This window comes from Microbacterium sp. Yaish 1, from assembly GCF_002245215.1.
In the GTDB taxonomy this organism is placed as follows: domain Bacteria; phylum Actinomycetota; class Actinomycetes; order Actinomycetales; family Microbacteriaceae; genus Microbacterium.
Genome location: NZ_NPMR01000001.1, coordinates 1,468,957 through 1,524,857 on the forward strand (window position 1 = coordinate 1,468,957; position 55,901 = coordinate 1,524,857).

The window sequence follows — 55,901 nt, forward strand, 5'->3', positions numbered from 1 at the left end:
GCGGCCTGTGCGGCGCCGCTCGCGAGTTGAGCGGCCCCCGAGCTGACCTGGGCCGCCCCCGCGGCGAGACGGTCGATCTGACCCGTCGCCTCGTCGACGCGCGTCGCGCCCGACTGCAGGCGCTCGCCGATCGGATCGAGGCGGGCGAGGACCTCCGCGATCTGCGCCTGGTCGAGTCCCCCGTCGGCGAGCAGGGCGGCGATGTCCGTGCGCACCTGCGGGAGCTGGCCCGCTGCATCGTCGACGGCCGCGCGAACGCGGTCGGCGTAGCCGGCCAGCTCGGCCGTGCCGTCGGAGACCTGGGCCGCGCCCGACGCCAGATCGGACGAGCCCTGAGCCAGGGTGCGGGTGCCGTCGGCGAGCTGCGACGCGCCGCCGGCGAGCTGGTTCGCGCCGTCGCGCAGCTGCACGGCGCCGCTCGAGAGCCGCCCGGTGCCGTCGGCGAGCTGGTTCGCGCCGTCGAGGGCCTGACCCGCACCGTCGACGAGCTGGTTCGCGCCGTCGGTGGCGTTCTGCAGCTGGACGCGGATGTCGGCGATGCCGGTGAGCAGCCGCGACGCGGCCTCGCGGCCGACGAGCTCGGCGACCGACGAGCGGATGCGTTCGACCGCCTGCGAGCCGATCGATGAAGCGAGGTAGTTGTTCGCGTCGTTGGTCGCGAGGAGCAGCGTCGCCTGCTGGGGCGCGTCGCCGGCCGCGCTCGTCAGGGCGCGCGAGAAGTCTTCGGGGATGGTGACCGAGAAGTCGACCTGGCCGGTGCGCAGAGCCTCCTGAGCCTCCGTCGCGTTCATGTCCTTCCAGCCGAAGGCGCGGCCCTCGACGAGCTTGTCGGTCACCTCGGACCCGTAGTTGACGGTGCCGTTGCCGTCGCTCGCGGGCGCACCAGCGTCGAGGTCGACCAGGGCCACCGGGATGTCGGCGAACTTGCCGTACGGGTCCTGGTTGGCCCAGAGGTACAGGCCGCCGTAGAGGACGGGAACGAGCATGAGCGCGATCAGGGCCACCACCGACATCCGGGTGGCCGTCAGCCGTCGCAGCTCGGCGCTGATCAAGGCGGGGATCTTCATCGGGAGGCCTTCGGACGGGTGCCGCGTAGCCGGATGCCGCTGGGCACCAGGCGTCGATGCGGCGCGAGGGGGTCGGTTTCAGTGAGGAGCGTCGCGGCGGCCTCGCCGGCGATGACGAGCACCGCGAGTCCGCGCCCGGCGAACTCGCGCGCGAGCGTCCACCAGGCGTGGGGATCGCCGCCGTGGCGGTCGGGGGAGACGAGCACGATGCCCTCGACGCCCGGGCGCAGGACCGCGAGCTCGAGCAGCATCCGGATGCGGTCCGTCGCGGGCACGTCCCCGATGGGAACCCGCGAGTACGAGCGCAGGTCGTGCTCGTCGAGCCACCGTCGCGCGGAGATCGGGTCGGCGAGGCGGCCCGCGAACATCAGCTCCTCGCTCACCACGCCGACCGTGGAGATGTTCGGTGGCGGGTCGCTGACGTCGGGAGCGTCGATCAACGCGGTCTTGTGTCGCAGGGTGCGCGCCGCCCGGGCGCCGTCGAGCAGGACGGTGCCGCCGTCGGGCCGCATCCGTCCGCTCGCGATGAGGCCCAGGACGGTCGGTCGCTGCTCGGTCTCGGCGATCGCGAGGGTGGCGCGACCGGTGCGGAACGACAGGCTCGTGGGCGGCAGCGCGAGATCCTTGCGGCCCTTCGCGACCTCGCGCAGTTCGACGCGCATCAGGAGCCCGTTCCGACCACGTCGGCGTGTGCGTCGATGAGGGTGGCGGCATCGCGCCACGAGAGACCCGCGATCGACAGCACCGCTCGGACGACGAGCGAACGCGCCTCGGGCGACGAGGCGTCGAGGCGCACGATGACCGTTCGGGCGGTCTCCTCGATGAGGCGCGCGAGAGTCGGCGCCGCGACATCCGTGCGGAGCGTGCCCTCGTCCTGACCGCGGCGCACGAGCGCCATCAGCGCTCGGCGGAGCGGGGCGAGGGCCGCGGCGGAGTCTTCGACGTGCCGCTCGTCGAGGGCGACGGCCGCGGCGACCTGCACGTGCGAAGCCTCGCCCCAGAGCCGGCCCGTCAACCGGGCGAGGGCGACGGGGACGGGCTCGGTGTCGAGCCGCAGCCCGGGGTCGGTGGCGATGGCGTTGAACCGCTGCGCCCCCGACGCCACGAGCTCGCGCACGAGGGCGTCACGGTCGTCGAAGTGGCCGTAGAGCGCACGGCGGCTGAGCCCGGCGGCGCGGGCGATCGCGTCGACGGAAGCACTCGGGTCGAGCGCGAGCGTGCGCGCAGCGGCGGAGAGCAGGCCGGCGCGATTGGCGGCGGCATCCTTCCGCGGACGACGGGGGGAGACGGTGTCGGTCACCCGTCGATGATACGAACCTGCACATGCATGTGCAAGTTATAAGAGTGCGCGCGTGCTGCGGGTCAGTCGGCGCCGAAGTCGAACGACGCGGACTCGCCCGCGGCATCCACTCGCTCGGCGAGGTCCTGGTCGGTCGGCTCGACGTTGCCGGTGATCTCGGCCGCACCGCCGCGCTCGAGGTCGCCGACGAGCTCGGCCGTCGGGCCGCCGATGAGGCCGATGCCGGCGTAGTGCTCGAGGCGCGAGCGCGAGTCGGCGATGTCGAGGTTGCGCATGGTGAGCTGGCCGATGCGGTCGGTGGGACCGAAGGCCGAGTCGCCGACGCGCTCCATCGAGAGCTTCTCGGGCGAGTACGACAGGTTGCGGCTCTCGGTGTTGAGAATGGTGTAGTCCTCGCCGCGGCGCAGGCGCAGCGTCACGGTGCCGCTGATGGCGGAGCCCACCCAGCGCTGGATCGACTCGCGCAGCATGAACGACTGCGGCTCGAGCCAGCGGCCCTCGTACATCAGGCGGCCGAGGCGGCGACCCTGCTCGTGGTAGGTCGCGAGGGTGTCCTCGTTCAGGATGCCGTTGACGAGGCGCTCGTACGCGATGAAGAGCAGCGCCATGCCCGGGGCCTCGTAGATGCCGCGGCTCTTGGCCTCGATGATGCGGTTCTCGATCTGGTCGCTCATGCCCAGACCGTGGCGGCCGCCGATCGCGTTCGCCTCCATGACGAGCTGCACGATGTCGGAGTACTCGACGCCGTTGACGGCGACGGGACGGCCCGCCTCGAACGTGACCGAGACGTCCTCGGTCTCGATCTCGACCGCCGGATCCCAGAAGCGCACGCCCATGATCGGCTCGACGATCTCGAGCGAGACGTCGAGGTGCTCGAGGGTCTTCGCCTCGTGGGTCGCGCCCCAGATGTTGGCGTCGGTCGAGTAGGCCTTCTCGACCGAGTCGCGGTACGGGAACCCGTGCGCGACGAGCCACTCGCTCATCTCGGTGCGGCCGCCCAGCTCGGTGACGAAGTCGGCGTCGAGCCACGGCTTGTAGATGCGCAGTGCGGGGTTGGCGAGCAGGCCGTAGCGGTAGAACCGCTCGATGTCGTTGCCCTTGTAGGTGGAGCCGTCGCCCCAGATGTCGACGCCGTCCTCCTTCATGGCGCGCACGAGCATCGTGCCGGTGACGGCACGGCCGATCGGCGTGGTGTTGAAGTAGGTGCGGCCGGCCGAGCGGATGTGGAAGGCACCGCACGACAGGGCGACGAGGCCCTCCTCGACCATCATCGGCTTGCAGTCGATCAGGCGCGAGCCCTCGGCGCCGTACTGCAGCGCGCGGCCGGGAATCGAGGCGATGTCGTCCTCGTCGTACTGGCCGAGGTCGCCGGTGTAGGTGAAGGGGACGGCGCCCTTGTCGCGCATCCACGCGACCGCGACGGAGGTGTCGAGACCCCCCGAGAAGGCGATGCCGACGCGTTCGCCGACGGGCAGGGACTGGAGGACCTTCGACATGGGGACAATCCTACTGAGCGGGGGCGCGGCCGTTGTGCGGGCCCCGGGCGGGGTGAGGGGAGGGCAGGCGTGCGCCAACTCCTCAGATCCGGCGGGATCGGCCGGGGTTGGGCCGGGAAGGGGGAGCGGGCGGCCGGATCTGAGGAGTTGCCGCAGGCGGTCAGCCCTTCGTGACGGGGACGACGAGGCCGCCCCAGGTCTCGTTCTCGAAGTCGGCGACCTCCGACGAGGTCAGCAGATCGTAGAGCGCGACGATGCGGGGGTCGTCCTTCAGGTCGGGACGCGTCGCGAGCACGTTGTAGTACGGGCTGCCCTCGCCCTCGGTGAGGATCGCCTGGTCGGCTGTGAGGCCCGCGGGCAGCGCGAAGCTGATCGTCACGAAGGCGGCGTCGACGTCGGGCACGGCCTGGGGCAGCGTCGCGTTCTCGATCTCCTGGAACCGGAAGTCGCGCGGGTTGTCGGTGATCCCGGTGAGGTCGGCGACGTCGTCGGAGACCTCGATCAGGCCCTCCTGCGCGAGCAGCTTGAGTGCGCGGCCCTCGTTCGTCGGGTCGTTCGGGATGGCGATCGTCGCACCGTCCTTCAGGTCGTCGAGGCTGTCGACCTTGCTCGAGTAGAACGCGGCGGAGGGCAGGTAGGCCTCGCCGACGCTGATGAGGTCCGACCCGGTGTTGGTGTTGAAGTTCTCGAGGAAGGTCGAGTTCTGGAACAGGTTCGCGTCGATCGAGCCGTCGACGAGCGCCGTGTTGGGGGTGTTGTAGTCGGTGAAGGGCACGAACTCGATCGTCAGCCCGAGTTCGGCCGCGCCGTTCTCGGCGATGTGGTCGAGGATGTCGCCGGCGGGCGTCTGCAGCGCGCCGACCTTGAGCGTGCCGAGGCCGTCGCCGTCGGCGCCGCCCGACTCGGATGCCGGCGAGCCGGCGCATCCGGCGAGCAGGAGGGCTGCCGATGCGACGGCGGCGATGAGGAGCGGGGTGCGAGCGGTGCGGGCCGTGCGGGACATGGAGGGTTCCTCTCGGGATGACGGTGCGGGCGGTGCGGTGCGGTGCGGTGCGGGGGGGGGGGGGGNGTGCGCTCGGGGCGGCGGTGCGGACACGGGGCGAGCGGCGGGCGAGGCGCCGGGCACCCCAGCTCGCGAGGCCCTGCAGCACCATGACGATCGCGAAGATCACGACGATGACGCTGACGATGTGGATCCAGCTGTACTGCTGGTAGCCGTAGCGGATCGCGACGTCGCCGAGGCCGCCGCCGGCGACGGTGCCCACCATCGCCGAGAAGTTGATGATCGAGGTGACGGTCGTCGAGAGGCCGAGCAGCATCGCGGGCGCGGCCTCGGGCAGCAGCACCTTCGTCACGAGCTGCCAGCGGCTCGCCCCGAGCGATGCGGCGACCTCGAGCAGTCCGTCATCCACTTCCTTGATCGCGATCTCGACCATGCGGGCGAAGAACGGGATCGCGACGACCGACAGGGGCACGATGGCCGCGGTCGGCCCGATGAAGGTGCCGACGATGAGCCGGGTGAAGGGGATCAACGCGACCATCAGGATGATGAACGGCACCGACCGGCCGAGGTTGACGATGAAGTCGAGCACGCGGTTGATGACGAGGCCGACGCGGCGCGAGCCGAACGGGGTCGCGAGAAAGCGCCCCTGCTCGGTGCCGACGAGCACGACGCCGAGCGGCAGGCCGATGACGATCGTCGCCAGCAGCGCGACGCCCACCATGTAGAGCGTCTGGCCGGTGGCGACCAGCAGCAGATTGAGCAGTTGCTCGTTCACGCGGCATCCCCTCCCTGCAGGACGTCGACGATGAGACCCTGGCCGCGCAGGTCGGCGATGACGGCGGATGCCGCGACCGCGGGCACTTCGAGGCGGGTGCGGCCGGCCTGCGTGCCGGCGATCTGCTCGACGAGGGCGCCGAGCAGCGAGACGTCGACGTCGTGGTCGCGGGCGATCCGCGCGATGACGGGACGGTCGGCCGTGCCGCCGGCGAACGTGATGTCGATGACCGTCGCGCTCGGGTCTGCTCCCGCGGGGATCGGCCCCAGCGGGAAGAGCTGCGACGTGAGGCGCGAGCCCGGCGTGCGGATGACGTCGGTCAGGCGACCGCTCTCGATCACGCGGCCGTGCTCGATGAGCGCCGCCGAGTCGCACGTCGACTTCACGACATCCATCTCGTGCGTGATGAGGAGCACGGTGAGTCCGAGCTCGGCGTTGATGCGCCGGTAGAGGTCGAGGATCGAGGTCGTGGTCTCGGGGTCGAGGGCGCTCGTCGCCTCGTCGGAGAGCAGCACGCTCGGGCCGCTCGCGAGAGCGCGGGCGATGCCGACGCGCTGCTGCTGCCCGCCCGACAGCTCGTGAACGGCGGCGTCGCCTCGGTGGCCGAGGCCGACGAGGTCGAGCATCTCCTGCGCGCGGTCGCGCCGCCGGGCCCGGGGGCTGCCGTCGAGTTCGAGGGCGAGTTCGACGTTGCCGCGCACGGAGCGGCTGCCGAGGAGGTTGAACCGCTGGAACACCATGCCGATGCGACGGCGTGCCGCGCGCAGGCTGTTCGCGTCGAGGGCGGTCAGATCCACCCCGTCGACGACCACTCGGCCTGTATCCGGACGCTCGATGAGGTTGACCATGCGGGCGAGCGTGCTCTTGCCGGCGCCGGACTGGCCGACGATGCCGTAGATCTCCCCGGAGGGGATCTGCAGCGAGACGTCGTCGACGGCGGTCAATCCGCCGTACGTCTTCGATACGTGCTCGAGCGCGATCACGGTCGGGCCTTTCGGAGGTCTGCGCCGTCGGGTCGCCGGCGTCACCCCCGAGTTTCCCGGTGTTCTCCCGCCGCACCGAATTCCCGTTACCCCAGATGTCGCCCTCGCTTGCCCGCGCGCGAGCGCGTACCGTCGCCGCGAGCACGTACCCCGCACGGTGCGTTGTCGCCGAGAGGGTGCGTTCTCGGCGGATGCCGCGCGCCGCGGACGGACGGTCGGATGCCGCGGACGTTCGGTCGGGCGCAGGTTCGGCCGCGGCGGGAGCATCGGAAGCATGACCTCGACTGCATCCGTCCCCCTGACCCACGAGAACGCCGCGCCCATGAGATACGGCGGGCTCATCGTCGTCATGCTCATGGGCTTCCTCGTGGTCACCGCGGAGTTCCTCCCCAACGGCGTGCTGACCGAGATGGCCGCGGGCCTCGGGGTGACACCCGGTCAGGCGGGCCAGACGGTGACGATCACCGCGCTCGCCGGACTCATCGCGGCCCCGACGATCGGCCTCATCTTCCCGCGCCTCGATCGCCGCGCGCTGCTCGTGGGGGCCGCCGCGGCGGCATCCGTCTCGAGCATCGTCGTCGCGCTCTCACCGCACCTGATCACGATCCTCATCGCGCGCTTCTTCCTCGGCGCCTCGATCAGCGCGTTCTGGTCGATGTCGATCACGGTCGCCGCCCGGCTCGCCGGGCCGGAACGCATCGGCCGGGCGATGATGTTCACCTCGGCAGGCGTGTCGCTCGCCACCGTGGCCGGTGTGCCGCTCGGTGTTCTTCTCAGCGAGATCCTCGACTGGCGCATCGCGTTCGCCGTCGTCGGAGCGGCGACCGGGGCCGTCGCGCTCGCCGTGCGCCTCACCCTGCCCACGGTGCCGGCGGCGGCGGCATCCAGTCTGCGGCTGCTCGTCGACTCGCTCCGGCGCACCGGCGTCGCGGCGGGCATGATCGGCCACGTGCTCGTCGTGCTCGGGCACTTCCTGGCGTACACCTACATCCGGCTGGCGCTGGAGCGGGTCCCGGATGTCGGCGCCGAGACGATCGTGCTGCTGCTCGCGGTGTTCGGGGCGGGAGGGCTCGTCGGGAATCTCGTCATCGGGCTGCTCGTCGACCGGGCGTTCCGCGTCCTCGCCGTCACGGCGCCGGTCGTCATCGCCGCGGCGCTCGCGCTCCTGGTGCTGCTGCCGGGGTCGATCCCGGTCGTCGTCCTCGCGGTGTTCGCCTGGGGCTTCTTCTTCGCGTCGTGGCTCATCATCGTCAACACGTGGGTGGGACACCGGATGCCGGACCGGCTCGAGGCCGGTGGCAGCCTGACGGTCGTCGGGTTCCAACTCGCGATCGTGCTGGCGGCCGGATTCGGCGGGCTGCTGGTCGATCTCGTCGGCGTCGTCGCGATCGACATCGTCGCCCTCACGCTGCTCGCTGTCGGCGCGGCGCTGTTCGGGTGGGTCGTGCGGACGCACGAGGCCGACCGGATGCCGCGCGCCTGACGGAACGGTCGGCCGCTGACACCGCGGGTGGCGGCGCTGTCGTCGATGCGTCAATGCAGCGACGGCGCCGCCGCCCGCGCGCGCCACAGCGACGGCGGCATCCCGGTGTAGCGGCGGAACGCCCGGCTGAAGCCCTCGTCGGAGCCGTAGCCCAGCGCGCGCGAGGTCTCCGACACCGAGGCGCCCGACTCGAGCATGCCCTTGGCATGCTTCATCCGGATCTCGGTGACGTAGCTCGCGGGCGAACGGCCGTACGCGCGTCGGAAGCGCGCGGCGAACACCGTCCGCGACATGGCGCTCAGGCTCGCCAGCTGGTCGATGGTCCAGTCGCGACCGGGCTCGGCGGCGACGGCCTCCGCGGCGCGGCTGAGGAAGGGGTCGACGGCCGGCGCGGGCCAGGCGGAGGCGCCGCGGGCCGGCGCTGCCCACGCACGGATGGCCGCCAGCAACACGGTCTTGATCATCATCTGGCAGATGACCGCGTCTCCGGATCGCCCCAAGGGGGTACCGGTGCCGAGGTGGCTGACGAGCGCGGCAGCCGCGGGCTCGATCTCGACGAAACCGTCGACGAAGACGAACGGCGGCAGCGGGGTCACGGCGGCGAGGGAGACGTCGGCGGGGACGACCGTCAGCTCCGCGCCCGACTGCGACGTCAGCGAGGTCGGGCGGCATCCGAGGCTCAAGAAGGCGTCGCCGGCGAGGAGCGTGCGTGCGCCGGTCGGGGTCGCCGCCTCGCCGGACGGCCCGGCGACCGTGCAGCTGGTGCCGGATGCCGGATCGCCGGTGATCTCGCCGGTCAGCACGTAGACCAGCGTCGCGTCGCCCGTGCCGAGCTGCAGCGATCCGCCCGGGTCGAGACGTGCCCCGTAGGCCGTGCCCGGACGAATCTCGAGGGATGCCAAAGCCTGTTCGAGCGCGATCACGCTGTCCCCAACGCCGCGCCGAGCGGGCTCATTCCGCCGCCGCCGCCGCGTGCGTGCGTGCGTGCGCGAGAACGTACCTCCGCCGCGAGCACGCACCCTGCACCGTGCGTGCTCGCCGAGAGCGTGCGTTTTCGCGGGGCAGGCCGGCGCCGCCGGGCTCAGCCCAGCGAGACGCCGGTGATCGTCACGGGGGTCGCGGGAGCGCCGTCGGGCGCGCCGCCCTCGGCGCCGGCGGCGGCGACCTCGCGCACGACGGCGAGGCCCGCTTCGTCGAGCGCGCCGAAGACGGTGTACTTCGCGGGCAGCGGGGTGTCCTCGTACACGAGGAAGAACTGCGAGCCGTTGGTGTTCGGGCCGGCGTTGGCCATCGCGACCGTTCCGGCCGGGTAGGTCTCGCTGCCGTCGAGCTCGTCGGCGTAGTTGTAACCCGGCCCGCCGCGTCCGGTGCCCGACGGGTCGCCGCACTGGAGCACGAAGATGCCCGAGGTCGTGAGGCGGTGGCACGGCGAATCGTTGTAGTAGCCCTGCTCGGCGAGCGAGACGAAGCTGCCCACCGTGCACGGCGTGCGGTCGGCGTCGAGGGTCATCGGGATGTCGCCCGCCGACGTCTGCAGGACGGCCGAGACCTGCCCCGACACCTCGGCCTCAGCGGGCGGCGGGGTCACATCGCGCACACCGCCGGCGGCCTCGACGTAGGCGCACGAGCCCTCCGGGACGGTCTCCGCCGTCGGCATCGTGTCAGGCTCGGCCGGCGTCGGCGACGATGCGCATCCGGCGAGAGCGAGAGCCGACAGGACGAGGAGGGCGGAACCGAGACGAGCGCGCATGGTCCGAGCCTACGGTCTCGGATGCCGCCTCACGGGCAGGCCTCTCGACGTCGTTCGGTCTTCATGACGGACGCCCGGATGCCGGATCTGGTCAGCACGCGGCGCGAGTGGCACGATCGGACCGTGACGCCCGCGCCGCGGGCCGCGGAAGGGGTGGCGATGGCTGACAGCACGGCGGGCGGTGCCGGGTTCTCCGACGAGGAGAAGGCGGCGATGAAGCAGCGGGCCGAGGAGCTCCGCTCGACGAAGGGGCTCAAGGGCGCCGCGAAGCTCGCGAAGGAGCTCGAGGCGTGCATGGACGCGATCGACGCCCTCGAGGGGATCGACGGCGAGGTCGCCCGCATGGTCCACCGGATCGTGTCGGAGGAGGCATCCGACCTCGATCCGAAGACGTTCTACGGGTTCCCCGCGTACGCGCGGGCGGGCAAGGTCGTCATCTTCGTGCAGCCCAAGTCGAAGTTCGACACCCGCTACCCGACGCTCAACTTCGACGAGACGGCGACGCTCGACGACGGGTCGATGTGGCCGACGTCGTTCGCGATCGTCGAGGTCACTCCCGAGGTCGAGGGTCGCGTGCGGGATCTGGTTCGCGCAGCGATCGACTGACCGCCGACGCCCGCGAGACCCGCGCCAGCCGCGGTTCTCGCGTCGCGGCGACGGCGATCGCCGTCAGCAGCGCGGGCACGGCGAGACCGAGCAGAGTCCCGGCCGCGACGTCGTGCAGGTAGTGCGCGCCCTCGAACAGCCGGCCCGACAGCACGAGGAGCGCCGCCGCCACCGCCGTCCATGTCGCCCACGCCCGGTGCGCCGCGACCGCGATGACCCAGACCGCCCCCATCGCGAGCACCGAGTGGTTCGAGGGGAAGGAGTAGTCCGTCGCGTCGCACGCGGTCAGCGCAGTCCACCGGGTGCACGGACGGGCCTGCATCAGAGCCACCTTGACCATCTCGCTCGTCGCGTACGCGATGACGACTCCGCCCGCTGCGGCGATCGAGAGGATGCGGTGCCGCGGGGCGCCCCTGAGCGCGACGGCCAACGCGACGACCGTTCCGACGGCGAGAAGAGACAGGAACACGTCCGACAGGTACGCGGTCGCCGGAAGCGCGAGTCCCGCGTTCATCGCCCGGCGCGTGACCTGGACGCTGAGGCTCACGCCCCACCACGGGATGAGCAACGCTGCGGCTGCGATGGCGGCGACAGCGGACAGGGGGAGTATCGACGATCGAGGGATGGCGGTGCTCACTCCAGCAACGGTAGGAAGCGCGCCGCTGCGCGGCATCCGCTCGCAGGCTGAGTCGCATCGTCCGCGCGGTGTATTTCCGCCTCAGGAGAGCAGCGCCTCCGCACGCAGCGTGAGCGCGATCGCGACGAGCGTCGACAACAGGCCCGAGGCGAGCAGGAGGCCCGGATGGGCGAGGCCAATCACGATCTGACGGGTCCGCGGCGCCTCCGCCAGGAAATGCTCCGGGATCCGGTGGCGCGTGGGCACGGCCGACCAGCCGCGCAGTCGCACGAGGTAGCTCGCGTAGCGGATGATCAGCACGCAGTACAGCAGCACGGTGACCGGCGGCACGATGCGGGCGAAGAGGTCGCCGGCGGCGATCCAGGCCGTCTCGATGTTCGTGCCGCTCTCGTCGGCGAGCTGCACGGCGATCGCGCCGCCGATCACGACCGAGCCCAGCCAGAACACGAAGGCGCTGAAGAGCGCGAGGAACCGCGCGAAGAAGTGGGTCAGGATCGACGGTTCGTATTCCAGGTGCGACCTCGGCGTCTGCGACAGGACGATGAGCGTCGCCACGAGCGGGGGCAGCGCTGCGGTGAGGGTCAGGGTCGCGCGCAGCCAGTGCGGGCCGCCCAGGAGGTCGCAGACGATGAGCAGGAGGACCACCGCCATCATCCACAGCAGGCCGAGGGCCGTGGGGTGCGAGGTCACGAACGACGGATGATGCTCCTCCAGGCGGGCCCCGGCTCGTTCGACGAGGCGCCGTCCCCGATCGTTCGTCGTCACGGGTGGATGCTATCGCCGGTGACGCCCGGGCGGGCAGGGAGTAGCCTGGACGTGTGAGTACCGTCCGTCTGCCGATGCCCTCCGGGCGTGAGGGGGTCTCCGGCGCGCTCAGCGCCGGCGGCACAGGCGCGGCATCCTTCGTCCTCCTCGCCGGTTGATCCGGCGCGCGTCGCGTCGACCCATGTCCGCGACGCGCTCTCCCGGTCCCGGGCGACGACTCCGTCGTTCCGGGATGATCCGCTCACGACCGTCCACGCGCAGCCCGTTCCGGGCGCCGGCGCGCCGGTGGTGCGCGAACGCGTACTCAGACAGGACCCTTTCCATGTTCGCCCTCACCGCGAAAGCCATCCGCTCCTCGTTCATCAACGTCTCGCTCCGCGAGCGCAATTCGCTCGTCGTCCCCGCCGACCTCGGGGACGTCGACTGGTCTACCCGTGACTACTACGGGTGGCGCGACCCCAAGACTCCGCTGCTCGGGTTCATCGTCGCCGAGGTCGACGGCGAGGCCGTCGGCCTGCAGCTGCGTCAGGCAGATCAGGCCACGCGCACCCGCCCGCAGTGCTCGTGGTGCTGCGATGTCACCCTCCCCAACGAGGTCGTCTTCTTCTCCGCGAAGCGGGCGGGAAAGGCCGGTCGTGCCGGAAACACCGTCGGGACGCTCCTGTGCTCGGGGTTCGAGTGCTCGCGGAACGTCCGGCGCCTCGACCCGCCGCCCTACCTCGGGTTCGACGCGGCAGCGGCGCGCGATCGCCGCATCGCGACGCTGCGGGCCAACGTCGACGCGTTCTTCCGCGATCTGCGCGACGGCGCCTGAGCCGCCCCGCACCCGGCGTCCGGCTTCTCCTCAGCGAGGTGGGGCCGGGCGCCGGCGGTCTCGCTGATCAGGTCGTCGTCGAGGCGATGTCCGTGAGCAGCGCCTCGGCGGCCAGCGCGTCGAGCGACAGGCCGAGGCTCGCGGCGACGGCGGCGACGGTCGCGAACGACGGGGTCGCCAGCCGGCCGGTCTCGATCTTGCGCAGTGTCTCGGGTGATACGCCGGCGGCTGCGGCGACCTCCGTGATCGACCGGTCTCCCCGCGCTCGCCGGAGCTGGGCCCCCAGGCGACGGCCGCGCTCGACGGCTTCGGGCGTGAGCGCGCGACGAACCATCATGCGCTCATCGTAGCGGTATAGTTTGACCGGTATTTTTATACCGGAGGAGCGCACCATGATCGAGATCTTCACACCGCGCGAGGTCGACCGCGCCCGCGAGACGGGAGCCATCGTCGGCGGCATCCTTCGCGACCTCCGCTCGCGGGTGCAGGTTGGCACGAACCTGCTCGAGATCGACGAGTGGACGCGCGAGCTCATCGCCGACAACGGTGCGGCGTCCTGTTACGTCGACTATGCGCCGTCGTTCGGGCGTGGACCCTTCGGGCACTACATCTGCACGGCCGTCAACGACGCGGTGCTGCACGGGATGCCGCACGACTACCGCCTCGCCGACGGGGACCTCCTCACGCTCGACCTCGCCGTCACGAAGGGCGGCCTTGCGGCCGACGCCGCGATCAGCTTCGTCGTGGGGAATCGGCGCCCGGAGGGGGCGGCGGCTCTCATCGACGCGACCGAGCGCGCCCTGGCGGCGGGCATCGAGGTCGCACGCGCGGGCAACCGGGTGGGCGACATCTCGCGCGCGATCGGCAATGTGCTCTCGGGTGCCGGATACTCCATCAACACCGAGTTCGGCGGGCACAGCATCGGGACGGTGATGCACGGCGACCTGCACATCCCCAATACCGGGCGGCCGGGCAGGGGCTACATCCTGCGGCCGGGGCTGCTCATCGCGATCGAGCCGTGGGTCATGGAAGACACGAACGTGCTCGTGACCGACGCGGACGGGTGGACGCTCCGCAGTTCGACCGGATGCCTCACCGCCCACACCGAGCACACGATCGCCATCACCGACGGAGCGGCCGAGATCCTCACCCTGCCGCGGTGACCTCCGTCGGCAGGACGCGGGCGCGGCGGCGGGTGACCCACACCACTCCGAAGCCGACGGCGACGAAGCCGATCGCGATGACGACGACGTACGCCGCGACCGACCCCCATCCGCCAGGGCCGTTCGGATTCAGGAACGGGTAGGGGTACCAGTACGGCTCGCCCGTCGTGGGGTTCGTGACGAGCGGGCCTCGGACGAGCGTGTAGGCCACCCACAGCAGCGGGAACGCCACCACGACCCATACGACCTGCCAGCGAAGGGCGCGGCGCCGGGCGCCGATCAGCAGGTCGAGCACGAGGAAGATCGGGCCGATCAGGTGCAGCACCTCGTTCGACCACGGCACCGGCTCGGATCCCTGCGGGAGCGTGATCCCGCGCAGGAGCGCGTTGTAGACGACTCCGGTGATGACCATGTACGCCGTGGCGCAGGTGAGCGCGGCGGAGAGCCCGAGTGATGATTCCGGCCCGGCGCGGCCGATCAGTGCGCGGACGCCCGCCGTCGCAAGGACCACCGCCGCGATGACGTTCGAGAGGATCGTGAAGAAGCTGAAGAAGTTCGCGAGGACGGTCGCGACGTCGCCGCCGGACTCGGCGGTTCGCGTCAGTGACACGGTCAGCTGGGTGATGACGGCGGCGAGGATGACGACGGCCATCGCCAGCCGCAGAAGCGACCACACCGTCGCCTGCCTCGAGCTCTGCACGTGGGCACACTATCGCTCGCCCGCCGTACGTGAACGCATGTGGCGGCGGCGCGGGATGTCGTGTCCGGTCACGGCTAGCGTCGCGATGCGGCATCCGCGGGCATGGATCGGCGCGTCGACGCGTTGGGTCCGACGGCGACCGCGGCGAAGGCAGCACGCGGCGCGCGCGAGAGGACGAACCCGATGACCATCACCACCCCTCCTGTTCTGGGAGACGCCGACGTCCGCGACAACGCCGCGTGGCATTCGCTGACCGGGGCGCACGCGCACCTCGCGATCGGCGACGACCTCGTCCGCCGGTATCCCGACGACGTCGCCGGCTTCGTGGGAGTGCGCACGTGGGACGACCCCGCGGTGTGGGACTCGCTCGCGGCAGTGGTGGGATCGGGCAACGAGTTCAGCATCAGCACGCCCGACCGTGCGGACGCCGCGGGCGTCGCCCCCTCTGCGCCGGAGCTGCCGGAGGGGTGGGTCCGGACGTTCGGCGGCGCGGGCGTGCAGCTCGTCGAGACGGACCGCCTCCGCCCGCGACCGGACGACGAGGCGGTCGAGTTGGGGGAAGCGGATGTCGCCGACATGCTCGCGCTCGTCGAGCGCAATCGGCCCGGTCCCTTCCGGCCGCGCACCTATCTGCTCGGCCGGTACATCGGCATCCGGCGCGACGGCCGGCTGATCGCGATGGCCGGAGAGCGGCTGCAGCCGGGCGAATGGACCGAGATCAGCGCCGTCGCGACCGACGAGGCGTATCGCCGGCAGGGGCTCGCGTCGCGGCTGGTGCTGGATGTCGCGTTCCACATCCAGCAGCGGGGTGGCCGAGCGATGATGCACGCCGCGGCGTCGAACGTGAACGCGATCGCCGGGTACGAGAAGCTCGGATTCGAGCTTCGGCAGCGGACGAACTTCACGGGCGTGCGCGTGCCCTGACCGGCGGTTCCCGGTCGGCGATTCCTCCCCAGGTGTGGGGTCTGACGAGTTTTGTGTATCGTACGTTTGTTCGATGTGAATGTCTGACCCGGCTGCCACAATGGGAACATGTCAGCGAACAGGGGTGGCGGCTCGGACGAGATCGAGGTCTCGCCGCACGGCCCCGCGATCGCGGCGTACGGCCAGGCGCTCGGGCTGGTGCATCACGCGGAGGTCGCGTCGGTGCGCGCTCTGGCCGAGCTCGGGCGTTCGGCGCTTCGCGAGGCGCGCCGTGACGGGGTTCGTGGGATGGCGTCGGACATGGAGCTGCGGTCGGTCGCAGCCGAAGCGGCGGGGCTTGCCCGGCGGACCGACCGGCGCCTGCAGGCCGACATCGACCATGCGTTGACGGTCGTCGACGACTACCCGACCGTGTTCGCGGCGTGGGAGGAGCGGCGGATCACCCGCGACCACGTCGACGCGGTCGTCACAGCGGGCACCGGGCTGCCCGACGAGGTGCGGGGCGAGTTCGAGGTCGCCGCGATCGCGGTGTGCGAGCGCGACATCGCCACCCGGGTGAAACCGGCCCTGCGAGCTCTCGCGGAGCGGCTGCACGAGCGCACGTTCACCGACCGGCACCGCGACGCCGCCGCCGGACGGTGCGTGCGGGTCTCACACGGCGCGCACGGGATGTCGGATGTCACCGCGACGGTCCCGACCGTGATCGCGGTGGGGATGCTCGACCGGCTCACGCAGATGGGACAGTCCGTCAAGGACGCCCGGGCGGATGCCGCAGGCGCATGCGAGCCCGCCGATACGCGAACGATGGATCAGCTGCGCGCAGACATCCTCGGTGACCTCGTCCTCGGCGGGGCGCCGGTCGTTGACCCGACGTATGGGATCGACCGGGCTGGTGGGCTCGGGGCGATCCGCGCACGCGTGCAGGTCGCCGTCACCGCCGAGACGCTGATGGGGCGTGACGAGAACCCCGCGGAAGCGGTGGGCGCGGGGCTTGTCGATGCCGACACGGTCCGACAGCTCGCGGGGCAGGTCAGCGAGTGGGACCGGTTGTTCATCGACCCCGTCACTCGCACGCCGGTTGAGATCGACACGTACCGGCCGACCGCCTCGATGAAGAAACTCCTCACCGCCCGGGATCAGCACTGCCGGTTCCCGGGATGCCGGCGGGCNCCGCACGCCGGTTGAGATCGACACGTACCGGCCGACCGCGTCGATGAAGAAGCTCCTGATGGCCCGGGATCAGCACTGCCGGTTCCCCGGATGCCGACGGGCCGCGATCCGCTGCGAACTCGACCACACGATCGATCACGCCCTCGGCGGGCACACCCACATCTTCAACCTCGCCCACCTCTGCCAACGGCACCACTCGATGAAGCAGTTCACCAAGTGGGAGGTCAGGCAGGTCGGCGGCGGGGTCCTCGAATGGACCTCACCCCTGGGACGGGTCTACCGCGAAGACGTCCCCATACCGGCGGTGTGCTTCACCGTCGACACCGCGAACCCGCCGCCGGATGCCGCATCCGGCGCGCCACCCTCGGGACAACTGCCGCCCTTCTGACGCCAGCCGCGCCAGTCGATCCGGGACCGCCCCGCAGCATGCGGGGTGATATCCCTGCGTGCGTGCAGCCGCACGGGCGCGCCACCCCAGCCCGTACGAGCGAGCCCTCGCTGGGTCGTCAGCTCTTCGCGCCGGCGAACGCGAGTGTTCCGCCCAGCCCGATCATCATCACGCCTCCCGCGCTCGCGAGCGTCGACATGCGGCGCGGTGAGGTGGCGAACCACGCGCGCGCCGTTCCCGCCGCGAGCGCCCACAGGCTGTCGCTCACCACGGCGAGCACCTGGAAGATCAGGCCGAGCGCGAGGAGCTGCATCCAGATCGGACCAGCGCCGGGGGCGACGAACTGCGGGAGAGCAGCCACGAAGAACGCGATCGTCTTCGGGTTCGTCACACCGACGACGAATCCCTGAGCAAGCAGGCGCATCGGCGACGTACGCACATTCGACGGCGTGCGCACGTGCGCGTGACGGTGGCGGATCGCCTGCACCCCGAGCCACACGAGATACGCGGCGCCGACGATCTTGATGGCCGTGAAAGCGACGACCGACGACGCGACGATCGCGCCGATCCCGAACGCCACCGCGAGCAGGGCAGGGACGTTCCCGAGCGCGTTTCCGAGCACGCTCAGCACGCCGGCGCGACGCCCGAGGGCGATCGATCGGCCGATGACGAACAGCACACCGGGGCCTGGGATCACGATGATGACGACAGCCGCGAGGAGGAACGCCAGCAGGTTCTCGAACGGGATCACGAACGAACGCTATCGGCCCGAGGAGTCGCCTGTATTACGCCATGTCTCCGTGCGTGTCGCCGTGTGTGGCGGCGCCGCGACAGCGGCGCCCGCGCCGCTCTACTGTCGGGCGATCCGCAGCATCCGCTGCATCCGCGCCGTTCCGAGGAGATCCGCATGACCGACACCGTCTCGCGCGTCGACCGCAGCATCGGCGACACTGCGCCGACCGCGCCGCGCGTCGATCTCGGCGACATCCCCGTCGTCCGCACGCGGCACTGGTTCCGCTGGGCGATCGCCGCGATCATCGTGTTCGTCGTCGCGCAGTTCCTGTGGTCGCTCGTGACGAACGAGAACTACGAGTGGGACTACTTCGCGCAGTACTTCTTCTCCGACCCCGTGCTGCAGGGACTCGGCCTCACCCTCGTCTACACGGCAGTGTCGGCGACGATCGGATTCCTGCTCGGGACGGTGCTCGCGCTTGCGCGGCTCGCCAAGTCGCCGTTGCTGAACGCCGCGGCGTGGAGCTTCATCTGGTTCTTCCGCTCGGTCCCCCTCGTGGTGCAGCTCGTCGTCTGGTACAACCTCGGCTACCTCTACCCGACGCTCGGGCTCGGCACGCCGTTCACGACCGACTTCTGGATCGTGGAGTTCCCCACCGTCCAGCTCATCAGCGCTTTCGCAGCGGGCGTGCTCGGCCTGAGCCTTCATCAGGCGGCCTACTCCGCCGAGATCATCCGCGGCGGCCTGCTCTCGGTCGACCAGGGTCAGCTCGAGGCGGCCGCCGCCCTCGGCATCCCGCCGCGTCGCCGGCTCAGCCGCATCGTGTTGCCGCAGGCCATGCGGTCGATCATCCCGAACGCCACGAACGAGGTGATCGGGCTCGTCAAGGGCACCTCGGTACTGTTCGTCATCGCGATCCCCGAGCTGTTCTACGCGGTGCAGGTGATTTACAACCGCAACAGCCGCGTCATCCCGCTGCTGCTCGTCGCGGTGGTCTGGTACACGATCATCACGACGGTGCTCAGCATCCTGCAGTACTACATCGAGCGTCACTATGCGCGCGGATCGGTACGGGTGCTGCCGCCCACGCCCGTCCAGCGCGCCCGCCATTGGATCGCCGTGCAGTGGGCCCGCCTCGGCGACGACGCCCCGGCACCCCGCCCGCTCGCGGCCAACCACGTCACCCCCGGAGGAGAGTCATGACCCGCGGGCTCGTCGAGATCCACAACGTCCACAAGAGCTACGCCGGCGTCGAGGTGCTCGGCGGCATCGACCTCACGGTCGAGCCGGGCGAGGTCGTCGCGATCCTCGGCGCGAGCGGCTCGGGTAAGTCGACCCTGTTGCGCACGATCAACCACCTCGAGACGGTCGATCGCGGATCGGTCACGGTCGACGGCGAGTTCATCGGCTACGAGCAGCGGAACGGCAAACTCTACGAGCTGCGCGAGAAGGCGGTGCTCGAACGCCGCACCCAGATCGGGATCGTCTTCCAGAACTTCAACCTCTTCCCCCACCTCACCGCCCTCGAGAACGTCACCGAGGCGCCCATCGCGCTCGGCCGGCTGTCGAAGGACGACGCCCGTGAGCTTGCGCTCGGCCTGCTCGACCGCGTCGGGCTCGGCGACAAGGCCGGTCACTATCCGCGCCAGCTCTCGGGCGGGCAGCAGCAGCGCGTCGCGATCGCGCGGGCGCTGGCACTCAAGCCCAAGGTGATCCTGTTCGACGAGCCGACGAGCGCACTCGACCCCGAGCTCGTCGGTGAGGTGCTCGACGTCATCCGAGACCTCGCGCAGCTCGGCACGACGCTCATCATCGTCACTCACGAGATCGGGTTCGCCCGCGAGGTCGCCGACCGCGTCGTGTTCCTCGACGGCGGCCGGATCATCGAGCAGGGCCCGCCCGCCGAGGTGCTCGTCGCGCCGAAGCACCCCCGCGTGCAGGAGTTCCTCGCCAAGGTCCTCGCCTGAGCTTCCCCCACCCCACCCGCACCCCACCTTTTCGAGAGAGACCCACAGCATGGCCATCAGCAAGAAGCAGGGCATCGCCGCCGGACTCGGCGTCGTCGCGGTCGCGGCGATCGTCGGCGGCATCGTCACCGCCGTGAACCTCAACCGGCCCGCCGAGGCCGAGGCCGCCGCGCCCGCACCCACGACGGCGAACGTCGCGACCGACGACATCCACTGGGTGCACCTCGACGAACCCGTCGCCGAGGCCGTCGCCGCTCTCGAGGCGAGCGGGTTCGAGCCCGTCGAAGAGGGGAAGTTGACCGTCGCCCACTCCGCCTACCTGCCGCCGCTCGGCTACATCCCCGAGGGCGAGACCGCGGCCGCCGGAACCGAGCCCAACATCGGATCGCTCATCGCCGAAGCGCTCGGCCTTGAGTACAACCCGGTGGTCGTCGCGTGGGCCGATTGGCCCCTCGGCATCCAGTCGGGCAAGTACGACCTCATCACCTCGAACGTCACCGTCACGGAAGAGCGCAAGGAGCTCTACGACTTCGCGAGCTACCGCGAAGACCTGCTCGGCTTCTACGTCCGCTCCGACAGCGACATCGACAAGATCGAGGAAGCCGCCGACATCTCGGGCCTGAAGATCGTCGTCGGCTCGGGCACCAACCAGGAGCAGGTGCTGCTCGCCTGGAACGAGGAGCTCGAAGCTGCCGGCGAGGCTCCCGCCGAGCTGCAGTACTACGACGACAACGCCGCCGCCGTCCTCGCGCTGCAGTCCGGCCGCGTCGACGCGACCTTCGGCCCCAACGCAACCTCGGCCTGGTCGGCCCGGGAGACCGGCGACACCAAGCTCGTCGGCCTCGTGCCCGGCGGCTGGCCGCAGACCGCGAACATCGCCGCGGCCACGGCCAAGGGGAGCGGCCTGATCGAGCCGGTGTCGATCGCGCTCAACGCCATCATCGAAGGCGGCCAGTACGACGAGGTCCTCGAGACCTGGGGGCTCGAGTCCGAGCGCGTCGAGAAGAGCGAGATCAACCCGCCCGGACTCCCTGCGTCGTGATCGGGTCTCGGTGAGAGGTAGCGTCACCTCGTGACTTCGACCGCGACAGCGCTCACCATCCGGCTCGTCCGCACCGAGGAGTTCGCTCGGGCGGGCGAGCTGACCGCGCGTGCCTACCAGCACAGCTACGGTGAGCTCTCGGAGCAGTACCTCGCCTCGTTGCGCGACGTCGCCGCCCGCGTGCGGAGCGGAGATGTGTGGGTCGCCCTGGATGACGGCGGGCATGCCGCGGGGGCCGGGGAGGCCGCGGGCGAGCCCGAGATCGTCGGGACAGTCTGGGTCGCTCGGCCCAACCGGCCGCTCGCCGGGGTCGCGCAGCCCGGTGAGACGGACTTCCGCCAGCTCGCCGTCGCCCCTGAAGCCCGGGGCCGCGGGGTCGGCGAGGCGCTCACCCGGCACGTCATCGAGCTGGCCCGGCAACGCGGATCCCACCGTGTGGTCATGAACAGCGGGCCGGAGATGACCGCGGCGCACGCCCTGTACGCCAAGCTCGGCTTCACGCGCCTGCCCGAGCGCGAGGGGCGGTTCGAGGTCGAGCCCGGCCGCTTCATCGACCTGCTCGCGTTCGGATACGACCTCGCGCCGGAGCCCGCCGCGTCGGCCGACGCCACTGCCGGCGGCTCGGCCACGACGTGGCTGTTCGAGCACATCGACTACGACGACCCGCGTGCCGTGGCGCTCCGCGCCGAGATGGACCGCGAGGTCGGCCCGCGCTACGCCGACCGGTTCGACGACGCCGACCCCGAAGCCGCTGCCCGGTCCGCCCGCGCCTTCGCGATCGACCCCGCGACGATCGTGGCGACGGTGCTCGTGACGGATGCCGCGGGCGCGGCCGTCGGCCACGGCGCACTGCGCGACCTCGAGCACGACGGCATCCGCGACCTCGAGATCAAGCGCGTGTATGTGCACCCTCGGGCTCGCGGCCTCGGTGCGAGCCGTGCGCTGCTCGCCGAGCTCGAGCGCATCGCCCGCGACCGGGGCGCGGAACGCGTCATCCTGCAGACCGGCGACCGCCAGCACGACGCCGTCGAGCTCTACGAACGCCTCGGCTACACGCCCATCCCGATCTACGCCCCGTACACCGAGTACGCCTTCTCCCGCTGCTTCGCCAAGCCCCTGTAGCCCCGCGCCCCCGCGCCCCGCCGCCGAGCACGCACCGTCTCCGTGAGCACGTACGGTGCAGGGTGCGTTCTCGCGTTGCGGGTGCGTTTTCGCTGCATCATCCGGGTCGGATTTCCATCCGTTGCGGGCTCGGCGACGAAGACACTAAGCACGGTAGGAGTGATCTGCCGATCGAGAGGCGACAGCGATGGCGAAATCGACCGCATCCGCGAACGAGGCGAAGACCCGGCGCTGGGTCTGGGGCCTCTGGAGCGCGCTCGCCGGCATCGTCAGCGCGGCCGCCTTCCTCGCCGTCGCCGAGCTGATCGCACTCCTCGTCGCGCGCGAGAGCAGCCCGATCCTCGCCGTAGGCGCCTTCGTCATCGACATCGTGCCGCAGCCCCTCAAGGAGTTCGCGATCGCGACCTTCGGCTCGGCCGACAAGATCGTCCTGCTGGGCAGCCTCGCGCTCGCCGTCGTCATCGCCGCCGCGATCGCCGGCATCCTGCAGTTCTTCGTCCGGCCCTTCGGCGTCATCGTCATCGCCCTCGCCGGCGTCATCTCGACCGCGGCGATCATCACCCGAACCGGCGCCAGCCCCCTCGCGTTCGTGCCGCCCGTGATCGGGACGCTCGTCGGGATGCTCGTCCTCGTGTTCCTCATCACGCGCCTCCGTCGGTGGGCGGGCGCCGCGGATGCCGCCGATGCTGGCGCCCCCGCCGCCACCCCCGCCGACACCCCCGCCGCGGATGCCGCGGAGCAGCGTGGGCTCGGCCGCCGCTCGTTCCTCGTCGCGACGGGAGGCGTCGGCATCGCCGCGGTCATCGTCGGCGTCGGTGCACGTTTGCTCAACGCGACGTCCGCGTCGGTCGACGCGCTCCGCCGCGAGCTGCGCATCCCCGAGCCGCGGTCGACCGTCACCATCCCCGACGGCGCCGAGCTCGAGGTCGAGGGCATCTCACCGCTCATCACCCCGAACGCGGACTTCTACCGTGTCGACACGGCGCTCACCGTGCCGTCGGTCGACCCGAACACGTGGCGCCTCGTCATCGACGGCATGGTCGATCAGCGTGTCGAGCTGAGCTTCGACGACCTCGTCGGCATGGGCCTCGACGAGTACGCCGTGACGCTCACCTGCGTCTCGAACGAGGTCGGCGGCGGGCTCGTGGGCAACGCCATCTGGCAGGGCGTTCCGATCCGCGACATCCTGCGCATGGCGGGCCCGCAGGCGGGCGCCGACATGGTGCTCTCGAAGAGCGTCGACGGCTACACGGCATCCACCCCGCTCGACGCCCTCACCGACGACGCGCGCGACGCGATCTTCGCGGTCAGGATGAACGGCGAGCCGCTGCCGCTCGAGCACGGATTCCCGGTGCGCATGGTCGTGCCCGGGCTCTACGGCTACGTCTCGGCGACGAAGTGGGTCACCGAGCTCAAGGTCACGACCTTCGAGGCCGATGAGGCCTACTGGACCCCGCGCGGATACGCAGCCGAAGCGCCGATCAAGTTCTCCTCCCGCATCGACACCCCGCGCACCGGTACCCCGGTCGCCGCGGGAACCGTCGCGATCGCGGGAATGGCGTGGGCACAGACCGTGGGCATCGAGCGGGTCGAGGTGCGCATCGACGACGGCGACTGGCAGGCCGCGACGCTCTCCACCCCCATCAACGCCGACACCTGGGTGCAGTGGGTGCTCGAGTGGCAGGCCGAAGCGGGCACCCACTACGTCGAGGTGCGCGCCGTCAACAAGAACGGCGACACGCAGATCGAGGAGCGCGCCCCCATCGCCCCCGACGGCTCGAGCGGCTGGCAGCGCGTCCTGGTGACGGTCTCGGCCTGACCCCCGGCTCCCCCTACCTCCACCGTCGACTCGCCACGAAAGACGGATCTCGGACCCCCCGCATCCGCGCTCTCTGGCGACTCGACGGGGCGAGCGCCGAAGCCGCGTCGAGGACGGCATCGACGATCGCACCGGCCGTGCGGTCGGTCTGGCGGATCGACAGGGCATTCGAGTTCGGGCGGGTGAACGCACCGCCCTCCGGAAGCGACGTGAAAGCGCCGAGCGCGAAGACGGATGCCGTCGGCGCACCGTCCGCCGTCAGCACCCGGCCGTCCGCGTCGGTCAGTATCCGCAGCCCGGTGCCCTGCCGCCGGGCGAGCGCACGCAGCACGGGATTATCGCTGAGAGCGGCGCCGGCTCCGGGCAGCCACGCGTCGACGAGGCTGCGGGCGACCGTCTCGCCGGGGACGCGGCGGCTCGAGGCGACGAACCCGTGCCCCGGTTCGACGCGCACGTCGACGTCCGGTCCGAGGAACCGCACGACCCCAGCGTCGGCCAGGGCGAGGAGCTCGCGGAGGCGATGCGGGGGCGGCCCGCTGGCGACGTAGCTGAAGAAGGTGTGCCACCGCACCGGCAGCGACATCGTCCGCGAGTGCTCGTTCCATCGTTCCGCGGGGATCTCGGCAAGCGCGAGGAACGACAGCAGCGCAGCGAGGAAGACGCCCTGCGCGGCGCTGCGTTCCGGGGTCGTGCGCAGCTGCAGGTCGGTGGCGATGTGCGCGCGCACCCGTTGGTGCGCGTCCTCGCGGTCCTCGAAGGTCGCCTCGGCGAACGGCCGGTCGAGCGACGCGACGTCGAACCGGTCGAGGGGGTCGGGAACCGCCGCCGCGATCGCGTCGAGCAGGGCGGGGTCGTCCCACGCGTGGGACTGCAGCACCGCGCGGAACGTCGGCCAATCGCCCGCGACGCGATCGGGATGCCCGGTGAACAGCTCGCGGTAGTGCCCGTGCAGCAGCTCGCCTGCGATGAGCGGCCAGACATCCGCTTCGAAGTCGACCTCGCGGGGCCGCGCGAGCAGCGCATCGACGGCCGCAGGCGTCAGCACCTCGCGCTGGGGTGCATCGCCGCGCAGCATCGACGACACCTTGGAACGGTAGGGCACGCCGCGCCGCGATCCGAGGTGCAGGCGCGGCTCGCTTCCCGACGGCACGTACCGCATCCCGTCGCGGTCCTCGAGAAAGCGACCCCCGCGGCCCTGGGTCAGCAGCACGACGAGGTCGACCGCGGCCAGCCCCATGCCGCGCACGATCACGTCCTCTCCGGGAGCAAGGCCGGACAGGTCCGCATCGGCGGTGAAGGCGGGCGGCACATATTGCAGCCGCTCGCGGTGCGCTCGGGCGATGAGGCGGGCGGTCGCCGCATCCGGTTCGCGTCCGTTGTGACCGACCGCGTAGACGACCGCGTCGGCGTCGAGCTCGAGCCCGTTCGCCAGCGTGACCCGGTTCGCCTCGCTCACCTGCACCACCGCGTCGCGGCGCCATCGCACCGTGACGCCCGGGGGCGCCTCGGCGACCGTGCGGCGGAAGAACCACTCCAGGTAGTAGCTGTGCAGGCGCCGCGTGGGAAAGCTGTCGCCGCGCAGCCCGCGCGCCTCGGCCGCCACCACCTCGTCGTCGATCTCGATGCCCCGTCCGGCCGCGGCCAGCTCGCCGCTGCGCCAGAGTTCGGCCCATTCGATGAGCGAGGGCCCCGGACGGATCGGCCCATCGATCGCGCAGCTGTCGTCGGTGAAGACCGTGACGTCGCGCGCCATCGAGTTGAGCTTCAGCAGCGGCGACTGCGCTCGCCGCCAGATCCGGCCGCCGCCCGGCGGGTGCGGGTCGATCAGCTCGACGTGCAGGCGCGGAGCGCCGACCGCGCGTGCGTCGGCCGCGCCCGCGGTGACGCCGAACCGCGCGACGATCCGCTCGAGGAGCATGATCGCGCGCGGGCCGGCACCCACGAAGACGAGCCGGTGCACGCTCACGCCGGCACGGATGCCGGGACCGTGGGCACCGCGGCCGGCAGCCCGAGCAGATCCCGCAGCGTCGCACCCTCGTCGTACGAATCGCGGTACGACCCGCGCTCCTGCAGCAGCGGCACCACGCGCGTGGCGAACTCGTCGAGGCCGTGGGGGGTCAGGTGGCCGACGACCGTGAATCCGTCGGTCGCCCGCTCCTGCACGTAGCGGTCGATCTCGCCGGCGATGTGCTCGGGGGTGCCCACGAAGGTGTGCTTGGCGCTCAACCGGATGACGAGCTCCCGCACGCTCAGACCCTCGGCCTCCGACAGCTCCCGCAGCGACGCGATGCGCGCCTGCACGGCTCTGTGTCGGTTCGCCCAGCCGCGCGCGGTCTCCGAGCCGGTGTCGGGCTCGATGTCGGGCAGCGGTCCGTCGGGGTCGTAGCCGCTGAGGTCGCGGCCCCACACCTGCTCGAGGTAGGTCAGCGCCTGCTCGGGCCGCACCTGCTGCAGTGCGATCTCGCGCGATCGCTCGCGCGCCTCGGCATCCGTGTCGCCGATGACGAACGTCGCGGCGGGCAGGATCTTCAGCGAGTCCTCGTCGCGGCCCCAGGCGGCGAGGCGTCCCTTGACGTCGTCGTAGAACACCCGTGCGGCGTCGAAGTCCTGGTGCAGCGAGAAGATCACCTCGGCGTGCTCGGCGCCGAAGTCGCGCCCGTCGGCGGAGTCGCCGGCCTGCACGATGACGGGGCGCCCCTGCGGTGACCGGGGCACGTCGAAGAGGGCGTCGACATCGAACTGCGGGCCGGCGTGACGGATGCGGCGGGGCAGCGCCTCGCCCTCGTCCCACGAGTCCCACAGCTTCTTCGACAGCGCGGCGAACTCCTTCGCGCGCTCGTACCGGTCGGCGTGGTCGAGGAACCCGCCGCGGCGGAAGTTCGCGCCGTGGAAGGCGTCTGAGCTCGTCACGGCGTTCCATCCGGCCCGGCCGCCCGACAGGTGGTCGAGGGTCGCGAGCTGGCGGGCGAGCTCGTACGGCTCGTTGAACGTCGTGCTGAGCGTGCCGACGAGACCCACGTGATCGGTGACCGCGGTGAGCGCGGCGAGGATCGCGAGGGTGTTGGGTCGTCCGAGCACGTCGAGCTCGTGCACACGGCCCTTGTGCTCGCGCAGTCGCAGGCCCTCGGCGAGGAACACGTAGTCGAAGAAGCCGCGCTCGGCCGTGCGGGCGAAGTACTCGAAGGCCGCGAAGTCGATCTGGCTTCCCGAGGCGGGATCGGTCCAGACCGTCGTGCTGTTGACGCCGGGGAAGTGGGCGGCCAGGTGGATCTGGCGGGGCGAACGGCTCACAGGGCGACCTTCTCTCGTGCCGGGGCGGAATCGTGCGTCGGGGCGGCGTACCGGCTGGCGGGCCGCGGCAGGCCGAGTCGGCCCCGCAGGGTGGCCGCGTCGTCGTCGCGCAGCACGCGGGTTGCCCGCAGCAGCGGGGCGATGCGCTCCGCGATCGCGACGACATCGTCGGGCTGGCGTGCGGGACGCAGCCGCACGCCGTCGACGCCGGTCTCGGCGAGGGCGCGGAGGTGCTCGGCGACCTCGGTCGGCGTTCCCGCGACGATGCGCGCGTCGGAGCGGAACTCGGCCCCGGCCAGGTCGTCGAGCCACGCGAGGGCGTCGCGCGCGGCGGCCGATGTCTCCTCGACGAGGACGATCACGTCGGCGAACACGCGCAGTCGCTCGCGAGAGCGGCGCAGCTCGGCGGCGGCGCCGTCGAGCTCGGCGAGGATCCCCGTCGCGGCGCCCGCGTCATGCGGGGTGACGAAGACGACGTCGGCGTGCTCGGCCGCGAGGCGGAACGGCACCGTCTGGTGCGCGAGCACCGAGATGATCGGGCGGCCCTGGGGCGAGCGGGGCACGATCGAGGCGCCGGTGATCGAGAAGAACTCGCCCGCGAAGTCGATGTTGTGGATGCGGTCGGCGTCGACGAAGCGGCCGCTCGCGGCATCCCGGATGATGGCGTCGTCCTGCCACGAGTCCCACAGGCGCCCCAGCGCGTCGGCGACCTCGCCCGCCTCGCGGAACCCGGTCTCGACATCGATCTCGTCGCGTCGCCCGAAGTTCGCCCGCTCGGCGGCCGATCCGCCGACGACGAGGCGGACGCCCGCGCGGCCGCGGCTCGCGACGTCGAGCGTCTGGATGCCGGTGGCCACATGGAACGGCTCGGTGTGCGTCGTCGTGACCGTCGGGATGAGGCCGATCCGCTGGGTGAGCGGCGCGAGCGCCGAGGCCAGCAGCACCGCGTCGATGCGCCCGTGCAGGCGTCGCGGGTCAGGGGCGCCGGCGTCCTCGGAGCGGTCGGTCAGGGTGAGCGCGTCCTCGATGGTCGCGAGAGTGACGCCCGCTCCGTCGAGGAGACGCACCTGGTCGGCCCAGTGGCGCGGTGTCGTGAGCGACCGCGGCGTGAGGTCGGACTCCCGCCACGCGGCGGGGTGCCAGCCGGCTCGCTCGAGAGCGACGGCGAGATGGATGCGGTGAGACATGAGCCCACTGTCGACCTCACCCCGAGCAGTGCCAAGGCCGCCCGTCATCCGGCGACACCTGTCGTAACAGGGGTTCGCGGCGCGAGCTCAGGTCACGAGGTGCGCGGCCGGTAGCGCGTGGCCACGGCGCCCGAACGGAAGGCGGTGCGGTCGACCGCTTCGAGTCCGATCTGCTGATGCAGGCCCGCGAGCAGCGTCGGTCCCCGCCCCGCGACGACGGGCTGCACGAGGAACTCGAACTCGTCGATCAGCCCCAGGTTCGCCAGGGCCGTCGGCAGCGCCACGCCGCCCACCCAGAGCCCGGCACCCGGCTCGGCCTTCAGCGCCCGAACGGCCGTCTCCAGGTCACCCGAGAGGAGCTCGGCGTTCCAGTCGGGATCCGCGAGGGTCGATGACACGACGAACTTCCGCGCGCCGTCGATGGCCTCGGCGAACCGGATCTCAGCCGCATCCATCCATTCGGGCCACTCACCCGAATCCGGGCGCCGCCAGGCCGCCGCCATCATCTCGTACGTCACCCGGCCGAGCAGCAGCGCGTCGACCCCGGCCATCTGCGCCGTCCAGAAGTCCATCGACTCCTCGTCGGGCGGCAGTCCCGCCTCGTGGTGGCAGCAGCCGTCGAGCGTCACGTTGATCGAGTATCGGAGAGGTCTCATGCCGCATCCTGTCCGCGGCGGTTGGCGCCGCGACGCCAGTCTGGACCCGTTGGCGGGCGCGCGCCACGGTTGCCGACCGGTAGCGTCGGGCGGATGGATCTCCAGCGCGCCGCCGACCTCGCCATCGCCCTCGCCGGAGAGGCCGGTGACCTCGCCGTCGCCGAGCGGGCGACCGCCCGCATCGAAGCGAAGGGGGCTGGTGCCGACCTCGTCACCCATGTCGACCGCGAAGCCGAGCGGCGGATCGTCGCGGCCCTGCGCGACACGTACCCGGAGCATGCGATCCTCGGAGAGGAAGCGGGCGAGCAGGGCGCGGAGGAGAGCGAATGGCGCTGGCTGATCGACCCGCTCGACGGCACGCACAACTACGTGCTGGGGCTCGACGTGTACGGCGTCTGCATCACGCTCTGCCAGCGCGAGCGCCCGGTGGTGGCGGTCGTCCACGACTCGCCTCGGCGCCGCACGTTCTGGGCCGTCGAGGGCCGCGGGGCGTTCGTCGCCGACGCTTCCGCGGAAGCCGGAGCCAGGCCATCGCGCCTCGTCATCGACGGGGAGAGCGAGCTCTCTCGAGCGACCGTCGCTTTCACCCAGGGCTACGAGGTCGGCCACGACGACCCGCGCCGCAACGAGCTGTTCGACCGCCTCGAGCGCCGCACGAAGCGGGTGCTGCGCAGCTGGGCGCCCTCGTCCGACTGGGCGCTGCTCGTGACCGGCGGACTCGGCGCCCTCGTGGCCTACCGCAACGAGATCTGGGACCTCGTCGGCGGCGCGCTCATCGCGACGGAAGCGGGCGCGGCATCCTGGACCTCCGCCGACGGCGACCTCGTCGTGGTCGGCCGGCCGGATGTCGTCACGGCGCTGCGCGAGCTCGTCACTCGCTGACCGGCACGACGATCGGCAGCTCGCGCACGGGCACGAGCACGATGTCCTGCACCTTCCAGTCGAGCTCGACGCAGCCCTCGCGCGCCGCCTCCAGCTCGTCCAGGCTCGGCATCCGTCCCCTCCTCGGCACGACGAACGACTCGACGTGGAACACGTGGCCCTCGTCACGCACCCGGCTGCCCGCCGCCGACACCCACGGCAGACCCGCGAGGTACGCGTCGATCTCCCCCGCGAGCGGATGCGGCTCGGCGTCGTCGAACGTCGTGGCGCGCGCGTCCATGAGATCGACGATCGCGGCCCGCAGGTTCTTCAGCCCGTCGCGCAGGATTCCCGACGCGATGAAGAGCGCCGCCGCCGCATCGAGCCACCACAGGCCGAGCCCGATGCCGGTGACGCCGACGATCGACCCGACGGCGGTCATCCAGTCGGCCTTGTTCATGTCGGCGTCCGCGTAGAGCACCTTGTTGTGCAGCTCGCGCGCCAGCTTCAGTTTCGCGCGCCCGAGGAGGACGGGCGGCACGGCGGTCATCGCCATCACGCCGATCATGAGCCACCCGAGCCAGATCGACGCGCCGAACAGCTCGACCGTCCCGATCGTCGGGTGCTCGCCGCTCAACAATCCGATCCCCGACTCGATGATCAGGTAGGTGCCCATCGTGGTCAGGGCCACGGCCGCGACCAGGTGGCCGACCCCGACCGAGCGGTGATAGCCGTAGGGATGCTTGAGCGTCGGCCGACGCCGGTTCACGCGGATCGCGATGAGGAACGCCAGCGGCGGGATGAACGACAGCAGATCCTCGATCCACGCCGCCTTCATCGCCTGCGAGTTGCCGAGCACGAGGAAGACGAGGGTCACCGTCACCGCGAGGAACCCGATCGTGATCCACTCGAGCCGCACCGCACGGCGCAGCACCTCGACCTGGCGTTCGGGCAGCTCGGTCTGCCCGAACCGCACCTCCGACCGGTTCACAGCTCGCCCGCCTTCGCCCGCTCCGAGAGGAATGTCTCGAGGCGCGACAGGAACGCGTTCTCACCGAGCGGCACGAGCATGACGACCTTGAGCGTGCTGCCGTCCTTCGCCGTCGCCTCGGCGTAGGGGCGGGTGACCCCCGCCTTGTCGGTCCACGGCGTCTGGTCGGTGATGCCGCCCGCGATGAGGTCGAGCCCGCCGTTCTCGAGCTCGCGCACCAGTGCCTCCTCCGACCCGACGGTCCATTCCACGTCGGCGTCGAGCGACTCGGCGAAGGCCCGGATCGCGTCCGGCTCGCTGCCCCGTGGCTCGTCGCCGTCGACCTGCACCCATTCGCCGTCGGGCGAGACGCCGGCCCGGAGCGTTCCGCCCTCGACCGAGGCGAGCGTGCCCGACGGGTCGGTCGGGATCGACAGCCCGCACCCCGTGAGCGCCACCGATGACGACAGCATCAACAGGACCGCGCCGACCGCTGCGGCGAGTCGATGGTGCATGAGACCCTCCTCCGTGCGTGTCCGTTTCGCGTGGGATTCGCGCCCCCACCTTGGCGCGCGTGCCGCGATCTCCGTAAGGGGGTTGCGTCCGTGTCGATAGGATGGGGTGCAATCCCTCCTCGACAGAAAGGGAGATCCGCATGCCGGGAATCGTCATCGTCGGCGTCCAGTGGGGCGACGAGGGCAAGGGCAAGGCCACCGACCTGTTGGGCGACCGCACCGACTGGGTCGTCAAGTTCAACGGCGGCAACAACGCCGGGCACACCGTCGTCATCGGTGACGAGAAGTACGCCCTGCACCTGCTGCCGAGCGGCATCCTCTCGCCGGGCGTCAACGCCGTCATCGGCAACGGTGTCGTCGTCGACCTCGAGGTGCTGTTCGCCGAGCTCGAGGCGCTGTCGGCGCGCGGGCTCGACATCTCGCGCCTCAAGGTGAGCGCCAACGCCCACCTGATCACGCAGTACCACCGCACGCTCGACAAGGTGACCGAGCGCTTCCTCGGCAAGCGTCAGATCGGCACCACGGGCCGGGGCATCGGACCGGCCTACGCCGACAAGATCAACCGCGTCGGCATCCGGGTCCAGGACCTCTTCGACGAGAACATCCTGCGGCAGAAGGTCGAGGGAGCCCTCGACCAGAAGAATCACCTGCTGGTCAAGGTCTTCAACCGCCGTGCGATCACCGCCGACGAGATCGTCGAAGACCTGCTCTCGTACGCCGATCGCCTGCGCCCCATGGTCTGCGACACGGGCCTGCTGCTCAGCGACGCGCTCGACAACGGCGACGTGGTCGTCTTCGAGGGCGGCCAGGCCACGATGCTCGACGTCGACCACGGCACGTACCCCTTCGTCACCTCGTCGTCGGCCACCGCGGGCGGCGCCGCGACCGGATCGGGGGTCGGCCCCAATCGCCTCGACCGCATCGTCGGAATCGTCAAGGCGTACACGACCCGCGTCGGCTCGGGTCCGTTCCCGACTGAGCTGTTCGACGAGAACGGCGACTTCCTCCGCTCGCGCGGCTTCGAGTTCGGCACGACGACCGGCCGTCCGCGCCGCGTCGGCTGGTACGACGCCCCGATCACCCGGTACGCCACGCGGATCAACGGCATCACCGACCTCGTGCTCACCAAGCTCGACATCCTCACGGGGCTCGACCGCATCCCGGTCTGCGTCGCGTACGACGTCGACGGCGAGCGGTTCGACGAGGTTCCGGTCAACCAGTCCGACTTCCACCACGCCAAGCCGATCCTCGAGTACTTCCCCGGCTGGAAGGAGGACATCTCGACGGCACGCACGTTCGACGACCTCCCCACCGCGGCTCAGGAGTACGTGCTGGCGCTCGAGAAGATGAGCGGCACGCGCATCTCGGTGATCGGTGTCGGGCCCGCCCGCGACGCCGTCATCGTCCGGCACGACCTCGTCGACTGACGTGCGGCTGCTGCTCGGCGGCTACACCGCCGACATGGGCGGCGAAGCCGCCGGCCTGGGACTGCTGCACGCCGGTGATCCCGATGGTGCCACCGCGGACGGCCAGCTCTCGCTGCGGCGCGAGGTCGTCGCCGCATCGTCGCCGTCGTGGATTGCCCGCCATCCGCGCCTGGACGTCGTCTACGCCGCGCTGGAGTTCCGCGGCGAGGTGCAGGCCTACCGGCGCACCGGCCCCGACTCGTGGACGCCGCTCGGACGCCCGGTGGCGGCCGGCGAGGCGGTATGCCACGTCGCCGTCGCGCCCGACGGAGCATCGCTCATCGCGAGCTGCTGGAGCGATGGCCGGGTCGTCCGCATGAGCATCGACGCCGCCGGCATCCCGTCCGCGCCCGTCATCGCGCCCGCCGCCGTCGACCCGTACGGGCCCGACGCGCCGGCCGAGCCCACGGCGGACGACATCGACCTCGCCGCCGCCGCCCGGGCGCTCCGAGAGGCTGCGGGGCCCGAGTTCGCCCACCTCGTGCCCGGTTCGGAGGAGACGGCGCCGCGGCATCCCGCGTCTGACCAGGATGCCGAGGCTGCGCGTCCGTCGCGATCGCACCAGGCGCGGTACCTGCCGGGCGGCCTGATCGTGACGACCGACATGGGCCTCGACCTCGTGCGGTTCTGGCGCGACGGCCCGCGCGGGCTCCGGCTCGTCGAGCAGGTCGCCCTGCCGCTCGGCAGCGGACCGCGCCACACGCTCTGGCATCCGAGCGGTCACCTGTACGTGCTCACGGAGCTCTCCCGCGAGGTGTTCGTGCTCGCCGCCGACCGCGAAGGACGATGGCGCATGCTGTCGGCGACCGGTCTCGTCGGGGCTCTCGACGACGACACCGCCGCGGAGATCGCCATGACGCCGGACGGCGAGACGATCTACGCCGGCGTCCGCGGCAGCAACACCCTCGGTGTGCTGCGCGTGCGCGGCGCCGGCGACCGGCTCGAGCAGCTCGCGCTCGTCGACGCGGGTGTCCACTGGCCGCGCCACCACGTCGTCGTGCGCGACACGGTGCTGGTCGCCGGGCAGCTCTCGAGCGAGGTCGTCTCGATGACGCGCGACCCCCGCACCGGCGTTCCCGGTCGGGTACGCCACCGCGTGACGGCGCCGAGCCCGACCTGCATCCTGCCGATGGCCTGATCGGGTGCCCCCACCGCGGGGCTCAGTGCGGCAGCTTCTTCGCGTCCTGACGCGGGATCACGATCTGGTTGATGATCAGCAGGATCGACGCCGTGACGGGGATCGCGACGAGGGCGCCGAGCAGGCCGAGCAGCGTGCCGCCGACCAGCGCGCCGATGACGACGAGTGAGCCGGGCACCGAGACGGTGCGGTTCATGACGCGCGGCGTCAGGACGTATGCCTCGACCTGCATGTAGAGGAGGTACACGGCCGCGAAGATGATCGCCTGCACCGGAGCGGTCGGATTCGTCAGCAGGGTGATGACGGAGGCGCCCACCCAGAAGATCACCGTTCCGACGAGGGGGATCAGGGTGATCGCGAACGCGAGCACAGCCATGAGGGCGGCGAACGGGACGCCGAGGATGGTGAGCACGATGAAGGCGAAGGTCGCGTTCATGAGCGCGAGCACGACCATGCCCGACAGGTACCCACCGATCGACTCGGTGATCTGGCGGGTCATGTCGGCGACCGTGGCCCGCGACCGGGCCGGCGAGATGCGCACGAGAGCGTTCTTCATGCGTGGTAGCGACGCGAGGAAGTACAGGCTCAGCACGAGCACGATGATCGAGCCCGAGATGGCTGTCACGACGTTGACGCCGACCTGCAGCAGGCCGCCGCCGATCGCGGCGATGTTCGACGGATTGGTGACGAAGTTCTGCACCTCGTTGATCACGTCGCTCAGGCTGTCGCCGAAGGTGTCTTCGGCCCATCGGACGGTGTCGCTCTTCAGCACGTCGTTGACGATGTTCGGCACGTCCTTCGCGAACTGCTCGACCTGGCGCACGACCGGGGGCAGGACCACCCACAGGATGCCGGCGATGATGAGCGCGAGGGCGGCGAAGGTGATGACGATGCCCCACGCTCGCGGGATGCCGCGGCGCACGAGGAGCCGCACGACCGGGTCGAGCGCGAGGGCGACGAACAGGGCGATCGCGACGTAGATGAGGACCGTCGACAGGCTCGAGATCGCCAGGCCGAGCACGATCGCCGCGAGGGCGCCGAGGGTCAGGAAGAAGCCCGCGGCGAACGGCCGGGAGAGTGCACCCCAGATGGGCTGGTCGCGTGTCGCCGGCTCGGACACGGGGACGGTGGGGTCCACGGGCGCGGTGCCGGTCGAGCGAGGCTTCGTCATGGTCACACTCTAGAGGCGGGGTCCGCGCTTCGTGAGGGGAGGGGCGGAGGCTGCCGAGCAGATAGGGTCGGCGGGGGAGGAGCCACCATGACCGACGCCACGACCGAACTCCATCGCCTGCGCGCGAGCATCGACAACATCGACGCCGCCCTCGTCTTCATGCTGGCCGAACGGTTCCGCTGCACGAAGCAGGTCGGCGAGCTCAAGGCGACGCACGGCATGCCGGCCTCCGATCCGGGTCGGGAGGAGCGGCAGATCGCCCGGCTGCGGCGTCTCGCCGAGGAGGCGGACCTCGATCCCGAGTTCGCTCAGAAGTGGTTCGGTTTCGTCGTCGCCGAGGTGATCCGCCACCACCGCATCGCGGCTGAGGACATCGCGGACTGAGTCTCAGTCGCCGGGCGCGGCGAGCCGCCGGATCGACTGCTCGATCGCGGCGCGCTGATCCGCGTCGAGGTCGAGAAACCCCGTTGCCCGGCTCACCCACAGTCCCAGTGCCGCCGCCACGGCGGTCAGCTGCGCGGGTGTGGCGTCGTCGGGCTGTAGCCAGTGCGCCCGGATGCTCTGCCATTCGTCGTGCATCCGCCGCCCGCCGAGGGTCTCGACCGCGAGGCGCAGTTCGGCGGGTGTGGCGTCTCCCTCGAGCATGCCGGCCACGAACGCGGCGAACCGGTGCGGGGCATCGTCGGGTTCGTCGGCCAGATGGGATGCCGCCGCCTCGGCCCATCCGTCGATCAGCCGGCCCGCGACGGCCTCGAGGATCAGCTGCCGGGTCGCGAAGTGATAGACGATGCCGCTCTTGGTGAGACCGGTCCGCGCCGCCAGGTCGTCGTAGGTGACCGATTCCGCGCCGGAGCCCGCGAACAGCTCGACGGCCGCGTCGAGGATGAGCTCGCGGTTACTCGGTCGCACGGGGGACTCCGCTCGCCGCGGCGTCACCGGCCCGCCACATCGCGAGCGGACCGGCCCCGTCGGGCCAGGGCAGCCGCGTGAGCGGAACGAAGCCGTGCCGGCGGTACAGCGCGGTCGTGCGGTCGTTCGACGACTCGAGGTAGGCGGGAGAGCCCTGGGTGTCGATCAGCTCGAGCCGAGCTGCCAGCAGGGTTCCCCCGATGCCGCCGCCGACCGCGTCGGGCGTGACGCCGACCGCCTTGAGGTACCAGTGCGGGACGGCGGGCCGGTGCGCGTCGATCGTGTCCGACACGCGGAGGGCGCGCGCCAGGCCACCGATGCCGATCGCTCGGGCGTACTCCGGCACGGCGGCCGTGCGCATGCCGGTGTCTCCCGGAGGCGACCACACGGCGACCCCGATGAGCCTCCCGGTATCGGGATCGCGCACGCCGTCCACCGTGCCGCTCTGCAATGGACCGCCCAGCAGGATGGCTCGGAACAGGCGGTGGCGCGCCCGCTCGTCGTCGGCGCGCTCCTGCAGCAGTGCCCGCGTCGGGGCATCGTTCGCGAATGCGCGGGTCAGCAGCTCTGCCGCGACGTCGATCTCTCCGCGGGTGACCGGGGTGACGGTGCGGGGCGTCGTTCGAGTCATGCCGTAACTGTACGTGTACTGCACATAGAGTTGCCTGTGAGTCATCCGCCACTGCGGGCCCGTGCGCGCGCGTTTATCGGAATGGCCGGTCAGCGGTCAAATCCCCGGTTCGATTTGCGACCTGCCGTCGAACGTGAAACCTTGGATGAGGCCCGCCGCGGGCCACTACCCGACCAGTCCGCGGTCGCTGGTGGCAATCCCTGAGGTGCCAGACCGGCGAGCGTATGGTCGGCGGCCTGTGCTCGTGGATCCGACATCTGCAGCCGAGACGCCGTCGCGAGACGCGCGCCAGGAGGTCGCCACCCGGGCGTAACCGATGCAGCCTGCACCGGCTGCCGAGGTGACCTGTGACCAGTCCGTCTTCTTCGGGGGAAACGACCTCCCCCGCTCTGGAAGCCAAGAATCTGTACAAGGTCTTCGGGCGCAACCCGAAGTCCGTCGTCGAGAAGCTGCGGGCCGGAGCCCAGCGCAACGAGATCGCCGACGCCGGGACCGCCGCCGTCATCGACGCGTCCTTCACCGTTCAGCCCGGCGAGATCTTCGTCATCATGGGCCTCTCCGGCTCGGGGAAGTCGACTCTCATCCGCATGCTCAACGGGCTGCACGACGCCACCGCGGGAACGATCACGGTGAAGGGCGACTCGATCACCGACGTCGCGCCCGCTCGCCTGCGCAGCATCCGTCGTGAGCGCATCGCGATGGTCTTCCAGCACTTCGCGCTGCTTCCCCACCGGACCGTCGCCGCGAACGTCGCCTACCCGCTCGAGCTGCGGGGTGTCGGCAAAGCCGAGCGTCTGGCCAAGGCGGAGGAGATCCTCGCCCTCGTCGGGCTCGAAGGGTGGGGCGACAAGCTGCCCTCGGCGCTCTCCGGCGGCATGCAGCAGCGCGTCGGCATCGCGCGCGCCCTCGCCGCCGACAGCGACATCCTGCTCATGGACGAGGCCTTCAGCGCACTCGACCCGCTCATCCGCCGCGAGATGCAGGAGCAGCTGCTTGAACTGCAGCAGAAGCTGCAGAAGACGATCATCTTCATCACGCACGACCTCAACGAGGCCATGTTCCTCGGTGACCGCATCGCCGTCATGCGCGACGGCCGCATCGTGCAGATCGGCACGCCCGAGGACATCCTCACCGACCCGGCGAACGACTACGTCGAGCAGTTCGTGCAGGACGTCGACCGCGCCCGCGTCCTCACCGCCGCGAACGTGATGGAGCGGCCGCGCCCCGTCGTCGCCGAATCCGCCGGTCCGCGCGTGGCCCTCAAGCAGATGCGGGATGCCTTCATGTCGGCGGCCTACGTCGTCGGGCGTGACCGCAAGCTGCTCGGCGTGGTCACCGACCGCGACGCCGTCAAGCTCGTCCGTCGCGGCGAGTCGGCGCTGTCGTCGGTCATCAAGCCCGCGCCGCAGACCGTGAGCCAGGACGAGGTGCTCATGAACCTCTTCGTCCCGGCCGTCGAGTCGCCGCTGCCGCTCGCCGTGACCGACGCGGAGGGGCGCCTCGTCGGCGTCATCCCCCGCATCACCCTGCTCGCCGCCCTCGGCCCCGGCCCCGGCGCGACGGAGGAGATCACGATTCCGCTGCAGCCGATGCCGCAGGCCGCGATCGACGAGGTGCTCGCGGAGGCGACCGCCGTCGACGGCGCCGCCCTCCAGAACGGGGAGGTGCGCTGATGGACGGGTTCCGCATTCCGCTCGGCCAGTGGGCCGAGGTCGCGGTGGACTGGATCCGCGACAACCTCTCGTGGCTGCTCGGCGCCGTCTCGACCGCCGTCGGCTGGCTCGTCGGCTCGCTCGCCGACCTGCTGCTGAGCGCACCGATCGTCGTCGTCATCGTCATCGCGGCGCTGCTGGGCTGGTTCCTGCGCTCGTGGAAGTTCGCGATCGGCACCGCGATCTCGTTCGCGATCATCCTCGGCGTCGGCCAGTGGGTCACCGCGATGCAGACCCTCGCGCTCGTCGTCATCGCGACGATCATCGCCGTCGTCATCGCCGTTCCGCTCGGCATCCTCGCTGCGCGCAGCGACCGCTTCAGCGCGGCCATCAAGCCCGTGCTCGACCTCATGCAGGCGATGCCCGGGTTCGTGTACCTCATCCCTGCGATCGTCTTCTTCAGCATCGGCTTCGTCCCGGGCCTGGTCGCGACCGTGATCTTCGCGCTGCCGCCGGGCGTGCGCCTGACCGAGCTCGGCATCCGCAGCGTCGACTCCGAGACCGTCGAGGCCGGGCACGCGTTCGGCGCGACGCCCGGGCAGATCCTGCGCGGCGTCCAGCTGCCCCTCGCGATGCCGACGATCATGACCGGCGTCAACCAGGTGATCATGCTCGCGCTCTCGATGGCCGTCATCGCCGGTATCGCCGGTGCCCCCGGGCTCGGCAAGGAGATCGTCCAGGCGATGTCGACCGTCAACATCGGCACGGGTGTCGAGGCGGGCCTCAGCGTCGTCATCCTCGCGATCTACCTCGACCGCCTGACCTCGGCCCTGGGCGACATGAAGGGCCAGAAGGGCTCGATCCTGGGCCTGATCGGGCGTCGTCGCACCGCGGCTGCCGCCGCGACCGCCGCGGAGAAGCGCGAGCTCGCCCCGGCCGCCTGAGCCGCGGCATCCCGAACGTATCCTCCCTGCACCACCCATACGGAACGAATGAATCCATACGGAAGGCACACGATGAACAAGCGACACCTCACCGGGATCGTGGCGCTCGGCGCCGCGGCATCCCTCGCCCTCGCCGGCTGCGCGAGCGGTAACCAGGCCGAAGGCGGCTCTGGCGAGAGCGGCGACAGCAAGGGCACCATCACGCTGGGCTACCTGCCCTCCTGGACCGACGGCCTCAGCACGGCGTACCTGCTCGAGAACCAGCTCGAGCAGCTCGGCTACACCGTCGAGATGCAGGAGCTCACCGAGGCGGGCCCGCTGTACGCCGGTCTCGCGCAGGGCGACGTCGACATCTACCCGTCGGCCTGGCCCGAGCTCACCCACGCGTCGTACATGGAGCGCTACGGCGACCAGATCGACGACCTCGGCGCGTACTACGACAACGCCAAGCTCACGATCGCGGTGCCCGAGTACGTCGACATCACCTCGATCGAGGACCTCGCCGCGAGCGCCGACCGCTTCGGCGGACAGATCTACGGCATCGAGCCGGGCGCCGGGCTGACCAAGCAGACGCAGGAGTCGATGATCCCCGAGTACGGCCTCGACGGCACGTACGAGCTCGTCACCTCGTCCACCGCGGCGATGCTGACCGAGCTCGACACCGCGATCGCCGCGCAGCGCGACATCGTCGTGACCTCGTGGCGTCCGTTCTGGGCCAACGAGCGCTACGGCCTCAAGGACCTCGAGGACCCGCGCGGCGCGATGGGCGACACCGAGGCGCTGCACTTCCTCGCGACGTCCGGCTTCGCCGACGAGCACCCCGAGGCCGCCGAGCTGATCGGGAAGATCAAGCTGGACGACGAGCAGTACGCCGCGCTCGAGGACATGGTCGTCAACCAGTACGGCAAGGGCAAGGAAGCCGAGGCGATCACCGCCTGGCTCGAGGAGTACGGCAGCCAGGTCGACGGCCTGCAGACCAGCTGACCTCCTCGTCTGAGTGACGACGAAACCCCCGGGGGCTCCTCCCGGGGGTTTCGTCACTCCGGCCGATCACCGCGCGACGGGCGGTCGCGCCGCATCCTGTTCCACATCTCGGTCGAGCGGGTGATGGCGCGCTGCGCGTTGTCGAGGAGGTCTTGCGCGACCTCGGCCCAATCGGGCGAACGGTCGTCGGGCTCGGGAAGCTCGCGAGGCGTGCCCTGCCGCGCAGCGCGCTCCGCGGCGTCGAAGGCGTGGGTCGCGCGCCGGACGGCTTCGCGATAGGCGCTGTAGTCGGCCGGGGCCATACGAACATCGCGCGAGGCCGGTCGCAGCCACGACGCCTGCTGGTGCTCGCGCAGGAAGAGGTCCATCGGCGGCCAGCGGGCATCGAGCATCATGGGGAACCCGATGGCCTTCGCGGCATCGGTCTCGTAGTCCATCCACCGCGCCAGGAGTGCGTCGTGCTCGGCCATCAGCCGGGCCAGCGGCATCCGGTCGACCTCCTTGCGCGACGCGGGCATCATCGCGCGAGCCGCCTGCACGCCCGCGCGCCGCGCCTTCAGTTCGGCGACGGCGGCCCGCGCCTGGCGCTCGGCGATCTGCAGGCGGCGACGGGCCTCCGGCACTGCACCGGCCGTCGCCCGCGGCGTCGCCTTCTCGGCCTGGGCGCGCATCAGCTCGGCGCGCGCGACCTTCAGCTGCGCACGGGCGTGCGTGACGCCCTGCTGGGCGCGCCGGAGGTCGAGCTGGGCCGCATCGAGCTCGAGGCGACGCTGCGACGGCCGTCCGCGGCGCAGGCCGGCCCAGCCGAGGGCGCCCGCGCTGGCTCCCGCCGGCGCGATCCACCACCACTCGGCCGCGAGCGCGAGGATCGGATCCACCTCTTCAGCCTACGCACCTCGGCGCGTCCAGTCTTCGTGCCGACTGGGGATACACCTGTCGGATCGGTGGTGCTGGTGCGCGGTCGAACCGGCTGTGAGGCCACACCAGCCCCACGAGTCCTGCAGCTGTATCAGCCGAAGAGCAGCGCGAACACGGTCGAGCCGCCGCCCACGACGATGAGCGAGACGATCGCGACCCACGCGGTCACGCGCATGCGACGCGAGCGCCCGCGGGCGAAGCCGGCATACTCGTCGTCGTCGCCCTGGGGCGTCAGGTCACGGCCGCTCATGACGCGCTCATGACGCGGGGACCTCGTCGACGATCTCGCCGAACGCGGCGGGCAGGGTCGCGCGTGACGTGGCGCGGATCTCGGCGACGGGCACCGAGAACAGGCCCTGGATGTCGAGCACCGACTCGACGCCGTCTGCGGCATCCGTCACGCCGATGCGGATGACGGGGTAGTTTCGTCCCTCGCAGAGCCCGCGGAACTTCACGTCCTCCTCGCGCGGCACCGAGACGATGACGCGGCCGGTCGACTCGCTGAACAGCGCGGTCGCGATGTCCACGCCGTCGCGCTCGACGATCTCGCTGAGCCAGACGCGGGCGCCGACGCCGAAGCGCGTCGTCGCCTCGGCGAGGGCCTGGCCGAGGCCGCCCGTCGACAGGTCGTGCGCGGCCGAGATGAGTCCCTGCTGCGACGCGGCCTGGATGAGGCCGGCCAGACGCTTCTCGGCGGCGAGGTCGACCTGCGGGGGACGTCCGCCGAGGTGGCCGTGGATGGTGTCGGCCCAGGCCGATCCGTCGAGCTCCTCGGCGGTCGTGCCGAGCAGATAGATGTTCTCGCCGGCATCCTGCCAGCCCGACGGGATGCGGCGGGCGACGTCGTCGACGATGCCGAGCACGCCCACGACGGGGGTCGGGAAGATCGGCTGGTCGCCGGTCTGGTTGTAGAACGAGACGTTGCCGCCCGTGACCGGCACGCCGAGCTCGAGGCACGCGTCGGAGAGACCGTCGACGGCCTGCCCGAACTGCCACATGACCTCGGGGTTCTCGGGGCTGCCGAAGTTGAGGCAGTCGGTCACGGCGGTGGGCACGGCACCCGTGACGGCGACGTTGCGGTACGCCTCGGCCAGGGCGAGCTGCGCGCCCGCGTACGGGTCGAGCTGGCAGTAGCGGCCGTTGCAGTCGGTCGCGATCGCGAAGCCGAGGCCCGATTCCTCGTCGACGCGGATCATGCCGGCGTCGTCGGGGAAGCTGAGCGCCGTGTTGCCGAGCACGTAGTAGTCGTACTGGTTGGTGATCCAGCTCGTGTCGGCGAGGTTCGGGCTGCCGACGAGCTGCAGGAACTGGTCGCGGAGCGCCTCGCCGTCCGTGGCGCGCGGGAGGGATGCCGCCGAGTCGGCCTGCAGGCCGTCGATCCAGGTCGGGTAGGCGACGGGGCGGTCGTAGACGGGACCGTCGACCGCGACGGTCGAGGGGTCGACGTCGACGATCTTCTCGCCGTGCCAGAAGATCTGCAGGCGGCCGTCGCCGGTCACCTCGCCGAGCACGCTCGTCTCGACGTCCCACTTGCCGACGACGGCGAGGAAGGCGTCGAGCTTCTCGGGAGCGACGATCGCCATCATCCGCTCCTGGCTCTCGCTCATGAGGATCTCCTCCGGCGTGAGCGAGGGGTCGCGTAGCAGCACGTTCTCGAGGTCGACGCGCATGCCCGATCCGCCGTTGGCGGCGAGCTCGCTCGTGGCGCACGAGATGCCGGCGGCGCCGAGGTCCTGGATGGCCTCGACGAGTTCGCCCGCGTACAGCTCGAGGCAGCACTCGATGAGGACCTTCTCGGCGAACGGGTCGCCGACCTGCACCGCGGGGCGCTTGGTGGGTCCGCCGTCGGCGAAGGTGTCGGACGCGAGGATCGACGCGCCGCCGATGCCGTCGCCGCCCGTGCGGGCTCCGAACAGCACGACCTTGTTGCCGGCGCCGGTGGCGTTGGCGAGCTTGATGTCCTCGTGGCGCATGACGCCGACCGCGAGGGCGTTGACGAGCGGGTTGCCCTGGTAGACCGAGTCGAAGACCGTCTCGCCGCCGATGTTCGGCAGGCCCAGGCAGTTGCCGTAGAACGAGATGCCGCTGACGACGCCGTGCACCACGCGGGCGGTGTCGGGGTGGTCGATGGCGCCGAAGCGCAGCTGGTCCATGACGGCGACGGGGCGCGCGCCCATCGAGATGATGTCGCGGACGATGCCGCCGACGCCGGTCGCGGCGCCCTGGAACGGCTCGATGTAGCTCGGGTGGTTGTGCGACTCGACCTTGAAGGTCACCGCCCAGCCCTCACCGACGTCGACGACGCCGGCGTTCTGACCCATGCCCACCATGAGGCGGGTCTTCATCTCGTCGGAGACCTTCTGGCCGAAGCGGCGCAGGTAGTTCTTGCTCGACTTGTACGAGCAGTGCTCGCTCCACATGACCGAGTACATCGCCAGCTCGCCCGAGGTGGGGCGGCGGCCGAGGATCTCGCGGATCTTCGCGTACTCGTCGGGCTTGAGGCCCAGGGCTCCGTAGGGCTGATCACGCTCCGGAGTGGCGGTGGCGTTCTCGACGGTATCTGCGACAGGGGTGCTCACGCGGCTGGACTCCAGGACTCGGGATGCCGGACGCGATCAGTCTAGTTGGCGGGAGGAACCGTCGAGTCGCCAGGAAATGCGGATGCGGGCGGTCCGGTACCCGCGCTTTCTGGCGAGTCGACGCTCAGGAGGGCGCGTTGTAGGCGCCGAAGAGACCGGTGCCGTGCTCGACGAGGGCGTCGTACGCCTCGCCGTAGGTCGCGGGCAGCGTGCTGCCGGGGTCGAAGCGCGACGTCAGGAGCCCGAGCAGTCCGCGCGCGGGCGGGGTGAGCGGGCGCTTGTGGTGCTTCTCGTCGGGGGCCTTCGCCGAGCCCTTCTCGGGATTGGGCGGCACATACAGCGACTGCGGCTGCGGCCAGGTGTAGGGCTGGCGCGGCGTCGTGAGGTTGACCGCGTTGAAGATCGGGTTCGCGGTCTCGTCGCGGACGTTGAGCGGCCGCAGCCCGTGCAGCCGGCACAGCGTGTTGATCACCGAGCCGTGGTGCATCTCGTCGTGGATCACGGTTCCGGCGGCGGTGTACGCGCTCACGACGATCGCCGGCACCCGCAGACCGAGACGGTCGAACGCGAAGCCCATCTCGCCGGGCCCACTCGCATCCGGCGGCGGCGCGGCCGGCGGGGGGACGTGGTCGAAGGTGCCGCCGTGCTCGTCGAAGGTGATGACGAGCGCCGTGTTCATGGCGTTCGAGCCGGAGGTCGACGCACTCGTGCGGATCGCGTCGTAGACGTCCTGGGCGAGCTTGTCGCCGGCGCGGACGTCGCTGTCGGCGCTGTTGGTGATGCGGATGCGGCTGCCGTCGGGCAGCTCGAGCTCGCCCTCGCGAGTCGCCCCCCACGGCGGATGCATGTCGTTGTGGTTGAAGACCATGCGCGGCTCGATGAAGGCGTAGTCGGGCAGCTTGCCGTTCGCGGCATCCTCGTAGAACTGCTCCATGACGCGGAAGTTCGTCTTCCAGTACCGCTCGAGCACGGGCGCGTGGAGCATGCCGGTGAGGGATACGAGCTGCGTCGCGTCGTAGTAGACGCGCCACGACAGGCCGGCGTCCTCGAGGCGGTTGAAGATCGTGGGAGCCGCGGGGGCGTTGATCCACTTGTCGTAGTTGTCGCCGGTGTGGTTGACGACGTAGCCGTGCGAGGTCGAGGCGTGGAAGAAGCTGCGATTGCAGAAGGTCTGCGAGGGCACGCCGGCGAACCAGCGGTCGTAGACGGCGAACTCGCGGGCGAGCGTCGAGATCACCGGCAGCATCTCCGGCGAGAAGCCGCCCATCGCCGTGGCGTACTCGTCGGCGGTGGGCTCGCGCTTCTTCGCGAGGCGGTAGTTGACGATGTAGTCGTGCACGAACCCGTCGTTGCGCGGCGCGCTCCCGGCCGCGGGGGCGTTGTAGGGCGGCTGCAGTCCGTTGCGGGCGATGTCGGCGTTGGCGGGCGGGTCGATCGTCCCGAACAGCTGCGTGTTGACGTGCGGGTAGGTCTCGCCGGGGTCGGGCTGCGGCTGCTGCATGATGTGGTCGGTCGCGCCCGTGTAGACGTGCGCGGGCACGACGGTCCCGTCGGGCGCGGTGTTGGCGTAGTCGCCCTGCAGGATGCCGTCGAAGTCGGCCGCGCTCTTCTCGTCGGCCGTGTAGAGGTGGCCGAGCAGGTTGTCGAAGCTGCGGTTCTCGAACATGAGCACCACGACGTGGTCGAACCCGGCGACGCTGCGCGCCGCGAGGGGCGCGAACTCGGGCGGATGCGCGGTCATCGCCGCCGTCACGGCCGCGCCGGCCGAGCCTCCGACCGCGAGGCCCGCGGCTCCCAGGCCCGCACGACGGAGGAAGTCGCGCCGCGAGGGCCGGCGGCTCGCCCAGGAGGCGTCCGTCTCGTCGCGATCGGCGTCGGTCACGGGTCCCCTCCCTCCCTGGGTGCTCGGCGATCAGGCTACCCTCACACCATGGACGACGGCCTGCGTTTCGATCGAGGAGCCCGATACGGCGCGGCGATCGTCGCGGCGATGTTCGCCACGTACCTCGCCGTGGCATCCGACTTCTCCGCGATCGTGCAGGCGGAGATGTACGCCGGCACCATCACGAACGACATGCCGTACGTCGACACGCTCCAGTTCGTGCTCGTCGTCGCAACCCTCGTCGCCGCGTTCGCCGTGCTGCCGACCTCGCCGATGCGTCGCGTGGGAGGTGTGACCCTCGCGTGCGTCGCCCTGTTCCTGTGGGCGACGTTCGGGCTGCTGCGCGGCGCCGGTCATCTCGCCCACCTCGACCCCCTGTGGGCGGTGGTGCTCAACCAGGGGTTCATCGCATTGCTGGCCGGGGTGGGCGGCTGGGTGATCGCGCGCGGCCGGCATCCGCTGTCGTGGGTCGTCGTGATCGTCGCGCTCGTGCCGCCGATCGTCGGCCCCCGGCTGGTCGAGGCGAACGTCACGAGCGGCGGCTATGCGCTGGCGATGCAGGGCATCGTCATCGTCGGCGGGCTCGCCGCGACGTGGGCCGCCGTCGGGATCGATCGATGGGTGCGCCGGCGAGTCAGTGGTCGGGATGCAGCGACGCGTCGGCCGGCACGCTCCGCCACGACACGAACCGAACCGTGAGACCGGCGCGCGTCGGCGCGCAGCAGAACGGCCCGGCCGCGACCTCCGCCTGAGGATCCAGCGGCGCCACCCGGACGAGCCGCCAGCCCTCGTCGTCGACGCGGGCCCGGATCGTGACGGCGTCGCCCGACCGGCTCGCGCGCACCGTGACGACGCGACCGGCCCAGTCGGCGACGGGGGAGAGCGACCAGTCCGACATCCCGCGCGTCACCACCGCGCCCAGGCTGTCGGCACCGTCGCTGTGCTCGATGCCGGCCTTGATCCAGGTCTCGTCGTCGACGCGCAGGAAGACGCCCGCCTGATCGAACTGGGCCGAGAAGTCGAGCACGAACGCGACCTCGACCGCGGTGTCGGGTGCCATCGGCGCGAGCAGGGCGTGCTCGTCGTCGTGCACGAACCCGTACGACGTGACGCGCCAGGCATCGCTGCCCTCGCGCGCCGTGACGAGCAGGTCGTGGCCGTCGAGCGCCGTGTCCGCGGGCTCGGTGGTCCATGAGCCCGCGGACCAGTCGATGTCGGTCATGTGATTCCTCTCGGGTCAGTCGCGCAGCTGGGCCAGCAGCGCGGCGTGGTCGGTGGTGCCGGCGAACTCGACGATGCGGCCGCCCGCCACCCGCAGGAACCCGAACTCCGCCACGTTGACGTGGCGGCGGGTGGGCCGGATGCCGCGGAACGGGCCGGTGTGCGTGCCGCTGGCGCGCACGTGCGCCGCGATGCGGTCGTCCTCGACGACGAGCTGGATGCGGCGCACCTGCCAGTCGGGGAAGGCGTCGAGCACCTCGACGACGTCGGCCATCCAGGCGTCGGCTCCGCCCGGCAGGTGGGCGCGCCGCACGTTCGGGTCGATGAACGAGCGGATGGCGCCGAGGTCGTGACGATTGCAGGCGTCGAGGTACTCGGCGTACCAGGCGTGCATCTCCCACGGCTCCATCCGCCCATTATCGGCGGGTGGTGACCGGGTACCCCGCCGTCAGCGGGTGGCGGTGGCGTTCTCGTAGGCCCGCATGGCGGCATCCTGTGCGTCCGCGAGCGCTTCCTCGGCGGTCTTGTCGCCGAGAAGCGCCGCCGTCACGGCGTTGTTCAGCTCGTTCTGGATGTCCTGCCCGGCGGGGGAGGATCCGAACGACGTGCCGTAGTCGACCACGTCGTAATAGGTCGCGACGACCTGGTCGAAGCCCTCGTCACCCGACGGAGTGACCCACTTCTCGCGGATCTCCCGGTCGGGCTGCGGCGATCCCGTGAACAGGCCCGTGTTGGCACCGCCGTCGGCGGTGCGTGTCGCGGCGCGCGCTTCGCCCGCCGCGTTCCACGCCTCGCCGCTGGTCAGAGCCGAGACCCATGCGCAGGCTGCCGCGGGGTTCTTCGCTCCGGCCGGGATGACGAAGGCCTGCCCGCCGGAGACCGAGAACGGCTCACCGTCGCTGTCGCGGAACGGCACGGCCTCGATGTCGATCTGCTCGAGGTAGGGCGAGAGCACGTTCGGGTACCACTGCGCGTTGACCTGTGCACCGACCTGGTCGGTGACGTACTGGTTGGCGTCGCCGAACGTGTCGAAGGCGTCGGTGAAGCTCTTCACCTGCGCGAAACCGCCCTGCGCGTCGTTGATGCGCTGCAGCAGCTCCATGCCGGCGAGGTTGCTCGGGTCGTCGAGGGTCGGCACGCCGTCGTCATCGGTGAGCTGGCCGCCCGCCCCGAGGATCCACAGCGCGGACTGACCGGTGGACACGGGGTCGAAGCCCAGGCGCGTCGGCACACCGCCGGACTCCTGATACATCTTCTCGATGGCGGCCAGCAGGACGTCGGGCTGCGAAGTGTCGATCTCGTCGGCCGTCACGCCCGCCGCATCCATCACACGCTTGTTCAGGATGATCGCCGGCGGCTGGTAGAACTGCGGCGCTCCCCACACCTGGTCCTCATAGCGCACGTCGTCGACGACCGACTCGTACCAGCGGTCGTCCGCGTCGACATCCTGTGCCTCGAAACAGCTGTCGAGCGGCAGGATGAGGCCCTGTGCCGCGTACTGCGTGACGTAGCGCCGGTCCATCTGCACGACGTCGGGAACGTCGCCGCTGGCGATGCGGGTGGTGAACTTCTGCGAGTCGAAGGCCGTGGCATCCAGCTGCACGTCGACATCCGACAGCTGCTCCGCCGCGTAGTCGAGTCTCGCGGTGCCGACGTCGTCGGCGTTCTCGAAACCCCACGCCGCGAGGGTTCCGGTGGGGGTCGCGGAGAAGTCGACGTCTTCCGCGGTGCCGGCGTCATTGCTGCATCCCGCCAGCACGATGACGGATGCCGCGGCCACCGCGGTCGTCCCGATCAGTCGATTGCGCATGTGATTCCTCCTGTCGTGGTCCCGCGCGAGCACGCGGGTCATCCCTTGCGGCCCTGGGTCGCGACGCCTTCGATGAAGTAGCGCTGTCCGAAGGCGAAGAGGATGAGCATGGGCAGCGTGACGATGAGCGAGGCCACCATCACGTACTGGTAGTCGCCCTGGCCGCCGGCGGTCGGGCTGTACTTGGTCATCGCGTACGCGATGCCGAGTGGCGCGGTGAACTCGTCGACCGACCCGGCGTTGAGGTAGATGAGCGCGGACTGCAGGTTGTTCCAGCTCGCCTGGAACTCGAACAGGAACACGATCACGAACGAGGGCACCGACAGCGGCATCGCGATACGCCAGAAGAGTCCCCAATAGCTCGCGCCGTCGATGCGCGCAGCCTCGAAGAGCTCGCGCGGCAGACCGAGGAAGAACTGGCGCTGCAGGAAGATGTAGAACGCCGATCCGAAGAGGTTGGCGCCCCACAGCGGGACCCAGGTTCCGAGCAGGCCGGTCTCCTTCCAGATCAGGTAGACGGGGATCATCGTCACGGCGCCGGGCAGCATCATCGTGGCGAGCACCAGTGCGAACAGGAGCTTGCGTCCGGGGAACGAGAAGTAGGCGAACCCGAAGGCGACGATCGAGCTCGAGATCGACACCGCCGTCGCCGCCAGCAGCGCGATCGCGACGCTGTTGAACATCCAGCTGAGCAGCGGGAGCTGGTTCCACACCTCGGCGTAGTTCTCGGGCACGAAGGTCTGCGGGATCAGGCGGTTGTCGAACACCTCGCCGCGGGGCTTGAAGCTCGCCGCGAGCAGCCACGCGAACGGGTACAGGAACAGCAGGGCGAAGCCCGTCGAGATCGCGGCGAGCGTGACGCGGCCGGCGACGGTCTTCGGGGTGCGGAACCTCGTCGCCATCAGCGGTCGCCCTCGTAGTAGACGAAGCGGTTGCCGAACTTCACCTGGACGACCGTGACGGCCATGATGATGACGAACAGCAGCCAGGCCATGGCCGCGGCGAACCCGAAGTTGAACTGCCGGAACGCCTGCTGGAACAGATGGATGGCGTAGAACAGCGACGCCTCGGGCGACGCGTTGCTCTGGTCCCGCCAGAACAGCAGGTAGGCCTGGTCGAAGACCTGGAATGCTGCGATGGACAGCACGATGACGTTGAAGAACATGGCGCCCGAGATCATCGGCAGCGTGATGGAGAAGAACTTCCGCACCGGGCCGGCGCCGTCGAGGGATGCCACCTCGTACAGCTCGACGGGGACGTTCTTGAGCGCTGCGAGGAAGATCACCATCGTGCCGCTGACGGTCCACAGCGCCATGATCACGATGCTGGGCTTCACCCAGGCCGGGTCGACGAGCCACTGCGGACCCTGGATGCCGATCGCCGCGAGTCCCTGGTTGATCGCGCCCGAGTTGCCGTTGAGCAGAAGGAAGAACACCGCTGCCGTCGCGACCGCCGGCGTCATCTTCGGCAGATAGTAGAGCGTGCGGAAGATCCCCGCGCCGCGACCCATCCGGTTCAGCAGCAGCGCGAGCACGAGGGCGAACATGATCTCGAGCGGCACGGCCATGACCGCGTAGAACAGCGTGTTGCCCAGGGACACGGCCACGCGGGGGTCTTCGAAGAGCCGGGCGTAGTTGTCGAAGCCGATGGGGCGCGAGGAGTTCGTCGCGAGGTTGTAGCTGCTGAACGATATGTACAGGCTGTAGACCATCGCGCCGACGGTGAAGACGAGGAAGCCGATGATCCACGGCGTCAGGAAGAGGTAGCCCGCCAGCGCCTCGCGCTTGTTGTACTTCTGCCGGATGCGGCTCGGCCGTGTGGCGCGGACCGTCGTCGGTCGCGCGCGAGCGGTGATGCTTATGTCGTCCTCCGGATGCCGTCATGCCCGCAGGACCTGGTGGAAGCCGTCCTGTGAGGCCGAAGCTAGGAGTCGTAAGAACCGCTTCCCCAGTGGCTTGACACGGCGGCATCCCTGGGGAAGTGCCCGTCGGGGAGCGCGGGGCCGGGGAGCACGGCGCGACGGTTCCGGCGGTGGGTGCCACGGAAGACGGCGAACACGAAGAGGGCGTCGATGACGATCCAGGTCGCCCAGGAGACCGCCATATATCCCCAGTAGCCCTCCGTCGACAGCTCGGACAGCGGGGTCATGACGTTGTACTGGGCCATCTGGAACAGGTTGTTGAAGAGGGCATGGGCGAACACTGCCGGCCAGACGCTCTCCGAGAGGTAACGCAGCGCGCTGACGAGGACCGCGGCGAGGAGGAGGTCGACCGTCTTCGACACGACGTCCCGGAGCGCCAGCTCGCCCGCCGTGGCGTACGCGAGGGTGAGCGGGAGATGCCACGCGGCCCACAGGGCAGCGATGATCGCTGTCGTCGTCGCGAACCCCCGTGGGGAGAGCAGGGTCGTGAGGTAGCCGCGCCACGCGAGTTCCTCGCCAGCGACCGGGATCATGAAGATCAGCGCGACCGGGAGCGTGAGAAGCGCCGCCGTCGTGGCGCCTTCCGCCCACCTGACGTCGGCGAGGCCCGCCGCTCCGGTGATGAGGATCGGCGCGAAGCACGCCACGATCAACGCCGCGAGCGCGAGGGACGAGGTGCGCACGATCGCCGTTCCGCGTCCCCGCACGGGCATCGCGGACAGCGCCCACACCGTGGGCTGGTCGACGGTCACCCGATTCGAGCGTCGCGCGCGGTAAGCCGCGTGCAGCGCCAGCACCGTCAGAAACGGCACCCACTGCAGCGCCAGGGTCAGACCGGTAAGGTAGCCGGGATCCGCCCCCAGGTAGACCGGGGCTGACGCGAGGCACACCGCCAGCAGGACGACGGTAGTGAACGTGAGGAGAAAAGGGCCGGCCGGGGGCATCCCCGGGACGCCGCCCGGGCGGGGAATCGAGGTCACGCGACCGAGGCTAGAGACCTCCCCGCCGGGGCCGCAGGGGAGCTATCCCTACGGTTTTGTCGGGATGAGCCCCGCCGCGACGACCTCGACCTTGAAGCCCGCCGCGTTCTCGAGCCAGCCGGCGTAGTGCTGCGGGCCGCCGGCGTGCGGGTAGCGCTCCTGGTACAGCGGCATCCAGCCCGCGGACGGGGCGTCGGCCATGATCGCATCGACCTCGGCGGGGGAGCCGCCGTGGAAGGCCAGGTGATTCAGGCCCGGCCGCCGACGGTCGTGCTCGGTGCCGACCGTGTTCGGTGACGTGGTGAGCGTCAGGTAGGCCCCGCTCGCCGCCCACGACTCGCCCTGCGGCCACGTGCTCTCGAGGTCGAAGCCGACCCGCCGAAGCAGCCAGCCCCATTCGGACCGTGCGCTCTCGATGTCGCTGACCCAGAGCTCGACGTGATGGAAACCTGCCATGGTTCCAGTCTCGCGCAGCAACCGAACCCGACCGAAGTATGAGGGCGACGAACGGATGATTTCTGATCTGCGCTCGCCGATACGCGTGGGACCAGTCACGTCGTCGCCCTAGCCTCGCCTCATGATTCGTTTCGCCTCGTGGTCTTTCGCGCCGGTTACCGGGCTTCTCGCGCTTGTGATCTGGCTCGGCCTCGCAGGGCTCGACCGCCTCGACGTCGTGCCGCTGCGCGACGAGGCCTTCGCGACCTCGGCGTACGGCGTCGCGGTGATGGTCGGGTTCGCCGCCGCCATCGCGCTCGCTCGCGTCCGTCCGACCTGGGCGATCATGCTGACGATGGTCCTGCTCGTCGTGCAGCTGTCGTTCTGGCCGGCGCGCTTCAGCCAGCTGAGCTGGATCGGATACGCCCTGTTGCTGCCCTTGCCCGTGTTCCTCTCTCGGAGCACTCCTCCCGAGCGGCGCCGTCGCATGTTGGCGGCCGTCCTGGCCTGCGGCGTCGCGGTGGGCGCGTTACTGACCGTTCCCGCCCTCTCCATCTCCGGCCGGTGGGGCACCGTCAGTGGCAAGGAACTCGCGGGAGGTCTCGACGCCGTCGCTGTGTGGGGCGCAATCAGCGTCGCGGCCGCCTGGTTCAGCTGGCGTGCCGGACGACCGCGCGCCGTTCCTGTCGATCGGCCCGAGCACGTTGCACCCCCGACTGCCGTGAACGGATGCGCCGTGCTCGCCGTACTCTCGCCGCGCGAGCGTGAGGTGTTCGACCTCGTCGCCCGAGGCCGGTCGAACGCGGAGGTGGTTGCTCACGCGTTCATCAGCGAGGCGACGGTGAAGACGCACGTCGGCAGCATCCTCAGAAAACTGGGGCTCTCCTCGCGGAGCGAGCTCATCGCCTTCGCATGGGGCAACCGGCTTCTCGAGCCCGCCGTTGCCGCCGACCGGCAGGACTCCGACTGACAGATGCGACCTACAGCGTCGCGGTCATCTGCACGCGCGGGCCGAGGGCGTCGAGGCCCAGACGCTTCTCGGTCTCGGCCAGCATGAGCTCGACGTCCGTGCGCGGTTCGGTGACGACGAAGCCGAGGCGCTCGTAGAACGGGGCGTTCCAGGGCACCTCGGCGAAGGTGCGGAGCGACATCCGGTCGTGGCCGCGGTCGCGGGCGTGCGCCATCGCCGCCCCGACGAGCGTGCGGCCGTACCCGCGGCGACCGTGCTCGGGCGACACCGACAGCTGTTCGAGGTGAGCGTGGCCGTCGAGCTCGAGTACATGGACGAACCCCGCGACCACCCCGTCACCGACGTCGGCGACGAGCAGGAACCCCGGCTCCGCGGCGCGAGAAGACCCGGGTGGGGCGGGCCACCAGGTGGGCGGGTCGAGCAGATCGCGTAGCAGCGCGTCGGCGTCGTTCTCGATGCCCTCGAGGAGGGCCAGCTCGTCAGGGCGCGGCGGGCGGATGTCGAGGGGCACGGCCCGATCGTACCGAGCGACGTTCAGTCGACGACGAGCCGGTAGCCCATGCCGGACTCGGTCAGCAGGTGCTCGGGATGCGCGGGATCGGCTTCGAGCTTCTTCCGCAGCTGCGAGACGTAGAGCCGCAGGTACCCGGTGTCGTTGACCTGCTCGGTGCCCCACAGCTCCTTCAGCAGGTCCTGCCGGGTCACGAGCGCCCCGGGGGTCCGCGCGAGAAAGTCGAGCATCCGCCACTCGGTCGGCGTGAGGTGCACGCGCTCGCCGCCGCGCGTGACGGTCTTGGCTGCCCGGTCGATCTCGACGTCGGCGAACCGCACGACGGCGACGGATGCCGCGCCCCCGGCCCGCCGGGTGAGCGCGCGCAGTCTCGCGAGCAGCTCGTCGATCTGGAAGGGCTTGGTGACGTAGTCGTCAGCCCCGGCGTCGAGCGCCGCCACCTTGTCTGCCGACCCGGTGCGCCCCGAGACGACGATGATCGGCACGGCGCTCCATCCCCGCACGGCCTCGATCACGGCGACGCCGTCGAGGCGCGGCATCCCCAGATCGAGGACGACGACGTCGGGGTGCTCCGAGGCAGCCGCGGCGATCGCGGCGGCTCCGTCGCCGGCCGCGACGACGTCGTACCCGTGGGCGGCGAGCGTGATGCGCAGCGCCCGCACGAGCTGCGGGTCGTCGTCGGCGAGGAGGACCTTCACCCCTCGATCCTGCCCTCTTGCGCCGCCGACGATGCCACGGGCAGCTCGATCACCATGGTGAGGCCGCCGCCGGGGGTCTGCTCGGGGACGAGCTGACCCCGCATCCCCTCGGTGAAGCCCTTCGACAGCGCGAGCCCCAATCCGAGCCCGGTCGTGTTGTCGGTGTCGCCCAGCCGCTGAAAGGGCGCGAACACGTCGCCGTGGCGTTCGGGCGGGATGCCGGGTCCGTGGTCGATCACGCGGATCTGCGCCCGCCCGCCCAGCGAGCTCGTGCTGATGCGCACCGGCGTTCCGGCGGGCGAATGGCGGTGGGCGTTGGTCAGCACGTTGACCAGCACCCGCTGCAACAGCACGGGATCGGCGAGCACCGGCTCGATCGCCTCGTCCAGCGCGAGCTCCACCACAGCGGGCCCGAGACTCAGCTCGTCGACGGCGGCGAGCACGGCGTCGGCGGTGTCGACCGGTCGCAGGGCGACGGCGAGAGCACCGGCCTCGATGCGGCTCACGTCGAGCAGGTCGGTCACGAGCGAGGTCAGCGTGCCGAGGCTCTCGTCGGCGGTCGTGAGCAGTTCCTCGCGGTCGGCGTCGTCGAGCGCGGGTCCGGCAGCCCGCAGCCCGCCGAGCGCCGCGACGGCGGCGGCGAGGGGACGCCTCAGGTCGTGGCTCGCGGCGGACAGGAGGGCGCTGCGTACCCGGTCGGTCTCGGCGAGCACCGACGCCGAGCTCGCCGCCCGCTGCAGATCGGCCTGCTCGAGGGCCGCGGCGAGCTGCGCGACGACGACATCCAGCAGCCGGCGTTCCGAGCCGTCGAGCTGCTCCGACTCGCTGCCGTGAAGTTCGAGCACGGCGTCGCGTCCCACGCCGACGCGCAGGTGGCGGTCGTCGCGCACGGGCTCGCCGTCGGCGGCGATGACGGTTCCGTCCGATGCGACCAGGCGCGCCCCCGACATCCCGAACGCCTCGCGCGCCCGCGCGACGAGAGCCGGGATCGAGCCGTCGCCGCGCAGGACGCTCCCCGCGACCGCCGCGAGCAGCTCGGCTTCGGCGGCTGCTCGCCGCGCGGCCCGCGTGCCGCGGGCTGCACGGTCGACGATCACGCTCACGAGCAGGGCGATGACGACGTACAGGATCAGCGCCCACGCGTGCAGCGGATCGGAGACCGTCACGGTGTACAGCGGCGCGACGAAGAAGAAGTCGAGCGTCACCCCCGACATCACCGCCGCGAAGACCGCCGGCCACAGGCCGCCGACGAGCGCGACCACCACCACGAGCAGCTGATACGCCAGCACGTCGCTCGTGATCGACTCGGGGCTCCGCAGCGCGACGAGCAGCCAGGTGAGCAGCGGCCCGCCGGTCAGCGCGACGACGAAACCGAGGATCCGGCGCCGCACGCTGAGGGCGCCGCCGGCCACGCGCGGCAGGGTGAACCTGCCGCCGGCGGCCGCGTGCGTCACGACATGCACGTCGATGTCGCCCGATTCGCGGATGACGGTGGCGCCGATGCCCGGACCGCTGAGAGCCGCCGCGAGCCGTCCGCGACGGCTGACGCCGACGACGAGCTGCGACGCGTTGACCGACCGGGCGAACTCGACGAGGGCGGCGGGGATGTCGTCGCCGACGACCTGGTGGTAGCTGCCGCCGAGCGACTCGACGAGGGCCCGCTGGGCGGCGAGGGCCGCCGGGTCGGCGGTGCGCAGCCCGTCCTGGCCCGACACATGGACGGCCAGCAGCTCGCCGCCGGCCGACCGGTCGACGATGCGGGCCCCGCGCCGGATGAGCGTCTCGCCCTCGGGCCCGCCGGTCAGCGCGACCACGACGCGCTCGCGCGCCTGCCACGTCCCCCGGATGCCGTGCTCGGCGCGGTAGTCCTGCAGGGCGCTGTCGACCTCGTCGG

Annotated in this window: 56 protein-coding genes and 1 pseudogene (2 of these 57 only partly in view); 20 read left to right on the forward strand and 37 right to left on the reverse strand. The window is 70.9% G+C overall.

Going from position 1 to position 55,901, the window contains the following annotated elements:
* The 7 genes and pseudogenes from CI089_RS07005 to CI089_RS07035 all read right to left on the reverse strand — a co-directional run.
* On the reverse strand, positions 1-1,067 hold the 5' portion of the coding sequence (locus CI089_RS07005; protein WP_094260819.1) for a YhgE/Pip domain-containing protein. The gene continues 877 nt to the left of window position 1, outside the view; the window shows 1,067 of its 1,944 coding nt (coding positions 1-1,067); the start codon lies at positions 1,065-1,067; its stop codon lies off the left edge, out of view.
* On the reverse strand, positions 1,064-1,729 hold the full coding sequence (locus CI089_RS07010) for a hypothetical protein (RefSeq protein ID WP_094260820.1): 666 nt from the start codon (positions 1,727-1,729) through the stop codon (positions 1,064-1,066). The genes CI089_RS07005 and CI089_RS07010 overlap by 4 nt, the downstream gene beginning before the upstream one ends.
* Complete coding sequence (locus CI089_RS07015; protein ID WP_094260821.1) at positions 1,729-2,367, reverse strand: TetR/AcrR family transcriptional regulator; 639 nt, start codon at positions 2,365-2,367, stop codon at positions 1,729-1,731. The genes CI089_RS07010 and CI089_RS07015 overlap by 1 nt, the downstream gene beginning before the upstream one ends.
* A 62-nt stretch (positions 2,368-2,429) precedes the next feature.
* A complete protein-coding gene (argG, locus tag CI089_RS07020; RefSeq protein ID WP_023953341.1) occupies positions 2,430-3,863 on the reverse strand; it encodes an argininosuccinate synthase in 1,434 nt (477 codons plus the stop codon).
* A gap of 160 nt (positions 3,864-4,023) precedes the next feature.
* Positions 4,024-4,866, reverse strand: a complete 843-nt coding sequence (locus CI089_RS07025; protein ID WP_094260822.1) for a MetQ/NlpA family ABC transporter substrate-binding protein — start codon at positions 4,864-4,866, stop codon at positions 4,024-4,026.
* A gap of 202 nt (positions 4,867-5,068) precedes the next feature.
* Positions 5,069-5,587, reverse strand: a pseudogene (locus CI089_RS07030) (methionine ABC transporter permease); the annotation flags it as partial.
* Between the two features lie 50 nt (positions 5,588-5,637).
* Complete coding sequence (locus CI089_RS07035) at positions 5,638-6,624, reverse strand: methionine ABC transporter ATP-binding protein (protein ID WP_094260823.1); 987 nt, start codon at positions 6,622-6,624, stop codon at positions 5,638-5,640.
* A 274-nt stretch (positions 6,625-6,898) separates the two neighbouring features.
* Here CI089_RS07035 and CI089_RS07040 point away from each other — a divergent pair, with 274 nt between their 5' ends.
* Positions 6,899-8,107: an MFS transporter gene (locus CI089_RS07040; RefSeq protein ID WP_094260824.1), complete on the forward strand. Its 1,209-nt coding sequence runs from the start codon at positions 6,899-6,901 to the stop codon at positions 8,105-8,107.
* 50 nt (positions 8,108-8,157) lie between these two features.
* Here CI089_RS07040 and CI089_RS07045 read toward each other — a convergent pair whose 3' ends face one another.
* Entirely contained in the window at positions 8,158-9,030 is an 873-nt protein-coding gene (locus CI089_RS07045; protein WP_094260825.1) for a helix-turn-helix transcriptional regulator, read from the reverse strand.
* Positions 9,031-9,188: 158 nt separating this feature from the next.
* Entirely contained in the window at positions 9,189-9,857 is a 669-nt protein-coding gene (locus CI089_RS07050; RefSeq protein ID WP_094260826.1) for a peptidylprolyl isomerase, read from the reverse strand.
* A 159-nt stretch (positions 9,858-10,016) separates the two neighbouring features.
* Here CI089_RS07050 and CI089_RS07055 point away from each other — a divergent pair, with 159 nt between their 5' ends.
* On the forward strand, positions 10,017-10,463 hold the full coding sequence (locus tag CI089_RS07055) for a hypothetical protein (RefSeq protein WP_094261288.1): 447 nt from the start codon (positions 10,017-10,019) through the stop codon (positions 10,461-10,463).
* Here CI089_RS07055 and CI089_RS07060 read toward each other — a convergent pair.
* Both CI089_RS07060 and CI089_RS07065 read right to left on the reverse strand, forming a co-directional pair.
* Positions 10,408-11,100: a phosphatase PAP2 family protein gene (locus CI089_RS07060; RefSeq protein WP_179223262.1), complete on the reverse strand. Its 693-nt coding sequence runs from the start codon at positions 11,098-11,100 to the stop codon at positions 10,408-10,410. The two genes, CI089_RS07055 and CI089_RS07060, sit on opposite strands and share 56 nt — an antisense overlap.
* 81 nt (positions 11,101-11,181) lie before the next feature.
* Positions 11,182-11,865 carry a hypothetical protein gene (locus CI089_RS07065; protein WP_094260828.1) on the reverse strand — a complete coding sequence of 228 codons (684 nt, stop codon included), beginning with the start codon at positions 11,863-11,865 and terminating at the stop codon, positions 11,182-11,184.
* 322 nt (positions 11,866-12,187) lie between these two features.
* Here CI089_RS07065 and CI089_RS07070 point away from each other — a divergent pair, with 322 nt between their 5' ends.
* The gene (locus CI089_RS07070; protein ID WP_094260829.1) at positions 12,188-12,679 is read left to right on the forward strand and encodes an FBP domain-containing protein; all 492 of its coding nucleotides are present in this window, start codon (positions 12,188-12,190) and stop codon (positions 12,677-12,679) included.
* A 67-nt stretch (positions 12,680-12,746) separates the two neighbouring features.
* Here CI089_RS07070 and CI089_RS07075 read toward each other — a convergent pair whose 3' ends face one another.
* The gene (locus CI089_RS07075) at positions 12,747-13,013 is read right to left on the reverse strand and encodes a helix-turn-helix transcriptional regulator (RefSeq protein ID WP_094261289.1); all 267 of its coding nucleotides are present in this window, start codon (positions 13,011-13,013) and stop codon (positions 12,747-12,749) included.
* Positions 13,014-13,071: 58 nt separating this feature from the next.
* Between CI089_RS07075 and map the strand changes: the two genes are divergently transcribed.
* A complete protein-coding gene (gene map, locus CI089_RS07080) occupies positions 13,072-13,842 on the forward strand; it encodes a type I methionyl aminopeptidase (RefSeq protein WP_094260830.1) in 771 nt (256 codons plus the stop codon).
* Here map and CI089_RS07085 read toward each other — a convergent pair.
* Positions 13,826-14,542: a Pr6Pr family membrane protein gene (locus tag CI089_RS07085; RefSeq protein ID WP_256977614.1), complete on the reverse strand. Its 717-nt coding sequence runs from the start codon at positions 14,540-14,542 to the stop codon at positions 13,826-13,828. The two genes, map and CI089_RS07085, sit on opposite strands and share 17 nt — an antisense overlap.
* Before the next feature lie 183 nt (positions 14,543-14,725).
* Between CI089_RS07085 and CI089_RS07090 the strand changes: the two genes are divergently transcribed.
* Both CI089_RS07090 and CI089_RS07100 read left to right on the forward strand, forming a co-directional pair.
* The gene (locus CI089_RS07090) at positions 14,726-15,466 is read left to right on the forward strand and encodes a GNAT family N-acetyltransferase (protein ID WP_094260831.1); all 741 of its coding nucleotides are present in this window, start codon (positions 14,726-14,728) and stop codon (positions 15,464-15,466) included.
* A gap of 1,228 nt (positions 15,467-16,694) precedes the next feature.
* Positions 16,695-17,024 (forward strand): HNH endonuclease signature motif containing protein, encoded by a 330-nt coding sequence (locus tag CI089_RS07100; protein ID WP_373441583.1) that lies wholly within the window; start codon positions 16,695-16,697, stop codon positions 17,022-17,024.
* Between the two features lie 118 nt (positions 17,025-17,142).
* Here the strand turns inward: CI089_RS07100 and CI089_RS07105 are convergent, their stop codons facing one another.
* Positions 17,143-17,775, reverse strand: a complete 633-nt coding sequence (locus CI089_RS07105) for a LysE family translocator (protein WP_094260833.1) — start codon at positions 17,773-17,775, stop codon at positions 17,143-17,145.
* Between the two features lie 156 nt (positions 17,776-17,931).
* Between CI089_RS07105 and CI089_RS07110 the strand changes: the two genes are divergently transcribed.
* The 5 genes from CI089_RS07110 (at position 17,932) to CI089_RS07135 (ending at position 23,707) form a co-directional block, all read left to right on the forward strand.
* Positions 17,932-18,960, forward strand: a complete 1,029-nt coding sequence (locus CI089_RS07110; protein ID WP_094260834.1) for an amino acid ABC transporter permease — start codon at positions 17,932-17,934, stop codon at positions 18,958-18,960.
* The gene (locus CI089_RS07115) at positions 18,957-19,724 is read left to right on the forward strand and encodes an amino acid ABC transporter ATP-binding protein (protein ID WP_064955246.1); all 768 of its coding nucleotides are present in this window, start codon (positions 18,957-18,959) and stop codon (positions 19,722-19,724) included. Before CI089_RS07110 ends, CI089_RS07115 begins: the two co-directional genes overlap by 4 nt.
* A 49-nt stretch (positions 19,725-19,773) precedes the next feature.
* Entirely contained in the window at positions 19,774-20,766 is a 993-nt protein-coding gene (locus tag CI089_RS07120; RefSeq protein ID WP_094260835.1) for an ABC transporter substrate-binding protein, read from the forward strand.
* A 30-nt stretch (positions 20,767-20,796) separates the two neighbouring features.
* Entirely contained in the window at positions 20,797-21,888 is a 1,092-nt protein-coding gene (locus tag CI089_RS16495) for a GNAT family N-acetyltransferase (protein WP_218823023.1), read from the forward strand.
* Between the two features lie 187 nt (positions 21,889-22,075).
* Positions 22,076-23,707, forward strand: a complete 1,632-nt coding sequence (locus CI089_RS07135) for a molybdopterin-dependent oxidoreductase (RefSeq protein ID WP_094260836.1) — start codon at positions 22,076-22,078, stop codon at positions 23,705-23,707.
* 13 nt (positions 23,708-23,720) lie between these two features.
* Here the strand turns inward: CI089_RS07135 and CI089_RS07140 are convergent, their stop codons facing one another.
* The 4 genes from CI089_RS07140 to CI089_RS07155 all read right to left on the reverse strand — a co-directional run bounded on the left by CI089_RS07140 (position 23,721) and on the right by CI089_RS07155 (position 28,841).
* A complete protein-coding gene (locus CI089_RS07140; protein WP_218823024.1) occupies positions 23,721-25,673 on the reverse strand; it encodes an FAD/NAD(P)-binding protein in 1,953 nt (650 codons plus the stop codon).
* Positions 25,670-26,998 (reverse strand): NtaA/DmoA family FMN-dependent monooxygenase, encoded by a 1,329-nt coding sequence (locus CI089_RS07145; protein WP_094260837.1) that lies wholly within the window; start codon positions 26,996-26,998, stop codon positions 25,670-25,672. Before CI089_RS07145 ends, CI089_RS07140 begins: the two co-directional genes overlap by 4 nt.
* A complete protein-coding gene (locus CI089_RS07150; RefSeq protein WP_094260838.1) occupies positions 26,995-28,185 on the reverse strand; it encodes an LLM class flavin-dependent oxidoreductase in 1,191 nt (396 codons plus the stop codon). Before CI089_RS07150 ends, CI089_RS07145 begins: the two co-directional genes overlap by 4 nt.
* 92 nt (positions 28,186-28,277) lie before the next feature.
* A complete protein-coding gene (locus CI089_RS07155) occupies positions 28,278-28,841 on the reverse strand; it encodes a dihydrofolate reductase family protein (RefSeq protein WP_094260839.1) in 564 nt (187 codons plus the stop codon).
* Positions 28,842-28,934: 93 nt separating this feature from the next.
* Here CI089_RS07155 and CI089_RS07160 point away from each other — a divergent pair, with 93 nt between their 5' ends.
* Positions 28,935-29,723 (forward strand): inositol monophosphatase family protein, encoded by a 789-nt coding sequence (locus tag CI089_RS07160; RefSeq protein ID WP_094260840.1) that lies wholly within the window; start codon positions 28,935-28,937, stop codon positions 29,721-29,723.
* Here the strand turns inward: CI089_RS07160 and CI089_RS07165 are convergent.
* Both CI089_RS07165 and CI089_RS07170 read right to left on the reverse strand, forming a co-directional pair.
* The gene (locus tag CI089_RS07165; protein ID WP_094260841.1) at positions 29,713-30,693 is read right to left on the reverse strand and encodes a cation diffusion facilitator family transporter; all 981 of its coding nucleotides are present in this window, start codon (positions 30,691-30,693) and stop codon (positions 29,713-29,715) included. The two genes, CI089_RS07160 and CI089_RS07165, sit on opposite strands and share 11 nt — an antisense overlap.
* Positions 30,690-31,187, reverse strand: a complete 498-nt coding sequence (locus CI089_RS07170) for a transporter substrate-binding domain-containing protein (RefSeq protein ID WP_179223263.1) — start codon at positions 31,185-31,187, stop codon at positions 30,690-30,692. Before CI089_RS07170 ends, CI089_RS07165 begins: the two co-directional genes overlap by 4 nt.
* A gap of 140 nt (positions 31,188-31,327) precedes the next feature.
* Here CI089_RS07170 and CI089_RS07175 point away from each other — a divergent pair, with 140 nt between their 5' ends.
* Together CI089_RS07175 and CI089_RS07180 are read left to right on the forward strand one after the other, a co-directional pair.
* Positions 31,328-32,614, forward strand: a complete 1,287-nt coding sequence (locus CI089_RS07175) for an adenylosuccinate synthase (RefSeq protein ID WP_094260842.1) — start codon at positions 31,328-31,330, stop codon at positions 32,612-32,614.
* 1 nt (position 32,615) lies between these two features.
* The gene (locus CI089_RS07180; RefSeq protein WP_094261294.1) at positions 32,616-33,791 is read left to right on the forward strand and encodes a lactonase family protein; all 1,176 of its coding nucleotides are present in this window, start codon (positions 32,616-32,618) and stop codon (positions 33,789-33,791) included.
* A gap of 22 nt (positions 33,792-33,813) precedes the next feature.
* Here CI089_RS07180 and CI089_RS07185 read toward each other — a convergent pair whose 3' ends face one another.
* Complete coding sequence (locus CI089_RS07185) at positions 33,814-34,962, reverse strand: AI-2E family transporter (RefSeq protein WP_094260843.1); 1,149 nt, start codon at positions 34,960-34,962, stop codon at positions 33,814-33,816.
* 87 nt (positions 34,963-35,049) lie between these two features.
* On the opposite strand from CI089_RS07185, the gene CI089_RS07190 reads away from it, so the two are divergent.
* Positions 35,050-35,346, forward strand: a complete 297-nt coding sequence (locus tag CI089_RS07190) for a chorismate mutase (protein ID WP_023953263.1) — start codon at positions 35,050-35,052, stop codon at positions 35,344-35,346.
* Between the two features lie 3 nt (positions 35,347-35,349).
* On the opposite strand, the gene CI089_RS07195 is transcribed toward CI089_RS07190, so the two are convergent.
* Positions 35,350-35,871, reverse strand: a complete 522-nt coding sequence (locus tag CI089_RS07195; RefSeq protein ID WP_179223264.1) for a TetR/AcrR family transcriptional regulator — start codon at positions 35,869-35,871, stop codon at positions 35,350-35,352.
* Positions 35,858-36,502, reverse strand: a complete 645-nt coding sequence (locus CI089_RS07200) for a GNAT family N-acetyltransferase (protein WP_179223265.1) — start codon at positions 36,500-36,502, stop codon at positions 35,858-35,860. The genes CI089_RS07195 and CI089_RS07200 overlap by 14 nt, the downstream gene beginning before the upstream one ends.
* A 347-nt stretch (positions 36,503-36,849) precedes the next feature.
* Here CI089_RS07200 and CI089_RS07205 point away from each other — a divergent pair, with 347 nt between their 5' ends.
* From CI089_RS07205 to CI089_RS07215, 3 genes are all read left to right on the forward strand, one after another.
* On the forward strand, positions 36,850-38,175 hold the full coding sequence (locus CI089_RS07205) for a quaternary amine ABC transporter ATP-binding protein (RefSeq protein ID WP_094260846.1): 1,326 nt from the start codon (positions 36,850-36,852) through the stop codon (positions 38,173-38,175).
* Positions 38,175-39,098, forward strand: coding sequence for an ABC transporter permease (locus tag CI089_RS07210; RefSeq protein ID WP_094260847.1), 924 nt, complete (start codon positions 38,175-38,177; stop codon positions 39,096-39,098). The genes CI089_RS07205 and CI089_RS07210 overlap by 1 nt, the downstream gene beginning before the upstream one ends.
* A 72-nt stretch (positions 39,099-39,170) precedes the next feature.
* Positions 39,171-40,082: a glycine betaine ABC transporter substrate-binding protein gene (locus tag CI089_RS07215; protein WP_094260848.1), complete on the forward strand. Its 912-nt coding sequence runs from the start codon at positions 39,171-39,173 to the stop codon at positions 40,080-40,082.
* A 53-nt stretch (positions 40,083-40,135) separates the two neighbouring features.
* Here CI089_RS07215 and CI089_RS07220 read toward each other — a convergent pair whose 3' ends face one another.
* From CI089_RS07220 to CI089_RS07230, 4 genes are all read right to left on the reverse strand, one after another.
* Entirely contained in the window at positions 40,136-40,960 is an 825-nt protein-coding gene (locus CI089_RS07220) for a hypothetical protein (protein ID WP_094260849.1), read from the reverse strand.
* A gap of 131 nt (positions 40,961-41,091) precedes the next feature.
* Positions 41,092-41,250: a hypothetical protein gene (locus CI089_RS16425; protein ID WP_179223175.1), complete on the reverse strand. Its 159-nt coding sequence runs from the start codon at positions 41,248-41,250 to the stop codon at positions 41,092-41,094.
* A 7-nt stretch (positions 41,251-41,257) separates the two neighbouring features.
* Positions 41,258-43,579 (reverse strand): phosphoribosylformylglycinamidine synthase subunit PurL, encoded by a 2,322-nt coding sequence (gene purL / locus CI089_RS07225; protein WP_256977620.1) that lies wholly within the window; start codon positions 43,577-43,579, stop codon positions 41,258-41,260.
* Positions 43,580-43,703: 124 nt separating this feature from the next.
* Complete coding sequence (locus tag CI089_RS07230) at positions 43,704-45,461, reverse strand: alkaline phosphatase family protein (RefSeq protein ID WP_256977621.1); 1,758 nt, start codon at positions 45,459-45,461, stop codon at positions 43,704-43,706.
* Between the two features lie 48 nt (positions 45,462-45,509).
* On the opposite strand from CI089_RS07230, the gene CI089_RS07235 reads away from it, so the two are divergent.
* Positions 45,510-46,160: a hypothetical protein gene (locus CI089_RS07235; RefSeq protein WP_094260851.1), complete on the forward strand. Its 651-nt coding sequence runs from the start codon at positions 45,510-45,512 to the stop codon at positions 46,158-46,160.
* Here CI089_RS07235 and CI089_RS07240 read toward each other — a convergent pair.
* From CI089_RS07240 to CI089_RS07270, 7 genes are all read right to left on the reverse strand, one after another.
* Entirely contained in the window at positions 46,096-46,683 is a 588-nt protein-coding gene (locus tag CI089_RS07240) for a DUF1349 domain-containing protein (protein WP_094260852.1), read from the reverse strand. The two genes, CI089_RS07235 and CI089_RS07240, sit on opposite strands and share 65 nt — an antisense overlap.
* A gap of 15 nt (positions 46,684-46,698) precedes the next feature.
* On the reverse strand, positions 46,699-47,091 hold the full coding sequence (locus CI089_RS07245; RefSeq protein WP_094260853.1) for an ester cyclase: 393 nt from the start codon (positions 47,089-47,091) through the stop codon (positions 46,699-46,701).
* Between the two features lie 39 nt (positions 47,092-47,130).
* The gene (locus CI089_RS07250; protein ID WP_094260854.1) at positions 47,131-48,492 is read right to left on the reverse strand and encodes an ABC transporter substrate-binding protein; all 1,362 of its coding nucleotides are present in this window, start codon (positions 48,490-48,492) and stop codon (positions 47,131-47,133) included.
* A gap of 38 nt (positions 48,493-48,530) precedes the next feature.
* Positions 48,531-49,394, reverse strand: coding sequence for a carbohydrate ABC transporter permease (locus CI089_RS07255; protein WP_094260855.1), 864 nt, complete (start codon positions 49,392-49,394; stop codon positions 48,531-48,533).
* Positions 49,394-50,347, reverse strand: a complete 954-nt coding sequence (locus CI089_RS07260) for a carbohydrate ABC transporter permease (RefSeq protein WP_094260856.1) — start codon at positions 50,345-50,347, stop codon at positions 49,394-49,396. Before CI089_RS07260 ends, CI089_RS07255 begins: the two co-directional genes overlap by 1 nt.
* A 68-nt stretch (positions 50,348-50,415) precedes the next feature.
* Positions 50,416-51,393, reverse strand: coding sequence for a CPBP family glutamic-type intramembrane protease (locus CI089_RS07265; protein ID WP_143738934.1), 978 nt, complete (start codon positions 51,391-51,393; stop codon positions 50,416-50,418).
* 48 nt (positions 51,394-51,441) lie between these two features.
* Positions 51,442-51,849 (reverse strand): VOC family protein, encoded by a 408-nt coding sequence (locus tag CI089_RS07270; RefSeq protein ID WP_094260858.1) that lies wholly within the window; start codon positions 51,847-51,849, stop codon positions 51,442-51,444.
* 121 nt (positions 51,850-51,970) lie between these two features.
* On the opposite strand from CI089_RS07270, the gene CI089_RS07275 reads away from it, so the two are divergent.
* Entirely contained in the window at positions 51,971-52,798 is an 828-nt protein-coding gene (locus CI089_RS07275; RefSeq protein WP_256977624.1) for a helix-turn-helix transcriptional regulator, read from the forward strand.
* A gap of 10 nt (positions 52,799-52,808) precedes the next feature.
* Here the strand turns inward: CI089_RS07275 and CI089_RS07280 are convergent, their stop codons facing one another.
* The 3 genes in view from CI089_RS07280 to CI089_RS07290 are tightly spaced (at most 23 nt apart) and all read right to left on the reverse strand, a layout consistent with a single transcriptional unit that may run on beyond the window.
* Complete coding sequence (locus tag CI089_RS07280) at positions 52,809-53,309, reverse strand: GNAT family N-acetyltransferase (RefSeq protein WP_094260859.1); 501 nt, start codon at positions 53,307-53,309, stop codon at positions 52,809-52,811.
* Positions 53,310-53,332: 23 nt separating this feature from the next.
* Positions 53,333-54,007: a response regulator gene (locus CI089_RS07285; RefSeq protein ID WP_094260860.1), complete on the reverse strand. Its 675-nt coding sequence runs from the start codon at positions 54,005-54,007 to the stop codon at positions 53,333-53,335.
* Positions 54,004-55,901: the 3' portion of a sensor histidine kinase gene (locus CI089_RS07290; protein ID WP_094260861.1), read on the reverse strand. It continues 622 nt past the right edge of the window; 1,898 of the gene's 2,520 nt are visible here — the last part of the coding sequence; its start codon lies off the right edge, out of view; its stop codon occupies positions 54,004-54,006. The genes CI089_RS07285 and CI089_RS07290 overlap by 4 nt, the downstream gene beginning before the upstream one ends.

Bases quoted from the DNA above. Each gene is read 5' to 3' on its own strand.
- CI089_RS07270 (WP_094260858.1), bottom strand. From the start codon at position 51,849: ATGGCAGGTTTCCATCACGTCGAGCTCTGGGTCAGCGACATCGAGAGC.
- CI089_RS07120 (WP_094260835.1), top strand. From the start codon at position 19,774: ATGGCCATCAGCAAGAAGCAGGGCATCGCCGCCGGACTCGGCGTCGTC.
- CI089_RS07275 (WP_256977624.1), top strand. From the start codon at position 51,971: ATGATTCGTTTCGCCTCGTGGTCTTTCGCGCCGGTTACCGGGCTTCTC.
- CI089_RS07150 (WP_094260838.1), bottom strand. From the start codon at position 28,185: ATGTCTCACCGCATCCATCTCGCCGTCGCTCTCGAGCGAGCCGGCTGG.
- CI089_RS07250 (WP_094260854.1), bottom strand. From the start codon at position 48,492: ATGCGCAATCGACTGATCGGGACGACCGCGGTGGCCGCGGCATCCGTC.
- CI089_RS07025 (WP_094260822.1), bottom strand. From the start codon at position 4,866: ATGTCCCGCACGGCCCGCACCGCTCGCACCCCGCTCCTCATCGCCGCC.
- CI089_RS07040 (WP_094260824.1), top strand. From the start codon at position 6,899: ATGACCTCGACTGCATCCGTCCCCCTGACCCACGAGAACGCCGCGCCC.
- CI089_RS07215 (WP_094260848.1), top strand. From the start codon at position 39,171: ATGAACAAGCGACACCTCACCGGGATCGTGGCGCTCGGCGCCGCGGCA.
- CI089_RS07010 (WP_094260820.1), bottom strand. From the start codon at position 1,729: ATGCGCGTCGAACTGCGCGAGGTCGCGAAGGGCCGCAAGGATCTCGCG.
- CI089_RS07070 (WP_094260829.1), top strand. From the start codon at position 12,188: ATGTTCGCCCTCACCGCGAAAGCCATCCGCTCCTCGTTCATCAACGTC.
- CI089_RS07170 (WP_179223263.1), bottom strand. From the start codon at position 31,187: ATGCACCATCGACTCGCCGCAGCGGTCGGCGCGGTCCTGTTGATGCTG.
- CI089_RS07255 (WP_094260855.1), bottom strand. From the start codon at position 49,394: ATGGCGACGAGGTTCCGCACCCCGAAGACCGTCGCCGGCCGCGTCACG.
- argG (WP_023953341.1), bottom strand. From the start codon at position 3,863: ATGTCGAAGGTCCTCCAGTCCCTGCCCGTCGGCGAACGCGTCGGCATC.
- CI089_RS07055 (WP_094261288.1), top strand. From the start codon at position 10,017: ATGGCTGACAGCACGGCGGGCGGTGCCGGGTTCTCCGACGAGGAGAAG.
- CI089_RS07175 (WP_094260842.1), top strand. From the start codon at position 31,328: ATGCCGGGAATCGTCATCGTCGGCGTCCAGTGGGGCGACGAGGGCAAG.
- CI089_RS07210 (WP_094260847.1), top strand. From the start codon at position 38,175: ATGGACGGGTTCCGCATTCCGCTCGGCCAGTGGGCCGAGGTCGCGGTG.
- CI089_RS07090 (WP_094260831.1), top strand. From the start codon at position 14,726: ATGACCATCACCACCCCTCCTGTTCTGGGAGACGCCGACGTCCGCGAC.
- CI089_RS07050 (WP_094260826.1), bottom strand. From the start codon at position 9,857: ATGCGCGCTCGTCTCGGTTCCGCCCTCCTCGTCCTGTCGGCTCTCGCT.
- CI089_RS07240 (WP_094260852.1), bottom strand. From the start codon at position 46,683: ATGACCGACATCGACTGGTCCGCGGGCTCATGGACCACCGAGCCCGCG.
- CI089_RS07075 (WP_094261289.1), bottom strand. From the start codon at position 13,013: ATGGTTCGTCGCGCGCTCACGCCCGAAGCCGTCGAGCGCGGCCGTCGC.
- CI089_RS07185 (WP_094260843.1), bottom strand. From the start codon at position 34,962: ATGACGAAGCCTCGCTCGACCGGCACCGCGCCCGTGGACCCCACCGTC.
- CI089_RS07110 (WP_094260834.1), top strand. From the start codon at position 17,932: ATGACCGACACCGTCTCGCGCGTCGACCGCAGCATCGGCGACACTGCG.
- CI089_RS07200 (WP_179223265.1), bottom strand. From the start codon at position 36,502: ATGACTCGAACGACGCCCCGCACCGTCACCCCGGTCACCCGCGGAGAG.
- CI089_RS07155 (WP_094260839.1), bottom strand. From the start codon at position 28,841: ATGAGACCTCTCCGATACTCGATCAACGTGACGCTCGACGGCTGCTGC.
- CI089_RS07115 (WP_064955246.1), top strand. From the start codon at position 18,957: ATGACCCGCGGGCTCGTCGAGATCCACAACGTCCACAAGAGCTACGCC.
- map (WP_094260830.1), top strand. From the start codon at position 13,072: ATGATCGAGATCTTCACACCGCGCGAGGTCGACCGCGCCCGCGAGACG.
- CI089_RS07190 (WP_023953263.1), top strand. From the start codon at position 35,050: ATGACCGACGCCACGACCGAACTCCATCGCCTGCGCGCGAGCATCGAC.
- CI089_RS07245 (WP_094260853.1), bottom strand. From the start codon at position 47,091: ATGGAGCCGTGGGAGATGCACGCCTGGTACGCCGAGTACCTCGACGCC.
- CI089_RS16425 (WP_179223175.1), bottom strand. From the start codon at position 41,250: ATGAGCGGCCGTGACCTGACGCCCCAGGGCGACGACGACGAGTATGCC.
- CI089_RS07160 (WP_094260840.1), top strand. From the start codon at position 28,935: ATGGATCTCCAGCGCGCCGCCGACCTCGCCATCGCCCTCGCCGGAGAG.
- CI089_RS07135 (WP_094260836.1), top strand. From the start codon at position 22,076: ATGGCGAAATCGACCGCATCCGCGAACGAGGCGAAGACCCGGCGCTGG.
- CI089_RS07235 (WP_094260851.1), top strand. From the start codon at position 45,510: ATGGACGACGGCCTGCGTTTCGATCGAGGAGCCCGATACGGCGCGGCG.
- CI089_RS07100 (WP_373441583.1), top strand. From the start codon at position 16,695: ATGGCCCGGGATCAGCACTGCCGGTTCCCCGGATGCCGACGGGCCGCG.